At 65.2% G+C, this 54427-nt stretch carries 58 protein-coding genes, 2 tRNA genes, 1 pseudogene and 1 riboswitch (2 of these 62 running past the window's edge); of the genes and pseudogenes, 26 read left to right on the top strand and 35 right to left on the bottom strand.

Translation table 11 applies throughout. The features are described 5' to 3' along the window. Both glnA and IEX32_RS06675 read left to right on the top strand, forming a co-directional pair. On the top strand, positions 1-425 hold the final stretch of the coding sequence (gene glnA, locus IEX32_RS06680; protein ID WP_188769737.1) for a type I glutamate--ammonia ligase. 985 nt of this gene lie to the left of the window's left edge; only the last 425 of its 1410 coding nucleotides appear in the window; its start codon lies off the left edge, out of view; its stop codon occupies positions 423-425. Positions 426-594: 169 nt separating this feature from the next. Next, complete coding sequence (locus IEX32_RS06675; RefSeq protein WP_188769735.1) at positions 595-1185, top strand: lysozyme; 591 nt, start codon at positions 595-597, stop codon at positions 1183-1185. Between the two features lie 49 nt (positions 1186-1234). On the opposite strand, the gene IEX32_RS06670 is transcribed toward IEX32_RS06675, so the two are convergent. Together IEX32_RS06670 and IEX32_RS06665 are read right to left on the bottom strand one after the other, a co-directional pair. Further along, positions 1235-2074, bottom strand: coding sequence for an arginyltransferase (locus tag IEX32_RS06670; RefSeq protein WP_188769733.1), 840 nt, complete (start codon positions 2072-2074; stop codon positions 1235-1237). A gap of 269 nt (positions 2075-2343) precedes the next feature. Then, positions 2344-3597 (bottom strand): threonine ammonia-lyase, encoded by a 1254-nt coding sequence (locus IEX32_RS06665; RefSeq protein ID WP_188769731.1) that lies wholly within the window; start codon positions 3595-3597, stop codon positions 2344-2346. Positions 3598-3685: 88 nt separating this feature from the next. Here IEX32_RS06665 and IEX32_RS06660 point away from each other — a divergent pair, with 88 nt between their 5' ends. Then, the gene (locus IEX32_RS06660) at positions 3686-4582 is read left to right on the top strand and encodes an NAD(P)-dependent oxidoreductase (protein WP_188769729.1); all 897 of its coding nucleotides are present in this window, start codon (positions 3686-3688) and stop codon (positions 4580-4582) included. Beyond that, a complete protein-coding gene (locus IEX32_RS06655) occupies positions 4579-6270 on the top strand; it encodes an amidohydrolase (protein WP_188769727.1) in 1692 nt (563 codons plus the stop codon). Before IEX32_RS06660 ends, IEX32_RS06655 begins: the two co-directional genes overlap by 4 nt. A gap of 239 nt (positions 6271-6509) precedes the next feature. Here the strand turns inward: IEX32_RS06655 and tatC are convergent, their stop codons facing one another. The 8 genes from tatC to argS all read right to left on the bottom strand — a co-directional run bounded on the left by tatC (position 6510) and on the right by argS (position 13151). Further along, positions 6510-7319 (bottom strand): twin-arginine translocase subunit TatC, encoded by an 810-nt coding sequence (tatC, locus tag IEX32_RS06650; RefSeq protein WP_188769725.1) that lies wholly within the window; start codon positions 7317-7319, stop codon positions 6510-6512. Positions 7320-7332: 13 nt separating this feature from the next. Further along, positions 7333-7731, bottom strand: coding sequence for a Sec-independent protein translocase protein TatB (tatB, locus tag IEX32_RS06645; RefSeq protein WP_188769723.1), 399 nt, complete (start codon positions 7729-7731; stop codon positions 7333-7335). Between the two features lie 24 nt (positions 7732-7755). Beyond that, complete coding sequence (locus IEX32_RS06640) at positions 7756-8004, bottom strand: twin-arginine translocase TatA/TatE family subunit (protein WP_188769722.1); 249 nt, start codon at positions 8002-8004, stop codon at positions 7756-7758. Positions 8005-8053: 49 nt separating this feature from the next. Beyond that, positions 8054-8719 (bottom strand): SMC-Scp complex subunit ScpB, encoded by a 666-nt coding sequence (gene scpB, locus IEX32_RS06635; RefSeq protein WP_188769720.1) that lies wholly within the window; start codon positions 8717-8719, stop codon positions 8054-8056. After that, positions 8716-9531, bottom strand: coding sequence for a segregation and condensation protein A (locus tag IEX32_RS06630; RefSeq protein WP_188769718.1), 816 nt, complete (start codon positions 9529-9531; stop codon positions 8716-8718). The genes scpB and IEX32_RS06630 overlap by 4 nt, the downstream gene beginning before the upstream one ends. A gap of 3 nt (positions 9532-9534) precedes the next feature. After that, positions 9535-10548 carry a beta-N-acetylhexosaminidase gene (gene nagZ / locus IEX32_RS06625; RefSeq protein ID WP_188769716.1) on the bottom strand — a complete coding sequence of 338 codons (1014 nt, stop codon included), beginning with the start codon at positions 10546-10548 and terminating at the stop codon, positions 9535-9537. A 69-nt stretch (positions 10549-10617) separates the two neighbouring features. Then, complete coding sequence (locus tag IEX32_RS06620; RefSeq protein ID WP_188769714.1) at positions 10618-11403, bottom strand: SPOR domain-containing protein; 786 nt, start codon at positions 11401-11403, stop codon at positions 10618-10620. Between the two features lie 2 nt (positions 11404-11405). Beyond that, positions 11406-13151 (bottom strand): arginine--tRNA ligase, encoded by a 1746-nt coding sequence (argS, locus tag IEX32_RS06615; RefSeq protein ID WP_188769712.1) that lies wholly within the window; start codon positions 13149-13151, stop codon positions 11406-11408. 118 nt (positions 13152-13269) lie between these two features. Between argS and IEX32_RS06610 the strand changes: the two genes are divergently transcribed. Both IEX32_RS06610 and miaB read left to right on the top strand, forming a co-directional pair. Beyond that, positions 13270-13824 carry a TPM domain-containing protein gene (locus IEX32_RS06610; RefSeq protein ID WP_229736196.1) on the top strand — a complete coding sequence of 185 codons (555 nt, stop codon included), beginning with the start codon at positions 13270-13272 and terminating at the stop codon, positions 13822-13824. A gap of 120 nt (positions 13825-13944) precedes the next feature. Continuing rightward, positions 13945-15279 (top strand): tRNA (N6-isopentenyl adenosine(37)-C2)-methylthiotransferase MiaB, encoded by a 1335-nt coding sequence (gene miaB, locus IEX32_RS06605; protein WP_188769710.1) that lies wholly within the window; start codon positions 13945-13947, stop codon positions 15277-15279. Positions 15280-15410: 131 nt separating this feature from the next. On the opposite strand, the gene IEX32_RS06600 is transcribed toward miaB, so the two are convergent. Further along, complete coding sequence (locus tag IEX32_RS06600) at positions 15411-15986, bottom strand: COG3650 family protein (RefSeq protein WP_188769708.1); 576 nt, start codon at positions 15984-15986, stop codon at positions 15411-15413. Between the two features lie 195 nt (positions 15987-16181). On the opposite strand from IEX32_RS06600, the gene IEX32_RS06595 reads away from it, so the two are divergent. From IEX32_RS06595 to IEX32_RS06570, 6 genes are all read left to right on the top strand, one after another. Beyond that, positions 16182-17201 (top strand): PhoH family protein, encoded by a 1020-nt coding sequence (locus IEX32_RS06595; protein ID WP_188769706.1) that lies wholly within the window; start codon positions 16182-16184, stop codon positions 17199-17201. Between the two features lie 187 nt (positions 17202-17388). Beyond that, positions 17389-17793 carry a hypothetical protein gene (locus IEX32_RS06590; protein WP_188769704.1) on the top strand — a complete coding sequence of 135 codons (405 nt, stop codon included), beginning with the start codon at positions 17389-17391 and terminating at the stop codon, positions 17791-17793. Positions 17794-18108: 315 nt separating this feature from the next. After that, positions 18109-18594: an rRNA maturation RNase YbeY gene (ybeY, locus tag IEX32_RS06585; RefSeq protein ID WP_188769702.1), complete on the top strand. Its 486-nt coding sequence runs from the start codon at positions 18109-18111 to the stop codon at positions 18592-18594. A 28-nt stretch (positions 18595-18622) separates the two neighbouring features. Continuing rightward, entirely contained in the window at positions 18623-19546 is a 924-nt protein-coding gene (locus IEX32_RS06580; protein ID WP_188769695.1) for a hemolysin family protein, read from the top strand. A 67-nt stretch (positions 19547-19613) separates the two neighbouring features. Then, the gene (locus IEX32_RS06575) at positions 19614-20498 is read left to right on the top strand and encodes a LysR substrate-binding domain-containing protein (protein WP_188769693.1); all 885 of its coding nucleotides are present in this window, start codon (positions 19614-19616) and stop codon (positions 20496-20498) included. 198 nt (positions 20499-20696) lie between these two features. Further along, positions 20697-21647 carry an endonuclease/exonuclease/phosphatase family protein gene (locus tag IEX32_RS06570; RefSeq protein ID WP_188769691.1) on the top strand — a complete coding sequence of 317 codons (951 nt, stop codon included), beginning with the start codon at positions 20697-20699 and terminating at the stop codon, positions 21645-21647. Between the two features lie 8 nt (positions 21648-21655). Here the strand turns inward: IEX32_RS06570 and IEX32_RS06565 are convergent, their stop codons facing one another. Beyond that, complete coding sequence (locus IEX32_RS06565; RefSeq protein ID WP_188769689.1) at positions 21656-23176, bottom strand: TolC family protein; 1521 nt, start codon at positions 23174-23176, stop codon at positions 21656-21658. Between the two features lie 126 nt (positions 23177-23302). Between IEX32_RS06565 and IEX32_RS20635 the strand changes: the two are divergent. After that, positions 23303-24139 (top strand): annotated as a pseudogene (locus tag IEX32_RS20635) (ABC transporter transmembrane domain-containing protein); the annotation flags it as partial. A 260-nt stretch (positions 24140-24399) separates the two neighbouring features. On the opposite strand, the gene arsB reads toward IEX32_RS20635, so the two are convergent. From arsB to IEX32_RS06540, 4 genes are read right to left on the bottom strand one after another with little or no spacing between them, the layout of a single operon-like run. Further along, positions 24400-25470, bottom strand: coding sequence for an ACR3 family arsenite efflux transporter (arsB, locus tag IEX32_RS06555; RefSeq protein WP_188769687.1), 1071 nt, complete (start codon positions 25468-25470; stop codon positions 24400-24402). Beyond that, positions 25467-25967, bottom strand: coding sequence for an arsenate reductase ArsC (locus tag IEX32_RS06550; protein ID WP_188769685.1), 501 nt, complete (start codon positions 25965-25967; stop codon positions 25467-25469). Before IEX32_RS06550 ends, arsB begins: the two co-directional genes overlap by 4 nt. A 7-nt stretch (positions 25968-25974) precedes the next feature. Next, complete coding sequence (locus IEX32_RS06545) at positions 25975-26445, bottom strand: ArsI/CadI family heavy metal resistance metalloenzyme (protein ID WP_188769684.1); 471 nt, start codon at positions 26443-26445, stop codon at positions 25975-25977. Next, positions 26445-26795, bottom strand: coding sequence for an ArsR/SmtB family transcription factor (locus IEX32_RS06540; protein WP_188769682.1), 351 nt, complete (start codon positions 26793-26795; stop codon positions 26445-26447). Before IEX32_RS06540 ends, IEX32_RS06545 begins: the two co-directional genes overlap by 1 nt. A gap of 25 nt (positions 26796-26820) precedes the next feature. On the opposite strand from IEX32_RS06540, the gene IEX32_RS06535 reads away from it, so the two are divergent. Next, the gene (locus tag IEX32_RS06535) at positions 26821-27033 is read left to right on the top strand and encodes a hypothetical protein (protein WP_188769680.1); all 213 of its coding nucleotides are present in this window, start codon (positions 26821-26823) and stop codon (positions 27031-27033) included. A gap of 26 nt (positions 27034-27059) precedes the next feature. Here the strand turns inward: IEX32_RS06535 and IEX32_RS06530 are convergent, their stop codons facing one another. The 3 genes from IEX32_RS06530 to IEX32_RS06520 all read right to left on the bottom strand — a co-directional run bounded on the left by IEX32_RS06530 (position 27060) and on the right by IEX32_RS06520 (position 28568). Next, complete coding sequence (locus tag IEX32_RS06530) at positions 27060-27443, bottom strand: hypothetical protein (protein WP_188769678.1); 384 nt, start codon at positions 27441-27443, stop codon at positions 27060-27062. Beyond that, complete coding sequence (locus IEX32_RS06525; RefSeq protein WP_188769676.1) at positions 27440-27943, bottom strand: hypothetical protein; 504 nt, start codon at positions 27941-27943, stop codon at positions 27440-27442. The genes IEX32_RS06530 and IEX32_RS06525 overlap by 4 nt, the downstream gene beginning before the upstream one ends. Before the next feature lie 550 nt (positions 27944-28493). Further along, positions 28494-28568: transfer RNA gene (locus IEX32_RS06520), tRNA-Val, on the bottom strand. Positions 28569-28661: 93 nt separating this feature from the next. Between IEX32_RS06520 and IEX32_RS06515 the strand changes: the two genes are divergently transcribed. Then, entirely contained in the window at positions 28662-28952 is a 291-nt protein-coding gene (locus tag IEX32_RS06515) for a DUF3297 family protein (RefSeq protein ID WP_188769669.1), read from the top strand. Between the two features lie 168 nt (positions 28953-29120). Continuing rightward, positions 29121-29321: a hypothetical protein gene (locus tag IEX32_RS06510; protein WP_188769667.1), complete on the top strand. Its 201-nt coding sequence runs from the start codon at positions 29121-29123 to the stop codon at positions 29319-29321. Positions 29322-29326: 5 nt separating this feature from the next. On the opposite strand, the gene IEX32_RS06505 is transcribed toward IEX32_RS06510, so the two are convergent. The 9 genes from IEX32_RS06505 to IEX32_RS06465 all read right to left on the bottom strand — a co-directional run bounded on the left by IEX32_RS06505 (position 29327) and on the right by IEX32_RS06465 (position 40209). Next, positions 29327-29962 carry a trimeric intracellular cation channel family protein gene (locus tag IEX32_RS06505; RefSeq protein WP_229736194.1) on the bottom strand — a complete coding sequence of 212 codons (636 nt, stop codon included), beginning with the start codon at positions 29960-29962 and terminating at the stop codon, positions 29327-29329. Between the two features lie 122 nt (positions 29963-30084). Next, complete coding sequence (gene lpdA / locus IEX32_RS06500) at positions 30085-31482, bottom strand: dihydrolipoyl dehydrogenase (RefSeq protein WP_188769665.1); 1398 nt, start codon at positions 31480-31482, stop codon at positions 30085-30087. 100 nt (positions 31483-31582) lie between these two features. Next, positions 31583-32815: a 2-oxoglutarate dehydrogenase complex dihydrolipoyllysine-residue succinyltransferase gene (gene odhB, locus IEX32_RS06495; protein ID WP_188769663.1), complete on the bottom strand. Its 1233-nt coding sequence runs from the start codon at positions 32813-32815 to the stop codon at positions 31583-31585. An 8-nt stretch (positions 32816-32823) separates the two neighbouring features. Continuing rightward, complete coding sequence (locus IEX32_RS06490; RefSeq protein WP_188769662.1) at positions 32824-35676, bottom strand: 2-oxoglutarate dehydrogenase E1 component; 2853 nt, start codon at positions 35674-35676, stop codon at positions 32824-32826. Between the two features lie 186 nt (positions 35677-35862). After that, on the bottom strand, positions 35863-36753 hold the full coding sequence (gene sucD, locus IEX32_RS06485; protein WP_188769660.1) for a succinate--CoA ligase subunit alpha: 891 nt from the start codon (positions 36751-36753) through the stop codon (positions 35863-35865). 52 nt (positions 36754-36805) lie between these two features. Beyond that, on the bottom strand, positions 36806-37096 hold the full coding sequence (locus IEX32_RS06480) for a GIY-YIG nuclease family protein (RefSeq protein ID WP_188769658.1): 291 nt from the start codon (positions 37094-37096) through the stop codon (positions 36806-36808). Positions 37097-37222: 126 nt separating this feature from the next. Beyond that, a complete protein-coding gene (mdh, locus tag IEX32_RS06475) occupies positions 37223-38185 on the bottom strand; it encodes a malate dehydrogenase (protein WP_188769656.1) in 963 nt (320 codons plus the stop codon). A gap of 383 nt (positions 38186-38568) precedes the next feature. Beyond that, on the bottom strand, positions 38569-38910 hold the full coding sequence (locus tag IEX32_RS06470; protein ID WP_229736186.1) for a hypothetical protein: 342 nt from the start codon (positions 38908-38910) through the stop codon (positions 38569-38571). A gap of 171 nt (positions 38911-39081) precedes the next feature. Beyond that, the gene (locus IEX32_RS06465; RefSeq protein WP_229736183.1) at positions 39082-40209 is read right to left on the bottom strand and encodes a cell wall hydrolase; all 1128 of its coding nucleotides are present in this window, start codon (positions 40207-40209) and stop codon (positions 39082-39084) included. A 205-nt stretch (positions 40210-40414) separates the two neighbouring features. Then, positions 40415-40602, top strand: a riboswitch (cobalamin riboswitch). A 101-nt stretch (positions 40603-40703) separates the two neighbouring features. Here IEX32_RS06465 and IEX32_RS06460 point away from each other — a divergent pair. From IEX32_RS06460 to IEX32_RS06445, 4 genes are all read left to right on the top strand, one after another. Next, positions 40704-42518: a TonB-dependent receptor domain-containing protein gene (locus tag IEX32_RS06460; RefSeq protein WP_188769652.1), complete on the top strand. Its 1815-nt coding sequence runs from the start codon at positions 40704-40706 to the stop codon at positions 42516-42518. A gap of 95 nt (positions 42519-42613) precedes the next feature. Beyond that, positions 42614-43453, top strand: coding sequence for an ABC transporter substrate-binding protein (locus IEX32_RS06455; RefSeq protein WP_229736174.1), 840 nt, complete (start codon positions 42614-42616; stop codon positions 43451-43453). Then, on the top strand, positions 43450-44415 hold the full coding sequence (locus IEX32_RS06450; RefSeq protein WP_188769648.1) for a FecCD family ABC transporter permease: 966 nt from the start codon (positions 43450-43452) through the stop codon (positions 44413-44415). The genes IEX32_RS06455 and IEX32_RS06450 overlap by 4 nt, the downstream gene beginning before the upstream one ends. Continuing rightward, positions 44412-45194, top strand: a complete 783-nt coding sequence (locus tag IEX32_RS06445) for an ABC transporter ATP-binding protein (protein WP_188769646.1) — start codon at positions 44412-44414, stop codon at positions 45192-45194. Before IEX32_RS06450 ends, IEX32_RS06445 begins: the two co-directional genes overlap by 4 nt. Before the next feature lie 37 nt (positions 45195-45231). Here the strand turns inward: IEX32_RS06445 and msrA are convergent, their stop codons facing one another. After that, positions 45232-45759: a peptide-methionine (S)-S-oxide reductase MsrA gene (gene msrA / locus IEX32_RS06440; RefSeq protein WP_188769644.1), complete on the bottom strand. Its 528-nt coding sequence runs from the start codon at positions 45757-45759 to the stop codon at positions 45232-45234. Positions 45760-45877: 118 nt separating this feature from the next. Here msrA and IEX32_RS06435 point away from each other — a divergent pair, with 118 nt between their 5' ends. The 6 genes from IEX32_RS06435 (at position 45878) to IEX32_RS06410 (ending at position 50605) form a co-directional block, all read left to right on the top strand. Next, positions 45878-46738 carry a class I SAM-dependent methyltransferase gene (locus IEX32_RS06435; protein ID WP_188769642.1) on the top strand — a complete coding sequence of 287 codons (861 nt, stop codon included), beginning with the start codon at positions 45878-45880 and terminating at the stop codon, positions 46736-46738. A gap of 12 nt (positions 46739-46750) precedes the next feature. After that, positions 46751-47602 (top strand): N-carbamoylputrescine amidase, encoded by an 852-nt coding sequence (aguB, locus tag IEX32_RS06430; RefSeq protein WP_188769640.1) that lies wholly within the window; start codon positions 46751-46753, stop codon positions 47600-47602. Positions 47603-47607: 5 nt separating this feature from the next. Then, entirely contained in the window at positions 47608-48105 is a 498-nt protein-coding gene (gene folK / locus IEX32_RS06425; RefSeq protein WP_188769639.1) for a 2-amino-4-hydroxy-6-hydroxymethyldihydropteridine diphosphokinase, read from the top strand. Positions 48106-48134: 29 nt separating this feature from the next. Then, positions 48135-48210, top strand: a tRNA-Lys gene (locus tag IEX32_RS06420). An 11-nt stretch (positions 48211-48221) separates the two neighbouring features. Beyond that, on the top strand, positions 48222-48371 hold the full coding sequence (locus IEX32_RS06415) for a hypothetical protein (RefSeq protein ID WP_188769638.1): 150 nt from the start codon (positions 48222-48224) through the stop codon (positions 48369-48371). A 71-nt stretch (positions 48372-48442) separates the two neighbouring features. Then, positions 48443-50605 carry a glycoside hydrolase family 20 zincin-like fold domain-containing protein gene (locus tag IEX32_RS06410; protein WP_188769637.1) on the top strand — a complete coding sequence of 721 codons (2163 nt, stop codon included), beginning with the start codon at positions 48443-48445 and terminating at the stop codon, positions 50603-50605. Positions 50606-50777: 172 nt separating this feature from the next. On the opposite strand, the gene IEX32_RS06405 is transcribed toward IEX32_RS06410, so the two are convergent. The 6 genes from IEX32_RS06405 to IEX32_RS06380 form a co-directional block, all read right to left on the bottom strand. Then, positions 50778-52145 carry a class I adenylate-forming enzyme family protein gene (locus IEX32_RS06405; RefSeq protein WP_188769636.1) on the bottom strand — a complete coding sequence of 456 codons (1368 nt, stop codon included), beginning with the start codon at positions 52143-52145 and terminating at the stop codon, positions 50778-50780. Continuing rightward, a complete protein-coding gene (locus IEX32_RS06400) occupies positions 52145-52831 on the bottom strand; it encodes an SDR family NAD(P)-dependent oxidoreductase (protein ID WP_188769635.1) in 687 nt (228 codons plus the stop codon). The genes IEX32_RS06405 and IEX32_RS06400 overlap by 1 nt, the downstream gene beginning before the upstream one ends. Positions 52832-52866: 35 nt before the next feature. Continuing rightward, positions 52867-53157 (bottom strand): acyl carrier protein, encoded by a 291-nt coding sequence (locus IEX32_RS06395; RefSeq protein ID WP_188769634.1) that lies wholly within the window; start codon positions 53155-53157, stop codon positions 52867-52869. Between the two features lie 40 nt (positions 53158-53197). Beyond that, entirely contained in the window at positions 53198-53731 is a 534-nt protein-coding gene (locus tag IEX32_RS06390) for an acyltransferase (protein WP_188769633.1), read from the bottom strand. 230 nt (positions 53732-53961) lie between these two features. Further along, complete coding sequence (locus IEX32_RS06385) at positions 53962-54342, bottom strand: winged helix-turn-helix domain-containing protein (protein ID WP_188769632.1); 381 nt, start codon at positions 54340-54342, stop codon at positions 53962-53964. A 41-nt stretch (positions 54343-54383) separates the two neighbouring features. Beyond that, positions 54384-54427, bottom strand: partial view of a class I SAM-dependent methyltransferase gene (locus IEX32_RS06380; protein WP_229736172.1) — the final stretch only. 1051 nt of this gene lie beyond the right edge of the window; the window shows 44 of its 1095 coding nt (coding positions 1052-1095); the start codon falls outside the window, past its right edge — the gene reads right to left on this strand; the stop codon is at positions 54384-54386.

The raw sequence follows: 54427 nt of genomic DNA, 5'->3' as shown, positions 1-54427 counted from the left end.
CCCCGGTCCTGCTCGCCTACTCGGCGCGCAACCGTTCGGCTTCGTGCCGTATTCCGTACGGTGCGGGCGACAAGGCGAAGCGCGTCGAGTTCCGTTTCCCCGACGCGATGGCCAACCCCTACCTGTGCTACGCCGCGCTGCTCATGGCCGGCCTCGACGGGATCAAGAACAAGATCCATCCGGGCGATGCCATGGACAAGAACCTCTACGATCTGCCCCCGGCCGAGCTCGCCGAAGTGCCGACCGTTTGCGGTTCGCTGCGTGAGGCGCTGGAATCGCTGGCCGCCGACCATGCTTTCCTCGTTGAGGGCGGCGTGTTCACCGAGGACCAGATCGAGGCCTATCTCGAACTGAAGTGGCCGGAAGTGATGCGCTGGGAAACCACGCCGTCGGCCGTCGAGTTCGACATGTACTACAGCGCCTGATCCACGCTGGATCGGTTCGCCGAGTGGGGCGCCCGGAGCGATCCGGGCGCCCTTTTCGTTTGCCTCGCCGCCGCCGCCTCGCCGGCCCCGAAACAGAAAACATTTTCCTACAGCCCGACTTGCGGTTTAATTGGTTCGCCTTTCCGCACCGAACCGGGGAGGTCATCCCATGAATCGCAAACCGATCTTCGATGCCGTGCGCGGCCTGCTGGGCCGCGCCTTCACCCGCGATGAAGTCGCGCGTCTCGATGCCGCCATCGATCTGGCGCTGGACCAGAATGTCCGCGCCGCGACGAGACACTCATTGGGAGAGCGGGGGCGGGCGCTCATCAGGAAATGGGAGGGCTGCGCCCGGAAGCGGAGCGACGGCCTGCTCGAAGCCTACCCCGATCCGGGCAGCAAGGACGGCAGGCCCTGGACCATCGGCTGGGGATCCACCGGTCCCGACATCGGCCCCGGCACGATATGGACCCAGGCGCAGTGCGATGCCGATTTCGACGAAACGGTTGCCCGCTACGCCGCCGAAGTCGCCGACGCGCTCGGCCCCGCGCCGACGACGCAAGGCCAGTTCGATGCGCTGGTTTCCTTCCACTACAACACCGGCGCGATCCGCAGCGCGACGCTGACGCGGCTCCACCGGCAGGGCCAGTTCGCAATGGCGGCCAAGGAGTTCGCGAAGTGGATCCATAACGACGGCAGGGCGATGGGCGGCCTCAGGAAGCGGCGGGACGAAGAGGCGGCGCTTTACCTATCCGGGTGAAAAACAGCTGGTAGCCGTTCAGCGTGAGCGTGCCCGCTCCAACGCAGGATCAGTTCGCGATCGAGGGAACGCCGTCCTTGCGCCCGCCCTTGTCGGCGGCACCCCGCCCCGCGGGGTTCTTCACGACGGCGGCAATCAGCCGGTCCTGCTCCTCCGCCGTGAAACGCTCCCAGCCTGAGCGCACCAGTCGTTCCATCGGCCGGAAGCGAACCTTGTATTGCATGCGGGGTGATCCCTCGACCCAGTAACCGAGGTAAATATAGGGCAAGCCCATTTCCTGCGCACGATCGATGTGGTCGAGAATGATGTAGGTACCCAGCCCCGCGCGCGCCTCGTGGTACGGGTCGTAGAAGCTGTAGATCATCGACAGCCCGTCGCAATGGCGGTCGGTCAGGCAGGCCCCGACGAGCCGGCCCGGCGTGACGCCGTCACGCGAAGGCTCGCGATATTCGATGACATAGCTGGTGACGGGGGTGTGCTCGACCATGTCGGCAAAGTCCACTTCGTCCATCGCGGTCATCCCGCCTTCGGGATGGCGCACGGCGAGATACTTCTGCAGCAGTTCGAACTGCTCGCTGGTGGACCAGGGGCGGCAGACGGTGGCGACGAGGTCGGCGTTGCGTTTGAGGATGCGCTTCTGCGTGCCGGAGGGCGCGAACTCGCTTGCCACCACGCGCACCGAGACGCAGGCGTTGCAGTCAAGGCAGGAAGGGCGGTAGGCGACGGTCTGGCTGCGGCGGAAGCCGATGCGGCCCAGCGCATCGTTGAGCGAATCCGCGTGCGGTCCTTTGAGTTCCGTGAACACCTTGCGCTCGCTGCGGCCCGGAAGATACGGGCACGGCGCAGGGCTCGTCACGAAAAACCTTGGAAATCGAACCGGTGCCGTCACGGGCGCGTATCTTCCTCTTCTCTTGCGGCAGTGGGTCTGTCGTTGTCGCCTTTCGAATATGCATGCCCGGAGCGGACGTTGAAAGCGTTTTAACAACAAATTTACGCTTTCTCCCGTTCCGACCGTAACAAAATGCTCCTGTGGGGCCATTCTGTCCCGGAACGGGCCGCAGGCGGATCAAGGCGTTAGCAAGGCAACGGGACAGCGCGCCGCCGAACGGGGAAGGCCGTTCACGGAGGCACCCGCAAGTCGCCGCGCGGCGAGGGCCTTCAGTCGGTCTCGACCTGCTTGACCTCGTACCCCTCGCGGCGCAGCGCGGCGACGAGCGAGGCGAGTTGCTCCTTGTCGCGCGCCTCGCATTCGATCTCGGTGACGAGGCCCTTGGCGGGCAGGTGGGTGAAGATGCGCTGGTGCCAGACCTCGATGATGTTCACGTTGTGCTCGTGGAACACCTTGGACACCTTGAAGAGAGCGCCGGCGCGGTCCTGCAGCCCGATCTTGAGACGCGCGAGGCGGCCCGAACGGGCGAGGTCGCGCAGCAGCACGTTGGCCAGCAGGCGCGTGTCGATATTGCCGCCCGAGAGCACGATGCCGACGTTCCTGCCGGCGAACAGCTCGCGGTTGTCCATGACGGCGGCAAGGCCGGTCGCCCCGGCACCTTCGACCAGCGTTTTCTCGATCTGCAGCAGCAGTGCAAGCGCGCCTTCGATGCGCGCCTCGCTGACCAGCAGGAAATCGTCGAGCAGGCCGCGCAGCACTTTCGAGGTGAAAGTACCCGGTGAGAAAACCGCGATGCCCTCGGCCAGCGTATCGCCGCCGATGGGAAGGCTGGTGCCCTTGAGCAGGTTGTACATCGAGGGATAGAGCTGCGCCTCCACGCCGACCAGGCCGATGTCCGGGTTGATGTCGCGGGCGACGGTGCCCATGCCCGACGCAAGACCGCCTCCGCCGATCGGCAATACCAGGCAATCGAGCTGCGGCACGTCCTCCAGCATTTCGAGCGCGACGGTGCCCTGGCCCGCCGCGACATGCGGATCGTCGAAGGGGTGGATGAAAGTCAGGCCTAGGTCGGCCTCGAGCCTGCGCGCATGGGTATAGGCCTCGTCGAAGCTCTCTCCCTCGAGCACGACCTTGCCGCCGACGCTCTCGGTCTGCATGACTTTCACCATCGGCGTCGTCCGGGGCATCACGATCGTCACCGGCACGCCGAGCCGGGTGCCGTGGTAGGAAAGGCCCTGCGCGTGGTTGCCTGCCGAGGCCGCGATCACGCCGCGCTCCCTCTGTTCGTCGGACAGCAGCAGCAGCGCGTTGAGCGCGCCGCGCTCCTTGTAGGCGGCCGTGAACTGAAGATTTTCGAACTTGAGCCAGATTTGCGCACCGGTGATGGCGCTCAGGGTCGTCGAGTGCATCGTCGGTGTGCGCACGACCTTGCCCGAAATGCGCTGCGCCGCCGCACGAACGTCATCGGCAGTAAGTAGGGCTTCTTCGGCCCCGGCGGCGGTCTTTTGCGCTGGCTTGTCCATAGGCAGGCGCGGGTAAAGGAAACCGCGCCAAAATGAAAGCGCGGGGTTTGATTGCTAGCGCCACGGTGGCTCGCTAAAAGCTTGCGCCATGACCGAACGACGCAAGGTTTCCTTTATCGGGCTGGGCGTGATGGGCGGCGCGATCGCGCGGCACATCGCCAAGGCCGGCCACATACTCACCATCTACAACCGTTCTCCCGAACGCACGCGGAGATGGGAAGAGGACAATCCCGGACTCGCGCACCGCATAGCCGCCAATCCGGCGCATGCGGCACAGGACGCCGATGTGGTGATCACCTGCGTCGGCAATGACGATGACCTTGCCGACGTCGTTCTGGGCCCCAACGGCGTCTTCCGCATGCTCAAGAAGGGCGGGGTCTTCATCGACCACACCACTGTTTCGGCGCGCATTGCCCGGCAGATCTCCGTCGAAGCGCGGGATCTGCAGGTTCATTGCATCGACGCGCCGATGACGGGTTCGCAGATCGGCGCCGAAAAAGGCACGCTCACGCTGATGTGTGGCGGGCGAAAGGACGCGGTCGAGGCGGCGCGCCCGGTGATGGAAGCCTACTCAAGCCGTATCGTCCATGTCGGTAAATCGGGTTCGGGCCAAATCGCCAAGATGGCCAACCAGATCTGCATCGCCGGCAATGTCGCGGCGCTGGCCGAGGCGGTACGCTTCGCCCAGGCATCGCACCTCGACATGGACAAGGTCTACGAGGCGATATCGGGCGGGGCGGCGCAGTCCTGGCAGATGGACAACCGCTGGAAGTCGATGAACGAGGACCGCTTCGATTTCGGTTTCGCGATCGACTGGATGCGCAAAGACCTTGGCCTCAGTCTCGAGGAGGGGCGCGGGCTCGGCGTATCGCTGCCCGTCGCCGCGCTGATCGACCAGTTCTTTGCCGAAGTGCAGGCCATGGGCGGCGGCCGGCTCGATACCAGCGCCATCCTCAAGCGGCTGCCGAGGAAGGGCGGCAAGTGAAGCATCTCGTCGCGGCAGCGCTCGCGCTGCTGGTCGCCGCTCCTGCCCATGCGGACGTGCTCGTCGACAATGTCGAAGGCATCACGCCCGACGGCAAGGGCGGGATCGAGCGCTTCGAAGGGTTCCTGATCGGCGACGACGGCCGCATTGCCGAAGTCTATCGGCGCGGCGACAAGCGGCCGAAGAAGATCGATTACCAGGTCGACGGCAAGCACCGCGTGGTAGTGCCGGGCATGATCGACGCCCACGGTCATGTCATGGCCACCGGCTTCGCGAAGATGACGCTGGACCTTTCGGGCGCGAAATCTCTCGATGAAGCGCTTTCGCGCGTAGCCGCGTGGGCCGCGGCGCATCCCGAGGCGCCCTGGATTCTCGGCACCGGCTGGAATCAGGCCGCCTGGGGCCTCGATCGGATGCCGACTTCCGCCGAACTCGACCGCGTGACTGGCGGCAAGCCGGCATGGCTCACGCGGGTCGACGGCCACGCGGGCTGGGCCAACAGCGCGGCGCTGACGGCGGCGGGCATCTCCGCAAATACCCCGGACCCGCGCGGCGGCGCGATCCTGCGCGTTGGAAGCGGCAAGGCACCGGCGGGCGTGCTGGTCGATACGGCCACTGCGCTGGTCGAGGCGAGAGTGCCGAAACCGCGCCCCGAGGACCGCGATACCGCGCTGGCCGAAGCACAGCTCGCGCTGCTGGCACAGGGCGTCACGGCCGTCGCCGACATGGGCACGACGATCGAGGACTGGCAGGCCTTCCGTCGCGCCGCCGACCTTGGGCGCCTGCGCATCCGCATCGTCGCCTATGCCGACGGCATCGAAAACATGGCGCTGATCGGCGGCCCCCGTCCGACTCCGTGGCTATACGAAGACCGATTGAGGATGAACGGGGTCAAGCTCGTCGTCGATGGCGCGCTGGGCTCGCGCGGGGCCTGGCTCAAGGCGCCTTACGCCGACGCGCCGGGCAAGAAGGGCCTGCCGCGCATGAGCGAAACCCAGCTCGGTAACCTGATGAGCCGCGCGGCGATCGATAATTTCCAGGTCGCGGTTCATGCCATCGGCGATGCGGCCGCCGCCGCCGCGCTCGATTCCGTCGACGAGCTATCCGCCACTTACAAAGGCGACCGCCGCTGGCGTATCGAGCATGCACAGATCGTCGATCCCACGGACCTCTCCCGCTTTGGCGAGCACGGGATCATCGCCTCGATGCAGCCGCAGCATCAGGCCTCGGGCCGGACCATGGCCGAAGCGCGGCTTGGGTCGGACCGGTTGACGGGCGCTTATGCCTGGAAGTCCATCGCCGCGACCGGCGCGCCCCTGGCTTTCGGGTCGGACACCCCCGTGGAGCCGCCCCGTCCCTTCGAGGGCATCGCCGTCGCCATCAGCCGGCAGGGCGCGGACAACCAGCCCCCCATGGGCTGGCAACCGCAGGAAGTGCTCACCCGAGAGGCGGCGCTAGGCGCCTATACCACCGGGGCCGCCTACGCCATGTTCGCCGAGGACCGGCTGGGGCGCATCGCCAAGGGCTACGATGCCGATTTCCTGTTCGTCGACACCGATCCGATGCTGGCTGGCCGTGATCAGCTTCGCGCGCTGAAAGTGCTGGAAACCTGGATCGGCGGCAAGCTCGCGTGGTCTGCGGCCAAGGACCGGCTCGTTCCGGAGAAAAAGGCGGGCGAAGGGCGGTAAGCGAGGTTCGTGCGAGGGGCGGGGAGACAGAGGCAGAAAACCCGCGTCATCCCGGACTTGATCCGGGACCGGTGGCTGTCGTTCGGCACGACCTCTCGTTCGTGAGGCCGTGTGCGCTGGCACGGCAAGGTCGCAGGTAAACACTGCCACCGGTACCGGAGCAAGTCCGGGATGACGGGGGATGGATGACGGAAGTCCCCCTGCGCCTTCGCGGCCCCACGCGAATCACAAACAGCGTCTCAAAGGCCCTGCTCGGCGGGGGATTCCGCCTCCTCCGCTTCCGCCTTTTCCCGCGCGTCGCGCTTTTCGGCCAGCCACATCAGGACCAGCGTTCCTTCGAACAGCAGCATGAGCGGGATCGCCAGCAGAAGCTGCGAGATGACATCCGGCGGCGTCGCGATGGCGGCAACCACGAAGATGCCAACAATGGCATAGCGCCGCGCCGATACGGTTTGCGCGCGGGTGATGATCCCGGCGCGGTTGAGCAGCATCAGCAGCACCGGCAGCAGGAAACTGATCCCGAAGGCGAGGATAAACTGCATGACGAGCGAAAGGTAGTCGCCGGTCCCCGGCAGCGCCTCCAGCTTGAGGCCGCCGGTGCTCCCCTGGAACCCCAGGAAGAAATGGAATGCGGTAGGCATGACGACGTAATAGGCCATGGCCGCGCCCAGCGTGAACAGCACCGGGGTCGCGATCAGGAAGGGCAGAAACGCCTTCTTCTCCTTCACGTAGAGTCCGGGGGCCACGAAAGCCCAGAGCTGGTTGGCGATCACCGGGAAGCTCACGAAGAAGGCCGCGAAAAGTGCAACCTTCACTTCGACGAAGAAGGCTTCGTAGAGCTTGGTATAGATCAGCCTGCCTTCACCTTCAGGGAAGGCCTGGGTCAGCGGACGCACCAGAAAGCTGAAGACATCGCCGGCGAAATAGAAGCATACGCCGAAGGCCACCGCGAAAGCCAGGAAGGCGCGCAGCAACCGGGTGCGCAGTTCGATCAGGTGATCGAGCAGTGGGGCCTGGGTCTCGTCGATGTCGGAAACGCGAAATGCCATCGTTCAGGGCCGATCAGGGCGGCGGAGGAGGAAGGTTGAGTTCGGCCTGCCGGCTGTCGTCCTTCGTCTCGTGCTGGGCTTCGCCTTCCTGCGCGTCCGGTGACGCCGGCGCGGCGGAAGGCGTGTCCGTGGAGCGCGATGCTATGGGCGCCTGCATCTCCTCGGCACTTGGCAGCTGCGGCGCCGCGTTCATGATTGCCTCGTTCTGTTCACGCCACTTCTTTTCCATCTCCTCCAGTTCGGCCTCACGCACCATGGCGTCGAGGCCAGCCCGGAAGTGACCGGAAACCTTGCGCATTTTGCCGATCCAGCGCCCAGCCGTCCGCATCGCCATCGGCATGTCCTTGGGGCCGATGACGACGACTGCCACAATGATGACCATCAGCAGTTCGGATGCGCCGATGTCGAACATCGCTCTGCGGCTTCCTTTGCCGGTTTACGGCTGTTCGGTCTTGTTCTCGCTCGCTTTCTGCGAGACGGGGGCATCAGCGGGCTTCGAGGCAATCTGCGCCGGCGGGTTCGACGACTTCTCCGAATCTTCCGCCTTCTCGTCGTTCATGCCTTGCTTGAAGCTCTTGATGCCCTTGCCGAAGTCTCCCATGATTTCGGAAACGCGACCTCGGCCGAACAGCACCAGTACGATCACGAGCACGATAAGCCAGTGCCAGATCGAAAAGCTACCCATAAACTTCAACTCCAATCGTGCGGTCGATTCCAACCGCCACGAGGCTCATCTAGGCACTTTCCCCCGAACTTGCCACCCCGTCATTGTTCTGACCCGGTTCAGTCAAGGTCTCGTCATCTTCGCCTTCGTCCGCACTTTCCCCGCCGCCGAGCGCCGCCTCGATCATGTCGTCATCCACAGGATCGAGCAGCCCGGCCGCGCGCAATTCATCTATGCCGGGCAGTTCCTTCAGCGATTTCAGGCCGAAGTGCGCGAGGAAGTCGGGCGTTGTGGCATAGATGACCGGGCGTCCCGGCACCTCGCGCCGGCCGGCCACGCGCACCCAGCCGGCCTCCATCAGCACGTCGAGCGTACCCTTGGCCGTCTGCACACCGCGGATCGATTCTATTTCGGCGCGGCTCACCGGCTCATGATAGGCGACGATCGCCAGCACTTCCGTCGCGGCGCGAGAGAGCCGCCGCAGTTCCTCCTTCTCGCGGCGCAGCAGGTGGGCAAGATCGGGCGCGGTCTCGAAGTGCCAGTGCCTGCCGCGCTCGACCAGGCGGATGCCGCGCCCTTCGTAGTGGCGCTGCAATTCGGCCAGCGCGCCGCGCACTTCGGCCTGACCCAGGTGCGTGGAGATTGCTTCGGCCGTCATCGGCTCTTCGGCCGCGAACAGCGTCGCCTCGACCGCGCGGACGAGAGCGTCGGGGGTCGCCGGTTCATCAGGCGTCACGCGCGCACCGCCTTGAGCCGCAGGGGTCCGAAGGTTTCCTCCTGCGCGATTTCCGCCTTGCCGGTGCGCGCCAGTTCCAGCGCGGCAACGAAGCTCGATGCCAGCGCCGAGCGCCGCAACTGCGGATTGGCCCAGGAATCGCGCGCCGGCGGCAGAAAATCGCGCAGATCCATCCAGTCGAGCGAAATGCCGAGCATCGAGGAAACCCGCGCAATGGCGCTGTCGAGCGTCATCACCATGCGTTCGCGCACCATGTGCACGACCGGCTCGCTGCGCACCTTGACGTCGCCATAGGCACGGATGAGGTCAAACCATGAGCATTGCCACATGTTCCTGCGCTCGACCCGAAGGCCTTCGGGCGCGCCTCGCGGAAACACGTCGCGGCCCAGCCGGTCGCGCCCCATCAGTCGCGCCGCCGCCTCGCGCATGGCGCCGAGGCGTTGCAGGCGCAATTGCAGGCGCAGCGCCAGTTCCTCGGGGCTCGGGTCTTCCTGCTCGTCCTTGGGAAGCAGCAGCGCGGACTTGAGGTAGGCGAGCCAGGCTGCCATCACGAGGTAGTCCGCCGCCAGTTCCAGCCGCAGCGCGCCGGCCTGTTCGATATAGGTCAGGTACTGGTCGACCAGTTCGAGGATCGAGATCTTGCGCAAGTCCACTTTCTGCCGCCTCGCAAGGTCCAGCAGCAGGTCGAGCGGGCCTTCCCAGCCCTCGATTTCCAGATAGAGCGCTTCCTGGCGCGTCTCGGCCGCCGCGACGCCGTCCCACTCAGGATCGGCCGCGTCCGAAGTGAAGCCGGTGTCCGCGAGCAGGTCCATGCCTCAGGCCGCCCGCTGCGCCAGAAGCGCATCGCGCAAGGCGATCAGTTCCGCATGATCGCCTGCCGTCCCGCTGTCGCCGACGGCGGTGAGCGCGCGCTGCAGGCGCAAGCCGGTCTCATCGCTCATCGTCGGCAGGCGCGAGGCGATGCCCACCATGTCGTCCATCTTCGCCCAGCAGTTGAGGGCGATGTCGCACCCTGCCGCGATGGCCCGCGCGGCGCGCTCGGGTACGGTGCCGGACAGCGCCTCCATATCGAGATCGTCGGTCAGCAGGAGGCCCGCGAAGCCCACGCGCTTGCGGATCACTTCGCCGACCACGAACGGTGAGAGCGTGCCCGGATTCTCCTTGTCCCATGCGGTGTAGCGCACATGCGCCGTCATGCCGACTGGCGAATCCGCGAGAGCCTGGAATGGCCGAAGATCGGACGCCAGTTCCTCTTCGCAGGCTTCGACCGTGGGCAGTTCCTTGTGACTGTCAGCGGCGGCCCGTCCATGTCCGGGAATATGCTTGATGCAGCCGACGATGCCGGCCCGCGCCAGCCCGCCGAGGATCGCCCGGCCGAGCGCGGCGACGCGCATCGGGTCCGAGCCGAGCGCGCGGTCGCCGATCACATCATGCGCGCCAGGCTGGCGGACGTCGAGCGAGGGGTGGCAGTTGACGGTGATCCCGGCTTCGACAAGGTCGAGCCCCAGCGCCTCGGCATTGGCGCGTGCCGCTTCGATCGCCGAGGCCGGGGCGATGTCGTAGAGCCGGTCGAAGGCCTCGCCGGGCGGATAGGCCGGCCAGACCGGCGGCTTCATCCGCGCGACACGGCCGCCTTCCTGGTCGATACAGATGAACAGCCGGTCGCGCCCGTGGATGGCGCGCAATTCGTCGGTCAGCGCGCGAAGCTGCTCGCGGTTTTCGATGTTGCGGCCGAAGAGGATATAGCCCGCCGGGTCCGCATCCTTGAAGAACGCGCGCTCATCCGGCCCGAGAGTGAGTCCGGAAAGGCCGAAAATAGCAGGTACCATCGCGATTTTGTCGCAGAAATCCGCGATCTTCGCAAGAAACGGGGGCTTCTGGGGTGTGGATAGACCACGTCAATTCTTTACCTGGCAGCTCAGCCCGGCGCCCTTCATCCCGCTGCACAGCGCCTTCGCCGCAGCGAGATCGCCGGGAACCGCCTGGAGGCGGTAGACCGTGCCAATGTCGGCCTTTCCTTCGACGATGCGGTGATCGATGCCCGCAAGGTCCGGATACTGGGTCTTGAGCGTGTTCCAGCCCGTTTCCGCCGACGCGCGCGACGTATAGGCGCCAACCTGCACGCCGACGCCGGAAACGGGCGTTTCGGTGTTCGCGGCAGGCGGCGGCGTCTTGGCCGGCTTGTCCATCGGCTCGAATCCCGGCTTGGGCGCGGTGTCCTTCTGGTCGATCTGCGGCAGGCGCGTCTGCCCTTCGGCCACCGCGAAGCTGGTATCGCCGGTACCCGCGACGACGTCGCCGCCGGGGTCGTCGGGCTTTGCCTTGTAGGGTTCCTCGGGCGCGGTGATCACGCCGCCGTCGGCGACGAGCTGCCGTTCCGGCGTGCCGCGCGTGGCCCAGTAGATGCCGCCGACGATAAGGCCGATGGCAACAAGGCCCAGCACGACGAGAATGAGGCCCTGCCCCATGCCGGAGCCGCCTCGATCCTCTAATTCCTCATCCTCGCCTTCCAGCCAGGGAAGGCGCACGTCCTCATCGCCAAGGTCAAGCTGCCCAGGCTGTTCGAACTCGCTCTCGGAACCGCCGGTTTCGAAGGCTTCGGGCTCCTCCTCGCGCGGCACGCCGCCGTCCGGGCCTTGCGTGTCCCCGTTTCGGTCTCCCTGACCCGTGTCCGAGAATGCCATCGCTACATTTCCTCTACAGCTTCCACGCCGAGCAGCGCCAGTCCGTTCCTGACAAGTTGCCCGATCTGGACGGCCAGGAAAAGCCTTGCACCCGTAAGAGTAGCGTCCTGATGGTTAATAAACCGCTTTTCCACGCGATCGTTGCCCAGATTCCAGTAACCGTGGAACGCGGCGGCAAGATCGCCCAGGAAAAAAGCGATGCGGTGCGCCTCGCGCGCGGCGGCGGCGGCCTCGACCACGCGGGGGAACTGCGCGGCGAGCTTGACCAGTTCCAGCTCCTCCTCGCCCAGCAGCTCGACGTGGTCGGGCGAGGGGCCGAACCCGTCGGCCGCCGCCTTGCGCAGGGTCGAGCAGACGCGGGCATGGGCATACTGGACGTAGAAGACCGGATTGTCCTTCGATGCCTCGACAACCTTGGCGAAGTCGAAGTCCATCTGAGCCTCGGGCTTGCGGGTGAGCATGGTGAAGCGCACCACGTCCTTGCCGACTTCCTTCACCACATCGGCGAGCGTGACGAACGTGCCCGCGCGCTTGGACATCTTCACCGGCTCACCATCGCGCAGGAGCTGGACCATCTGCACCAGCTTGACCTCGAAGGGCGTGGGTTCGCCATCGGCGCCGGTCATCGCGGCGACGGCGGCCTTGATCCGCTTGACCGTGCCGGCGTGATCGGCACCCCAGATGTCGACGAGCGCGTCGGCCTCCTGCGCCTTCTGGAAATGATAGGCGAGGTCGGCGCCGAAATAGGTCCAGGTGCCGTCGCTCTTCTTTATGGGTCGGTCCTGATCGTCGCCGAAGCGCGTCGACCTGAACAGCGGCAGTTCCACCGGCTCCCAGTCCTCGGGCGTCTTGCCCTTGGGGGCTTCGAGAATGCCGTCGTAGACGAGATCCTTCGAACGCAGCCAGGCCTCGGCCTCGTCGGGCTTGCCCGATGCCTGCAGCTCGGCCTCGGACGAGAACACCTCATGCGTGATGCCCAGAAGCGCGAGGTCATCGCGGATCATCACCAGCATGGCGGCGACGGCCCGTTCGCGGAAGCAGTCGAGCCATTCCGATTCGGGAGCGGCCACGTACCTGTCGCCAAACTCATCGGCGAGGGCCTTGCCCACCGGGATCAGGTAGTCGCCGGGATAGAGCCCCTCGGGAATCGCGCCCACGTTCTCGCCCAGCGCCTCGCGGTAGCGGATGTGCGCCGAACGGGCGAGCACCTGGACCTGCGCGCCGGCATCGTTGACGTAGTATTCGCGCGTGACCTTGTGCCCGGCGAACTCCAGCAGCGTTGCCAGCGCATCGCCGACGACCGCGCCCCGGCAATGGCCCATGTGCATCGGCCCGGTGGGGTTGGCGGAGACATATTCGACATTGACCGTGGAGCCGCCGCCCATGTTGGAGCGGCCGTAATCCGCGCCCATCGCCGCGATCGCGCGCAGTTCAGCGAGCCACGTGGCGGGGGCGAGGCGCAGGTTGATGAAGCCCGGCCCGGCGATCTCGGCCGATGTCACTTCGTCCAGCTTCGACAGTTCGGCGACCAGCGCCTCGGCCAGATCACGCGGCCTCATCCCGGCGGGCTTGGCCAGCACCATTGCCGCGTTGGTCGACAGATCGCCGTGCGAGGTATCGCGCGGCGGCTCGACCGTGATTGCGCCGCGCTTGAGCCCGGCCGGCAGCGTCCCGGCTGCTTCCAACGCATCGAGCGCGGCGGAAAGATGGCCCGCGAAGGCGGCGTAAAGGGTCTGGTTCTCATTCATGGGCGCGCGGATAGCCCAAGTGCGGGGAAAGGGGAACAGTCGCGGTGACGGACATGGCAAGGGTGAGATCAGAACCTGACTTTCCGGAACCGCCAACAAAACGGACATTGACGCTCCCATGACTGAACCTCACGATGCGCATATGAGACGACTGCATCGAGGAATTGCTTTCGTATCAGTGCTGTTCACGCTTGCGTGCTCGAACGGGCAGGCGACCAGTGCTCCAGCGACTGGAACTGCAAGCGAAAGTTCTGCGCCCTCTATGGCGGCCGTGCCCTTGGCGGGCCGCGTGACCGATGCGGCTCATATCCTATCGCCCCAAGAGCAGGCTACCCTGAGCGCCAGGCTAGAGAAGCTGGAGCAGAAAACGCAGCATCAACTGGTCGTCGTGACAGTGCCCTCGCTTGGTGGACGCGATGTTGCCGAGTACACGAGGGACTTGGCGAACAGCTGGGGAATTGGGCGCAAAGGCTACAATGACGGCGTGGTTCTTCTTATCGCGCCGAAAGAGCGCAAGGTCCGAATAGCTGTTGGCTATGGCTTGGAGAAGCGATTATCTGATGGAGCCTGCCAACAAATTATCAACCGGGAAATGCTTCCGAGCTTCCGAAAAGGAGACCTCCCCGGCGGCATTGCAGCGGGAACGGATGCGTTGATTGCCCGCTTAGAATAGTGTCTGCTCCCCCCAACTTTCCCGCCTTTCATCGACGAAAACCCGATCCCCGATAGCTGACATCGCGGACGGCCTCACGCACCCCTTCAAAACCGCGCCAAACGCGTGTATCGGCGCGCCATGCGTCCAACCCAGACTCCCAGGACCTACCGGGTCAAGAGCTTCGGCTGCCAGATGAACGTCTATGACGGCGACCGCATGGCCGAACTCCTCGCCGAACAGGGCATCGCCCCCGCCGCCGAGGGCGAGGATGCCGATCTTGTCGTGCTCAACACCTGCCACATTCGTGAAAAGGCCGCCGAGAAGGTCTATTCCGACATCGGACGCCTCAAGCGCGAGGACGGCACCTCGCCGCTGATCGCCGTCGCCGGCTGCGTCGCTCAGGCCGAGGGGGAGGAGATCATGGCGCGCGCGCCTTCGGTGAAGATGGTCGTCGGCCCGCAGGCCTACCACCGCCTGCCCGAAATGATCCGCGATGCCGCGGCCGGCAAGCGCGTCACCGATACCGACATGCCGGCCGAAACCAAGTTCGACGCGCTGCCGCGCCGTCGCCGTTCCGGGCCGACCGCCTTCCTCACCGTGCAGGAAGGCTGCGACAAGTTCTGCACCTACTGCGTGGTGCCCTACACGCGCGGCGCCGAAGTCTCGCGCCCGCACGGTGACCTGATCGACGAGGCAAAGCGTCTGGTCGATGCCGGCGCGCGGGAAATCACCCTGCTCGGCCAGAACGTCAATGCCTGGACCGGAGAGAATACGAAGGGGCAGGCGATCGGCCTCGACGGCCTGATCCGCGAACTGGCCGCGATCCCCGATCTGGCGCGCATCCGCTATACTACCAGCCACCCGAACGACATGACGCAGGGGCTGATCGCGGCCCACGGCGAAGTCGAAAAGCTGATGCCGTTCCTCCATCTGCCGGTGCAGGCGGGCAATGACCGCGTGCTCAAGGCCATGAACCGCAGCCATACGGTCGAGAGTTACCTGCGCATCCTTGAGCAGGTCCGCGCCGCCCGGCCCGACATCGCGCTTTCGGGCGATTTCATCGTCGGCTTCCCCGGAGAGACCGATGCCGAGTTCGAGGACACGCTGAAACTGGTCGACGCGGCGGGCTATGCCCAGTGCTTCAGCTTCAAGTATTCGCCGCGCCCCGGCACACCCGCCGCGACGATGGAGGACCAGATCCCGCTCGCGGTCATGGACGAACGCCTGCAGCGCCTTCAGGCCGCGCTCAATCGCCATCAGCTTGCGTTCAACGAGGCTTCCCTCGGCAAGACCTGCACGGTCCTCGTCGAGCGCAAGGGCAAGCATGCGGGGCAGTGGCTGGGCAAGTCGCCCTGGCTGCAGTCGGTCCATTTCGAGGCCGATGCGGCGGTGGGCGATCTGCTGGAAGTCGAGATCACCAGCGCCGGTCCCAACAGCCTTGGCGCGGTCGCGCGGATGGCGGCGGCGGCTTGAGCACAATCGTCATCCCGGGCTCGACCCGGGACCGCTGGCGATGTTTACGCGCAGCCTCACCGAGAGGTGTCTCCTAACGACGGCCAGCGGTCCCGGGGCGAGCCCGGGATGACGGGACTATTGCCGCCGCCTTATTCCGCCGGATCGAGCGGCTTCAGCGGTTCGTCCTTGACCAGCACTTTGCCGATCGTGTCGACCGGACCGGCCGGGCTCACCGTGGGATTGTCGGCATAGGCCTTGCCGTCGAATGGCACGCGCATGATCCCGCCGGGCCTGCCGCCGCCGGATACCGAGACGGCAAGATCCCGCCAGCCGTTGGTCTTCGTCGTCAGCACGCCGACCGGAAGCTGGACCACGGACAGGTCTCCCACCTGGCGAAAGCCTTCGCCGTCGCGCTTGAGCACGACGAGGTTGCAGCCGCCCGTGCCGCACATCAGCGGGCCGCCGACATAGGCCACGACTTCGTCGGTGCCGTCGCCGTCCAGATCGGTCTCGACGCTGGCGTAGAGCAGCTTGTCGGTCTCGCCCCGCACATCCGGCGCGAAATGAACGGCCAGCCAGCTTTCGGCGGTGACGGGCGTGACGACCGCGTCCGAAGTTTCGCCGGTCGCGGTGGGTTCGGGCTTCGGCTCCTCGCCCTTGCACGACGCGAGGGCGAGCGTCGCGGCAATGGCGAGGAGAAGCGGGCAATTGTAGCGGAGTGTCATGCTTTACCGGATACCCCCGCAGCCGCCGTGCCGCAATCGGCGACGCCACGGTTCGGCAGGCGGCTGGCGGCATTCGCGGCGGGCGGCCCGGTTATCCACCGCCAAGCGCTCCATTTACCCGTGCTCGGCGCTTGCATGGCGCGAAGTGCGAGGCCATCTTCGAGTCAGAACAAACGATTTGCCCGAAAGGAGCGCATGGCCCGCAAAGCAGCCCGTGCCGATGACCCGGCGCAGTTCCGGCCCGAAACGCATCGTCGGGCTCGTGTCGAAATACAGTTCGACGAACCCGCGCTGCTGGGGGCCCTGTTCGGACAGTTCGATGCCAATCTCGTGCAGGTGGAGAACCGGCTCGGCGTCTATATCGCCGCGCGCGGCAACCGCATCCAGATCGAAGGCCCGGAAGACGCGGTGGCCCGCGCCCGGGAAACGCTTACCGGCATGTATCATCGTCTGGAACAGGGGCAGGACCTCGATGCCGGCGCGGTCGAATCGCTGATCTCCATGTCCGCCGAACCGACGCTGGAAGGAATCATTGCCGGCGACGAAGGCGCGCCGCCGATCATGATCCGCACGCGCAAGAAGACGATCGTCCCGCGCTCGGCGACGCAGATCGAGTATATGCGCGCGCTGGCCCGCTCGGACATGATCTTCGCGCTCGGCCCGGCGGGTACCGGCAAGACCTACCTCGCCGTGGCGCAGGCGGTTTCGCAACTCATGACCGGCTCGGTCCAGCGCCTGATCCTCTCGCGCCCGGCGGTCGAGGCGGGTGAGAAGCTGGGCTTCCTTCCCGGCGACATGAAGGACAAGGTCGATCCCTACCTGCGCCCCTTGTACGACGCGCTCTATGACTGCATGCCGCCCGAGCAGGTCGAACGCCGCCTCGGCTCGGGCGAGATCGAGATCGCGCCGATCGCCTTCATGCGCGGGCGCACGCTGGCCGATGCCTTCGTCATCCTCGACGAGGCGCAAAACACCACGCGCGAACAGATGAAGATGTTCCTCACCCGCTTCGGCCAGAACAGCCGCATGGTGATCTGCGGCGATCCGAAGCAGGTCGACATCCCAGGCGGCGACAGGATGAGCGGCCTGGCCGATGCGGTGAGCAAGCTGGAAGAAGTGGAAGGCATCGAGATCACGCGGTTCACGGCGGCGGACGTGGTACGCCACCCGATCGTGGGGCGGATCGTCGAGGCCTATGAGGGGCCGGCGGAGTAGCGATCAACCTCCCGTTCGTGTCGAGCGAAGTCGGGGCACGGCGGGCGGACCGAACCGGTCTACCGCCAGATATGCCACGGCAGCTATTGCGATCTTGCGCCGCGAAGTTGCCGTTCCGGACACGCCGACGTTGCGGACGTTCAGAACAGGTGCCAACCTTAGGGCTATGAACATAGATTGGCTCCCAATGGTTGAGAAAGCGCTGTTCGGGCGGCAATGCGAAATTGCTCGGCGAGAGGCAGACTGGGCAATCAATATCGCGGGTGGTGGCAGCATTGCTCTTCCAGTCCCATGGCGTATCGTGACAGGTGGTCTGATCGCCTTTGCGGATGAGGATGATGGGCAGCAATTCGGCCTTCCAGCCCCTGTAGATGGGGCGGCGACTGCGAATGAACTTATAGGCTCGCGATCGATAATAGGCATATCCGTGGACAGCCAAACATCTGACCTCGCCCTCCATTTTGAAGATGGGATAAGGCTTGACGCGTTCAATAACTCTTCCGGTTACGAGGGATGGCAAATTTCGCTGCTTCCTGAGAATGGAGGAATGTCAGTCGTCGCGTTGGGAGGTGGCGGAGTCGCAATCTACTGACGTCCGCTTCCCCCAACATTCCGGCCGAAACTGGTCACTGGAACATGTCTCGTTAGCCGCCGTCCCCTCCTCTTCAGAGGAGGGGAGCGAGACTTGCGCCCGCGAGGCGGTGGTAGTCGCAGCGGGGTGGTGCCGGACCGCACGCGACGCTGACGCGTCGCCACCACCCCCAGCCCCCTCCTCTGAAGAGGAGGGGGGAGAATCCCCGATTTTCAGTCATTTGTGCCCCAATATCGCGTCCCCTCTGGCGGGCAGGGCCACATGTGCCGCATTGGGGACCTCGACTTCGCGCGACACGAACGGGTAGGGAGCGGCATGCATCTCGAAACCGACATCGAAGCCCCCTGGCCCGCCGGCACTGACTGGTCCGACGTGGCCGAGCGCGCGCTCGAAGCGTTGCGGCGGGTCGCGCCAGAACTGGCCAATCCGCGCCTCACCGCCAGCCTGCTCTTCACCTCGGACGAGGAAGTGCACGTCCTCAACCGCGAGTGGCGCGGCAAGGACAAGCCCACCAACGTGCTTTCCTTCCCCATGCTGGAACGCGCCGAACTGCTGGATCTGGCCTCCGAGGGGCCGCCCGAGATGCTGGGCGACATTGCTCTCGCCCATGAGACCTGCGCGCGCGAGGCGGCGGAAAAAGGCATTTCCGCGCAGGACCATGCCGCGCACCTGATCATCCACGGACTGCTCCACCTCGCGGGGCACGACCACGAGATTTCACCCGAGGACGCCGACGCGATGGAAGCCCTCGAAACGAAAGCTCTTGCCCTTCTGGGTATCGGCAACCCATATGACGGCTGATTCTGCATCAAAAGGGTAACCAGACACGATGGCCGACAATGGCCGCCACGCCGAGCCCGGCTCGGGAGAACCGGACAGTAGCGGCACGCTTTGGCGTGTCGTCAGGCGACTTTTCCAATCCGACGTCGATCAGTCGCTCCGCGCGCAGATCGAGGAAGTCATCAACGAACACGAGGGCGACACCGCGACGGACGGCCCGTCCAACGGTGACTTGTCGTTGCTCGAACGGCAGATGCTGCGCAACCTGCTCCATTTCAGCGAGCACGACGCCGACGACGTGGCCGTGCCGCGGGCGGATATCGTCGCGATTCCGGCGTCGGCGACATGGGACGAAGTGGTCGCGGCCTTCGCCGAGCATGGCCACAGCCGCATGCCCGTCTACGGCGAATCGCTCGACGAGATAAAGGGCATGATCCACATCAAGGACGTGTTCCCGATCCTCGCGCGCGGCGATCAGGCGCCGCTCGACTGGAGTGACCTCCTGCGCCAGCCGCTCTACGTGCCCCAGTCGCGCGGCGCGCTCGACGTGCTGGCCGACATGCGCGCGCGGCGCACGCACCTGGCCGTGGTGATCGATGAATATTCGGGCACCGACGGCATCATCACCATCGAGGACCTCGTCGAGGAGATCGTCGGCGATATCGAGGATGAACACGACGAGACGCCCGGCGAACTGCTGATCCCGCTCGAGGACGGCATGTGGGAGGCCGACGCGCGGGTCGAGCTGGAGGAAGTCGCCGAACGCATCGATTCGCGCCTGGCCGAAGTCGAGGAAGCTGTGGATACCCTGGGCGGCCTGGCTTTCGTCCTGGCCGAGCAGGTTCCGCAGGTGGGCACGATCCTGGAGCATGACAGCGGCTGGCGGATCGAGATTATCGAAGGCAATGAACGCCATGTGACCCGCCTTCGTCTTCATCCGCCACGGGAAGGCTTGGAAAACGAGCACGAATAGCTCACATAGGGCCGCGCGATCCGCAGTGCGGATCGCGTGACCAGCCACAGCGACGAAAAGAACTCCATTGCCGATCCGCCGACTGCCCCCCCTGCGCGCGCTTGAGGCCTTCGTACGCGTAGTACGCCTTGGTTCCGCCAAGGCGGCCGCGAACGAGCTGGCGCTTTCGCCTTCCGCCCTGTCCCGCCGCGTCGCCGCGCTGGAGGACTTCACGGGCAAGCGCCTGTTCACGCGGCAGCACCAGTCGATGAAGCTGACCGACGAGGGGCAGGCATTCTACAATGTCGTCGGCCCCAAGCTGGAGGAACTGGCTGAGGCGGTGGAATCCCAGATCGATCGCGGGCAGGTATGGCGACTGCACCTCGGCGTGCCCTCGCTGTTCGGCGGCCAGCGCCTGTTCCCGCGACTGCCCGAACTGCGCAAGCTGCACCCGCGCCTGCACATCGACATCGACACCGGCACGCACCTTGAGGATCGGGTGGGCGATACGCTCGATGCCGCGATCATCCTTTCGAAGGAACCGGATCCCGGTTTCTACCGGATCCAGCTCGACCAGAACAAGGTCTACGCCATCGTCTCGACGGAAGTCGCCAGGGAGATCGGTCCCGTCCCCGACGCGGAAAAGCTCTCCAAGCAGACCTTCCTGATCCACAACGACCTGCCCGAAAGCCTCGACGCGTGGAAAGCGGCGATCGGCATGTCCGATGTCGAGCCGGCCTCGGTCGACAAGTTCGATTCGGGGCAGCTTGTGCTGGAGGCCGCGGCGCAGGGCCTCGGCATCGCGATCATGCATGACGACCACTTCCGCCGCGCGCATGACAACCGGCTCGCGCTTCTCTTCGACACGAATGTCGACAGCCCTTATCGCTACTGGTTCATCTGCCGCCCCAAAGCGCTCGAAACGCGCCCTGTGCGCATCTTCCACGAGTGGTTGCTGCAGGCGGGCCTCTGATTCGACGTGGCGCGGCCGCGCCTCCCGCGCAGACAGGAGATCGTTTCATGCGCATCTGCTTCGCAGCGCTTGCCAGCCTGACGCTGTCGCTGACCTGCCACCCGCGCGCGGCTACGAGGATCTGAGCCGAGGGGACCCGACTTGCAGAATCGCTGGGCATCCGTTGCGAGGCGAGGCCACGGCCGCCGGCTCTCCCCGATGCACCGTGCCGCCCGGTTCGGGCTTGTCGTCTGCCTTCTGCTTCTAGCCGCCGCGCGGTTTGGCGGCAGCTACGCCGTACTCGATCTGATCAACCTGGCGGCGGCGCCACTGGCGGCAGGCAGCCTGTTGCTGGCTGTGTTCCTGGCGTTTCGCGCGCGGCGCTGGCCTGGGCGGGTGCTGCTTCTTCTGTGCTGCGTTCCGGGTCTCGCGGTGCTGTTCCCGGAGAGATCCGAGCCGGTAACGTGCGGCCCTTCGGCCCAGCGGTTGCGTGTCGCCTGGATCAACGCCCATCATCCCGAGCAGCCGGACCGGATCGCCGACTGGCTTGACGCGGAACAGCCGCAAGTCGTTGGCGTGGCCGAACTCAGGACGGGTCTGGCACTACGGAACGTGTTGCAGGAGCGCTATCCCTATTGGCGGTCCTGCCTTGGCGGCGGGCGTTGCTCGACGCTGCTGTATTCGCGCGCGGCGCCGTTGGGCGCGCAATCGCTGGCCCATGGCGATGCGGACAACCGCAAGGCGCTTTCGGCCGTGACGATGACGTTCGGGTCCGGTACGACAGGCGCCGACCGTCAGGCTCTGCCCGACACGCGCATATTTGCCGTCCACCTTTCACGTCCATTGCCGGTCGGCGCACAACGTTACGAGTTGCTGAAACTCGACGAATACTTGGGCCATTCCGCCAGCGCCCTGATCATGGGGGATTTCAACATGTCGCCAAGGATGCGGCTCTTGCGGGACTTCGCGGCGCGCAATGGCCTGCGGGTGACGCCAACCGGGCGGCCGACCTGGCCCAGCACGATTCGCGGCCGTTCCCTGCCCGGTCTGTGGCAGATCGATCACCTTATCGTGGGCCGGGACTGGCGGGTGACGGCGATCAGGATCGGGCCGGACGTCGGTTCGGACCACCGGGGCTTCGTCGCCGACTTGTGCCGGCCGGCGGGCTGAGGAGGGAACTATCGCGGCGGTTGCGGAGCGGCGTCGTGCGTGCCCTCCCATTCGAAAGCCGCGGAGTCTTCGATTTCGATCCGCGTCGGGCGGACATGGGAATCGCGCAGGAGGCGGTCGATCGGATCGAGCGCCGGGCGCAGCGGCAGACCGGCAAGAACGGAGGCCGTGGGCCTGTAGCTGTCCGGATCGTACGCCGCCTCGTCCGAGAACAGCCCGATCGTCAGCAGTCCGGTATCGCGCAGCACGGCGGCCTTGCGGATGTAGAGTTCTGCCTGCGTTTCGGCCGCGCTGGTGCGCGCGGTGAGCAGGTCGTTGGTGACATCGAGCACATCGCGCAGTGTTCGGATGCCCGAGGTCTCCTGCTGCTTCACGCCCGCGACCGCGCTTTCCGCCGCGCGCACGGCGGCCTGATAGCGCGGCAGGGCCTCGCTCGCGGCCCGGTACAGGTTCCAGTCGGTGGCGAGGGTTTCGCGCATGTCGCGCCGCGTCTGCTCGGTGAACTGCTGATCGGCCAGATTGCGCTGGGTGGCCTCGCGCACGGCGGCGGAGAGCTGGCCGCCCGAATTGAGAGGCATCGTCACGCCGACGCCGGCGACGATCGATTCGGTGTGGTTGGTGTTCTGATAGGGCGTCACAGGCGCGCGCTGTCCCGTGGCAAAGACGCTCACCTGCGGTCCCATTGCGGCGCGGGCGGCGGCGACGGCCGCGCGCGATCGCCGCTCGGTAAATCTGGCGGCCGGGAGCGCCGGGTTGTGTGCTTCGGCCTCCACGTAAAGCGTCTCGAGCGTCGGCGGGTCGGGCAGGGCCGGTAGCGGCTCGAGCCTTTCCGGATAGGTGCCCACCAGATTGCGGTATCGCGCCGCGCTGGCCTCCACCGCGGCGCGGGCGACGATGACGCGTCTGGCGGCGATCTGTAGCCGGTTGTCGGTCTGGTCGACATCGGGCTGCGTAGAATCGCGCAGCCGGAACCGCGCCAGCGTCACGTCGCGCTGCTGTCGCAGCAGCCCGTGGATTTCCTTCGCCACGCCGTAGAGCGCGATATCGCGCCGCAGCGAGGCATAGGCGCTGACGACGTCGAGAATCAGCTGCTGGGTGCCGGCGCGCAAGTTCTCCCGCGCGACCATCCGGCCCGCCCTTGCCGCATCGAGACCCGAGGCTAGCCGTCCCGATGTGAAGATCGGCTGGGACAGCGTGACCGAAGCCGTCGTGCCGAAGCCTTCTTCCTCGAAGATGCTGTCCTCGATCGCGGTCCGCCGCAGCGAATAGTCGTGGCTCGCGCTCAGGGTCAGGCTCGGACCGTATGCACCCTTGGCCTGGGTGACCAGTTCGTCCGCTGCCCGCGTGAGCGCACGGTTTCCGGCAAGGCCCGGATTGTTGTCATAGGCTTTGCGCACCGCCTCCTCGAGGGTGTCGGCGCGTGCCGCCGGGAGGGGGAGCACCGCGAAGAGCACAGGGACGAGCCGCAGCAATGCGATGAATTTCACCCGGAACCCCTTGGCAGTGCAGCGCTCGATATGCGGGGCCATTCTAGGCGCGGAGTTTCCCAAGAGAACCGCGACTGCATCCGGTTTGGCTCCAGATCGGATCAGCTAGTGATCGCCATTCCGGTGCGGGCCGATATTGAGTTACCGTGTTTTCGCGGATGACTTTGAATGATATTCGCCGTCAGGCTGTCCACCGAGCTCAAGAAGGCCATCGCGCCATTGCGGCGTGTCCTGCTGCCGGTGCTGGCGATCAGCAGCGTCTATAACGTGCTGCTCCTCTCCGGCTCGTTCTTCATGCTGCTCGTCTATGACGACGTGATCCCCAGTCGCAGCGTTCCGTCGCTCGTCAGCCTGCTGGTGCTGGTGACCCTGGCCTACGGCTTCCAGGCTGTGCTCGATGTCGTGCGCGGCCGGGTCATGGTTCAGGTCGGATCGCTGTTCATGCGCGGCATCAGCGACCGGGTGCTCGACGTCCTCTCGCGCCACGAACTGGCGCGCGGGCCGATTCCGAACGGCACGCAGGTGGTGCGCGATGCCGATACGGTGCGCGGCTATCTCTCGGGGGCGGGGCCGCTTGCCATAGCCGATCTGCCGTGGGTGCTCGTCTATCTGCTCATCCTCACGGTGTTCCACTGGAGCATCGGCCTGCTGGCTCTGGCGGGCGTTCTCGTGCTGGTCGCCCTAATGCTGGTCAACAACCGCATGACCGAGCTGCTCGCCCTGGAGACGATGCGTTCGGGCGCGAAACGGCTGACCCTGGCCGAGGCGACCTTGCGCGATGCCGAAACGCTGAAAGCCCTTGGCATGGCGACCGCCCGGCGGCGCGAATGGCATGCGATCGAGGCGGAATACCTGCGCGCCAACGACCGCTATTCCTACATATCTAGCACGCTGACCGGCTCGACCAAGGCGTTCCGGATGCTGCTGCAATCGGCCACGCTGGCGCTCGGTGCCTTCCTCGTGATCAACGGGAACGCCAGCGGGGGGATCATCATCGCGGCGTCCATTCTTTCGGCCCGTGCGCTGGCGCCGGTCGAACAGATGATCGGCAACTGGAAAGGCATGATCTCAAGCCGCCAGGCCCTCGGCCGTCTGCGCGATCTGTTCGGCGCCGTGCCTTTCCGGGTTCCGCCCATGGGGCTGAAACGGCCGAAGCGGGAACTGGCGGTGCAAGGGCTGGCCGCCGCGCCGCCCGGCATCCGCAAGGTGGCGGTCATGGACGTCAGCTTCAGGCTGAAGGCCGGCAATGCGCTGGCAGCCTGGTATCAGTCGCCGGTGAAGCGATTGCGCGTCCTGTTCGCGATCGCGACAAGCGAGAGCATGACCGGAACCTCGACGAGGACACCGACCACGGTAGCCAAGGCCGCTCCGCTTCCCAGCCCGAACAGACCGATGGCCACCGCCACGGCGAGTTCGAAGAAGTTGGACGTACCGATGAGCGCGCAAGGAGCGGCTACCGCATGCGGAACCTTCCACGCCTTGGCCGCGCCATAGGCGATGAAGAATATTCCGTAGCTCTGGATGATGATCGGCGCCGCGATCAGCGCGATCAGCAGCGGGCGGCCAACGATGGTCTCGGCCTGGAAGCCGAACAGCAGCAGCACGGTCAGCAGCAGGCCGACGATGGAGAGCGGCTTCATCCGGCCGGTAAAATCAGACACCGCGTGTTCGTCGCCGCCATGGCTTGTCAGCAGGCGGCGGCGAACGAAGGCCCCCGCCGCCAGCGGTATGACGACGTAAAGCGCGACCGAGAGCAGCAGCGTCTCCCACGGCACGGCGATGTCCGTCACGCCCAAAAGCAGCGCCACTATGGGGGCGAAGGCGACGATCATGATCAGGTCGTTCGCCGCCACCTGCACCAGTGTGTATGCGGGATCGCCCCGGGTCAGCTGCGACCAGACAAAGACCATCGCCGTGCAGGGCGCGGCGCCGAGCAGGATCAGTCCGGCGATGTACTGCTGCGCATCGGCGGGCGCGATGATGTCCGCGAAGACGATCTCGAAGAACAACACGCCCAGAGCTGTCATCGTAAAGGGCTTGATCAGCCAGTTGACCACCAGCGTGATGACGAGGCCCTTGGGTTTGTCGCCGACGCGGCGCACGGCGCCGAAATCGACCGCCACCATCATCGGGAAAATCATCGCCCAGATCAGCCCGGCGACGACGAGATTGACCGAGGCGTATTCGATCGAGGCGATCGAGGCGAATATCCCCGGCGCAAGATTGCCGAGCGCAATGCCGGCGAGGATAGCCGCGCCAACCCAGACCGACAGCCACTTCTCGAAAAGGCCAAGGCCCGCCGCGCGGGCTTCGAAATCAGCGGTTGTCGCGGTCATTGCTCGTCCGCCTCGCGGCCGATGGCCTGCAACTTCTCGCGCAGCGCCAGTGCCTCCAGGCTCGCGATCGGAAGCGTGAGCAGCAGGTCGATCCGCCGCTTGAGCATGCGGAACGCGTCGAGGAAGGCTGCGGCCTTCTCTGCATCGCTTCCCTCCACGGCCGCCGGATCGGGAATGCCCCAATGCGCGCTGGTGGGGCGGCCCGGCCAGACGGGGCAGCTCTCCGCCGCCGCATTGTCGCACACGGTGAAGATCAGGTCGAACTCCGGCCCGTTGGCGAACGCGTTCCAGCTTTTCGAACGATAGCCCTCCGCCGGATAGCCCAGCGTTTTCAGCGTATGGATCGCCCAGGGATTGACGGTGCCGGCGGGATTGCTCCCCGCGCTGTAGGAGCGAAAGCGACCTTCGCCGTCCTGAGCGAGGATGGCCTCGGCCAGGATCGAGCGCGCGGAGTTGCCCGTGCACAAAAACAGCACGTTCAGCGGTCTATCGGACATGAAAGCCTCAGCAGCAGGAGGATTTTGCCGGTGCCACCTGCGGCGAGCAGCAGGCGCCGGATGCGGCATTGGCCGAGACGAGCCGATCGAGATCGGGGCTGCCGCCATAGGTCGTGCTATCGCCTTCGGTCAGGAAGGCTTCCCACACCACGCCGTCGGGATCGGCGATCCAGCTTTTCTCCGACCGCGCATAGCAGCAGGTGGTCGCCCCTTCTTCCAGCACCGGGCGGTCGGCAGCCGTGAGCCGGTCGTAGACTTCGGCCAGCTCGGCCCTGTCCGCGACCTGCATGCCCAGATGCTCGATCCCCTTGGCGGCGTCCTCGCGCATGGAGATGGCGAAGTTGATACGCGGATCGTCGAGCAGCCACTTGGCATAATCGGGCTTCACCACGGCGGGTTCGGCGTCGAACAGGCTGGAATAGAAGGCGATCGACTTGTCGATGTCGGTAACGCCGACATGCACATGGAACCGTTTCATCAGGCGCTCTTTCTTTCGGGATCGGAAGGACAGGCGGCAGCCTCGGCACCCGTGTCGGTACAGGGAACGCCGCCGCAGCAGTTTTCGGTGAGGTAGCCCATCAGGCCGTTCATCGCGGCATAGTCGGCCGAATAGATGATCGAGCGGCTCTCCCGCCGCTGGGTAACGAGCCCGGCATTGGCCAGTTGGGCAAGGTGGAAGCTCATCGAGGAAGGAGGCACGTCGAGCAGGTCCGCCAGCGAACCGGCAGCGATGCCATCCTCGCCTGCCTGTACCAGCAGCCGGAATGCGGCAAGTCGATGCTCCTGCGCCAGAGCAGACAGGGCGCGGATGACGCGGTTGGCTTCCATCACATGTTCCAATGATTCGATAAATATGGAAATATCGAACACAGGGGCCGAAGTCAAGGTGTTTTTCGTGCTTGGTAATCCGAGTCCCGCGCGGTCCGACGCGGCGATGGCCGGCATGGAGCCGGGCGTCGTCTGCGGCTGTCTGCTCTCCCCGGCCGTTCCGGCGATCAGCGTTCACGGCTCGACCCAAGAAGTGTACCGCCCCGCCGCCCGTATGCAAACGCTGCAGGGGGCGTGACGTCAGTTCCTACGCAATCTAATCGCCTACTTGTCCTTGGGTGCCTCGATAGCGGGTGGCGGCGAAGGTATCTTGAGCGCCCCTTGGAGGTAGGCCGCTGCCAAGGTGCCGATCACAACCGCCACGATACCGATCCCCCATGAGGCGACCCTCGGCCAAGCCTTCCCGAACCAGCCCTTCTTCTTTTCGCGCAAGTAGATCGCCGCGTAGGGCACATACCGCGAGTGCAGCCAGTTGACCCCGAAGATCAGGGCCAGAACCACGCCCATCAGGATCGCGCGGTCCTTCAAGTTACCCAGGCTGGGGAGGAACACGATAGCTGCCAGCAGCATCACTTGATTGATGCCGATGCCCCATCGCTTGAAATTCGTGATGTAAGTGCGCTCGTACCGTTTCAGGTCGCGCTTCAACGTCTCAAGCTGGCCGAGTACCCACGCCTCGTTCGCCCTTGGGTCATGGCCGTATTCACCTGCGGGCCAAATTCGATTGAGATCACCTGATTCGCGCCGCTCCCATCGGGCTTTTGCGCGAATATCTTGATGATCTCGGCGCGGTCGACGGTGAATTGCAGCTGCTTGAAGTCCTCAAGGTAGCGAGCCTGCTCAGTGCCTGCGACCTCGGTAACAATGACGCTAGGAAACTCGCGCCTGATGTTCTCAGCGATTTCCGTGATCTGTTCCTTATCAATTTCAATAGCGCCGAAATTGAAGCGGGCCGTGTGGAATTGCTCGGCTCGTTGCACATCGTCGGTCTGCTCACCGGCTGCATGGGGAAAGAGCACGAAGGTCCCGGCCGAACCGATTGTGGTCTGCCAATCGCCGTTGATTTCGCCCTTGGCGTTCATGGTGCCGGTGACGGAGAGCTGTCCAAACTCGACGCCCTCGATTTGTGCCTGCGGTTGGCCGGTCAACGTCAGGGGGGGGCGTCGAACGTGCCTTGCACCGCGTACACGGCAATGCCAACGCTCGGCTCATTTATCCGAAGTGTGCCGGTCAGCGCAGCATCTTCACCTTCTAGGGTGACGAATACGTTGCCAACATTCGTGCCCCAAACGCGGCCAGCCCATCTCTTCGTAAGTGCCATAAAGCCCCCTTGCCATAGTCACTACGCGACTTGCGGAATGAAGAACAAGTGAGGAACGCTGAATATGCACCCAAGTTTGGAGTTTCTCCACATAGCAATTCCTCTGCGCCCGGCAAACGCGCCCGAATGGAGGGCCCAAATGTCACACGAGGAATTTCAACATCACTATGAACCCTAGCGCCTTCTACGCGCCCGAGGGGGCGAGCCGCCAGAGCCGGACTGGGACCAGTTCATCGCCATGCTGAGGGCCGTGACCGCCGCGTCGGAAAGGCCGCCTGGGCAAATAGGCGGTCCTATTGTGCAGATTTTTGGGGTTAAGAGCGATGAAATCAGCTCCCCCGAGCGGTGCCATCTCCCCAGCCAAGTGCCAGAAAAGATGGTGGGCGCGACAGGGATTGAACCTGTGACCCCACCCGTGTGAAGGGTGTGCTCTACCGCTGAGCTACGCGCCCGCTTCCAGTGCGGAAGCGCGCCCCTAAACAAATCGGATCGAATTGACAAGGTTCGAAATTGACAGGCGCCCATCGCGGACTAAAGCGCGGCTCATGACCGAAGAGATCTCGTCCGGCCCCGACGTCCCGCCCGATCGCATGGCGATCAACCCGAAGAGCCCGCACTTCGACGGCGAAAAGCTGCGCCGCGGCGTCGGCATCCGCTTCAAGGGCACGGTGCGCACCAATGTCGAGGAATACTGCATTTCCGAAGGCTGGGTGCGCGTGCAGGCGGGCAAGACCATGGACCGCCGCGGCAATCCGCTGACGATCAAGCTCTCCGGTCCGGTCGAGGCCTGGTACGAGGATCTTGGCGAGGACCCGCCGGTCGCCGGGCGCGACTGAGGCTTTTTTGCGCGTTGCCTGCCGCTTGCGGCGGATCGGGGATGGGTGACGCGGCGTTCCGGCGCTGTGCAGCCCCCGCTTGCCGCACGCAGCGGGAACCGGGCGGCGATTTTTGGCTAATGGTGCGGAAGGATATGAAGACCGCGAGCGGCACTCGCAGGAGGAGACATGCCTCTGTACACGTTGAAGTTTCTGGATGACGGCGTGGGGGTGGAAAAGAGGATCGAGTTCGACGCTGCGGATGCCGGCCACGCGCTCGACGTGGCGAGGTGCGAAGCGCCCAACCGCAATGCGGAACTATGGGAAGGCGCGAAGCGGCTTTGTACAATCCGCCGCGCGGAAGCCGCCTTCTGGCGGATCGGCCCCTGAAGTTCCTAGTCCCCGCGTGTGCCCGGATGGGTGGGCAGGCCGATCGACCAGCGGATCGCCGCGCCGCGCAGGGAAAATCCGGCGAAGACGGCAAGCGCCCACGTCAGTGCCGGTGCGAGGCCGAGCACCATCCCCAGCGCACCCAATGCCGCCGACAGCGCCGCCGCCGTGACGTAGAGTTCCGGACGCATCAGGATCGAGGGCTGCCCGGCCAGCACATCGCGAATGACGCCGCCGATACAGCCGGTCACCACACCCATCAGCACCGCGGGGACCACCGGCACGCCCCAGGCAAGCGCCTTCATCGTGCCAAGCACCGCAAACACCGCGAGTCCCAGCGCGTCGGCCCATTCCAGCAGTTGTCCCTCCCACCAGCGCACGGGCGTGAACCAGGCGAGAAGCGCCACCGCGAGGCATAGAGGCGCCACCAGCGGATCGTGAACCCAGAACACCGGCGCCCCGATCAGGAGATCGCGCAAGGTTCCGCCGCCGACACCGGTCACGAGCGCGAAAAAGGCAACCGTCACCACCGTCTGCCGCAAGCGCGCCGCCGCGAGCGCTCCGGAAAGCGCGAACACGGCGATGCCCAGCAAATCCAGCATCGGCGGCAGGATCGGGATGGCAGGGCCGGTCAGCGGCATGTCGATGCTGCGGGCCGGGATGGCACGCGGGAGCCGCGCGCAGGATCAACGGGCCTCGCATCGAGACGATACCGCTCGCCCTGGGCCGTTAGCAAGGCGTTGGGCGTCCCGGCCATCTCGCCTCAGATGTGGATCGGCTTGCCGGTCACCGCCATAGCTGCTTCCTTGATCGCCTCGGAGTGCGTCGGATGGGCGTGGCAGGTGTAGGCGATGTCCTCGCTGGTCGCGCCGAATTCCATGGCCTGCGCGGCCTGGGCGATCATCGTGCCGGCGACCGAGGCGATGCACCACACGCCGAGCACGCGATCGGTCTCGGCGTCGGCGATAACCTTCACGAAGCCGTCGGGCTCGTGGTTGGTCTTGGCGCGCGAGTTGGCGAGCATCGGGAACTTGCCGACCTTGACCGCGCCGCGTTCCTTGGCCGCTTCCTCGGTCAGGCCCACGCCGGCGATCTCGGGCTGGGTGTAGACGACGCCGGGAATCACGTCATGGTTCACGATGCCGGTGAGGCCGGCGATGTTCTCGGCCACGGCAATGCCTTCGTCCTCGGCCTTGTGCGCGAGCATCGGGCCGGGGATGACGTCGCCGATGGCCCAGACGCCATCGACCTTGGTGGCAAAGTCGTGGTCGGTTTCGATCTGGCTGCGCTGGTTCACTTCCAGCCCGATCTCGTCGAGGCCGAGGCCCTCGGTATTGGGCTTGCGGCCGATGGAAACCAGCACGACGTCGGCGTCCAGCTTCTCGGCATCGCCGCCGGCGGCGGGCTCGAGCGTGAGGGTGGCCTTCTTGCCCTTGACGGTCACGCCGGTGACCTTGGTCGAGAGCTTGAGCGTCATGCCCTGCTTCTTGAAGATCTTGGCCGCTTCCTTGCGCACGTCCATGTCCATGCCGGGCAGGAGCTGGTCGAGGAATTCGACGACGATGACTTCCGCGCCGAGTCGCCGCCAGACCGACCCGAGTTCCAGCCCGATCACGCCGCCGCCGATGACCACCATTTTCTTCGGCACCGAAGCCAGTTCCAGAGCGCCGGTCGAATCCACGACCACGCCCTTGGAGTTGTCGATCTCGACGCCGGGCAGGGGGGTGACGGAGGAGCCGGTGGCGATTACCACGTTCTTGGCAGTCACGGTCTTGCCCGCGACTTCAACGCTGTGCGCGTCCTTGAACTGGGCATAGCCCTTGAGCCAGTCGACCTTGTTCTTCTTGAACAGGAACTCGATGCCTCCGGTCAGGCCCTTGACCGAATCCTTGCGCTGGCCGTGCATGGCCTCCAGGTCGAGTTCGGGCTTAACCTTGATGCCCATCTTCGCCATAGTGCCACTCGCTGCCGCGTCGAAATATTCCGAGGCGTGGAGCATCGCTTTCGAAGGAATGCAGCCGACGTTGAGGCAAGTACCGCCCAGCGTCTCGCGCCCTTCCGCGCAGGCGGTCTTCAGCCCGAGCTGCGCCGCGCGGATTGCGGCGACATAGCCGCCGGGGCCGGCACCGATGACAAGGACGTCGTAGTCGTATTCAGCCATTCTTCTTCTCCGTCATCCCGGACCTGATCCGGGACCGCTGGCGCTCGTTCGGCGGGGGAAGCACTGCCACCGGTCCCGGGTCGAGCCCGGGACGACGTGCTTACAGCTCAATCAGCAATCGCGTCGGATCCTCGATCGCTTCCTTGATGATCTTGAGCGCGGTCACCGCCTCGCGGCCGTCGATCAGGCGGTGGTCGTAGGACAGGGCGATGTACATCATCGGGCGGATGACGATCTCGCCGTTCCGGACTACCGGGCGCTCGTCGATGCGGTGGAGACCCAGCACCGCCGACTGCGGCGGGTTGATGATCGGCGTCGACATCAGCGAGCCGAACACGCCGCCGTTGGAGATGGTGAAGGTGCCGCCCTTCATGTCCTCCATGGTGAGCGTGCCGTCCTTGGCCTTCTTGCCGTAGTCGGCGATGGACTGCTCGATCTGCGCGAAGGAGAGCTTGTCGCAGTCGCGAACGACGGGGACGACAAGGCCGTTGGGCGCCGAGACCGCGACCGAGATATCGACGTAGTCGTGATAGACGATCTCGTCGCCCTCGATATAGGCGTTGGCGGCCGGCACGTCTTTCAGCGCCAGGACCGAGGCCTTGGCGAAGAAGCTCATGAAGCCGAGGCGGATGCCGTGCTTCTTCTCGAACACGTCCTTGTACTTGTTGCGCGCCTCGATCACCGCCGTCATGTCGACGTCGTTGAACGTGGTGAGCAGCGCGGCATTGTCCTGCGCGCTCTTGAGGCGTTTGGCGATCGTCTGGCGCAGGCGCGTCATCTTGACGCGCTCTTCCCTGCGTGCCGGGCCTTCCGCACGCTCGGGACGGGCGGGAGTGGAAGCCGTCGGCGCCGGACTGGCGGACTTGGCCTTGGCGGCGGCGACGACGTCGTCCTTGGTGATGCGTCCGTCCTTGCCGGTGCCCTTGATGGTGGCAGGATCGATCCCGTATTCCAGAACCGCGCGCCGCACGGCGGGGGAGAGCACCGAGGCACCCGAAGGCGCTTCTTCGGCAGCGGCAGCGGGGGGCGGGGTCTCGGCCTTGGGTGCGGCTTCATTTTTTGGCGCCGGGGCGGCTCCCTTGCCTGACGAGCCGGTCCCTTCCTCGATAGTGGCGATCAGCGCGCCGACCGTGACGGTATCGCCCTCGGCTGCAAGCTGCTGGCCCATGACGCCGTCATGCGGAGCCATCACGTCGATGGCGACCTTGTCGGTTTCCAGGCTGGCGATCGGCTCGTCTGCGGAAACGGCTTCACCGGGCTGCTTGAGCCACTGGCCGATGGTGGCCTCGGCCACGGATTCGCCGAGCGTGGGGACCTTGACTTCGGTGGACATGGATTATCTCAAGCCTTCTGCTTGCGTCGGAGTTCGTCACGGACGGAAAGGTGGAGCGCGTCGGCAACCAGCGCGGCCTGCTCGGCGACGTGGCGCTTGGCGAGGCCAGTGGCGGGCGAGGCGGCGGAGTGGCGGCCGGCATAGCGCGGACGGCAGGCGGTCAGGCCTGCATCCCTGGCCGCTTCCTCGATCAGCGATTCGACGAAGAACCAGGCGCCGTTGTTCCGCGGCTCTTCCTGGCACCAGACGATCTCCTCCAGGTTCTTCATGCGCGAGAGGCGCAGGGCCAGCGGCTCGCCCGGGAAAGGGTAGAGCTGTTCGAGGCGGATGATCTGCGTATCGTCGATCTCGTTTTCGTCGCGCGCCTCGAACAGGTCGTAGGCGACCTTGCCCGAGCACAGGATGACCTTCTTCGTGTCCTCGTCGCTTGGCGTCTTGGGGTCCGAGAGAATGCGGAAGAAGTGCCCCTCGCCGATGAAGTCATCCGCCTGCGACTTCGCCATCGGGTGACGGAGCAGCGACTTGGGCGTCATGATGATCAGCGGCTTGCGGAACGGGCGGTGCATCTGCCGGCGCAGCACGTGGAAGTAGTTGGCCGGAGTGGTGATGTTGCAGACCTGCAGGTTGTCCTGCGCGCAGAGCTGCAGGAAGCGCTCCAGGCGCGCCGAGGAGTGCTCGGGGCCCTGGCCCTCATAACCGTGCGGCAGCAGCATGACGAGCCCGTTGGCGCGCAGCCACTTGGCTTCGGATGCGGCGATGTACTGGTCGATGATGATCTGGGCGCCATTGGCGAAGTCGCCGAACTGCGCTTCCCAGAGCACCAGCGTCTTCGGATCGGCGCTGGCGTAGCCGAACTCGAAGCCGAGCACGCCGTATTCCGACAGGGTCGAGTTCAGCACTTCGAAGTTGCCGTGCGGCAGCGTCGAAAGCGGCGTGTACTTGCGCTCGTCCTTCTGGTCGACCCAGACGGCGTGACGCTGGCTGAAGGTGCCGCGCTCGCAATCCTGGCCGGAGACGCGCACGCCGTATCCTTCCGAGACCAGGCTGCCGAAAGCGAGCGCTTCGGCCGTGGCCCAGTCGAAGCCTTCGCCGGCCTTGAACATCTCTTCCTTCGCCTGGATCACGCGGGCGAGGGTCTTGTGGATGTTCAGGTCTTCGGGAACGGTCGTCAGCGTGCGGCCGAGGCTGTCGAACAGCTTGGCCTCGATTCCCGTGTGGACGTTGCGGCGCGCGGTTTCGGGGTCCACCGGCTTGTTGAACCCGCTCCAGCGCCCGCCGAACCAGTCCGCGTGGTTGGACTTGTAGGTCCTGGCAGCCTCGAACTGCTCCTCGAGATGCGCGTTGAAGGATTTCTCTGTCTCGGACAGGAACGCGTCGTCAATCACACCTTCCGACTTGAGGCGCTCGGCGTAGATCTCGCTGACCGGCGGATGCTTGCGGATCTGCGCATACATCAGCGGCTGGGTGAAGCTCGGCTCGTCGCCCTCGTTGTGGCCGAAGCGGCGATAGCACCACATGTCGATCACGATGTCGCGGCCGAAGGTCTGGCGATAGTCGATCGCCAGCTTGCAGGCGAACGTCACGGCCGCCGGATCGTCGCCGTTGACGTGCAGGATCGGCGCCTGGACGCCCTTGGCGACGTCCGTGGGGTAGGGCGAGTTGCGCGCGAAGTTCGGCGAGGTGGTGAAGCCGATCTGGTTGTTGATGACGAAGTGGACGCAGCCGCCCGTGTCGTAGCCGGCAACGCCCGAAAGGCCGAAGCATTCCCAGACCACGCCCTGGCCGGCGAAAGCGGCGTCGCCGTGGATCAGCACCGGCAGGACCTGCTTGTGCTTCGCGCCGGGGCCGATATCGTCACCGATGTCGTCGTGGAACACCTGGTAGGCGCGCACCTTGCCGAGCACCACGGGGTCCACCGTCTCTAGGTGCGAAGGGTTGGGCATCAGGCTCATGTGGACCTTGACGCCGTCGAATTCGCGGTCGGTGGACGTGCCGAGGTGGTACTTCACGTCGCCCGATCCGCCAACGTCCTCGGGATTGGCGGTGCCTCCCGAGAATTCGTGGAAGATAACCTTGTAGGGCTTGGCCATGACGTTGGCGAGGACGTTGAGGCGGCCGCGATGGGCCATGCCGAAGACGATCTCCTTCACGCCGAGCTGGCCGCCATACTTGATGACGCTCTCGAGCGCGGGGATCATCGATTCCCCGCCGTCGAGGCCGAAGCGCTTGGTGCCGACGTACTTCTTGCCGAGGAATTTCTCGTACTGCTCGCCGCGCACGACGGCCTGGAGGATCGCTTTCTTGCCCTCGGGCGTGAACTCGATTTCCTTGTCGGCGCCTTCCATGCGTTCCTGCAGGAAGCGGCGTTCCTCGACATCGGAGATGTGCATGTACTCGAGGCCGACCTTGCCGCAGTAGTTGGCGCGCAGGATCTGAACCAGCTCGCGCACGGTCGTCCATTCGAGGCCGAGGTTGCCGCCGACAAAGACCGGACGGTCCAGCGCGTCGCCGGTGAAACCGTGGTATTCGGGCGTGAGGTCCTGCGGCAGCTTGCGCTGCGAAAGACCGAGCGGGTCGAGGTCCGCCGCAAGGTGCCCGCGCACGCGATAGGTGCGGATCAGCATCATGGCGCGGATGGCATCGGCGGCGGCCTGGTCGATGCTCGACTGGTCGACTTTCGCGGCGCCCCGGGCGGCGGCCTTTTCGATCTTCGCGCGAAGCGTGGTGGGATCGAGGCCCTGGGTCAGGTCGTCTTCGAACTCGGCGCCGACACGCGGCCAGTTGCTGCGCTGCCAGCTCGGCCCCGGCTGGGGCCCGTCCATGCCAAGGTCAGACGTGAAATCGAAACTCTCGTCGCCCATGGGAATCACCTTTCCTCGCCGGATGCACATTGCCCGGCGCTACCGGGTATTCAGATGCGGCCTTGAAGGTTTCCCGGGGAGGGCGCCTTGCCGGCCAGAGTACGCAGCGTGTCCGCTTTATGGTTTATATTCCGCGGCCTGCATTCTCCGGGTTTTACCGGATGGTGCAGGCCGGGAAAGAGTAAGTCAGGCGTATTCCTTGAGAACGTCGACAAGGGTCTCGCCCAGCAGCGAGGGCGAGGGGCTGACGCGGATGCCGGCCTCTTCCATCGCCGCGATCTTGTCTTCCGCGCCGCCCTGGCCGCCCGAGACGATCGCGCCGGCGTGGCCCATGCGGCGGCCCGGAGGAGCGGTGAGACCGGCGATGAAGCCGACCATCGGCTTCTTGCGGCCGCGCTTGGCCTCGTCCTTGAGGAACTGCGCCGCTTCTTCCTCGGCGCTGCCGCCGATTTCGCCGATCATGATGATCGACCTGGTCTCGTCATCGGCCAGGAACAGTTCGAGCATGTCGATGAAGTTCGTGCCGTTGACCGGGTCGCCGCCGATGCCGACCGCGGTGGTCTGTCCGAGGCCCGCATTGGTGGTCTGGAACACGGCTTCATACGTAAGCGTACCAGAGCGCGACACAACACCCACAGAACCCTTCGAGAAGATGTTGCCGGGCATGATGCCGATCTTGCACTCGTTCGGCGTCAGCACGCCCGGGCAGTTCGGGCCGATCAGGCGCGACTTCGAGCCGGTCAGCGCGCGCTTCACCGGAACCATGTCGAGTACCGGGATACCCTCGGTGATGCAGATGATGAGTTCGATCTCGGCGTCGATCGCCTCGAGGATCGCATCGGCCGCACCCGCAGGCGGCACATAGACGCACGAGGCAGTCGCGCCGGTCGCGGCCTTGGCTTCGGCGACGGTGTTGAACTGCGGCAGGCCGAGGTGCTCGGTGCCGCCCTTGCCCGGGGTCACGCCCGCGACCATCTGCGTGCCGTAGTCAAGCGCGGCCTGCGTGTGGAAGCTGCCGGTCGAGCCGGTCATGCCCTGGGTGATGACCTTGGTGTTCTTGTTTACGAGGATGCTCATACTTCCATCCGTTCCCTTAATCGTCACCCCGGCGAAGGCCATGGGGGGCAGCTCAACATATCGACTCGAACAAGTCGTCCCAGTCGGGGTTCATTTCCTCGATGACGCGCAGTTTCCATGCGCGCCGCCATTCTTTCATTTGCTTCTCACGGCGGATGGCATCTTCAACGCGATCAAATACGGCAAACCAGACGAGCGCCTTGCATCCATATTTCTTCGTGAAACCGTCGAAAGTGCCTTCCTTGTGCTGCCACACCCGGCTGCGCAGGTCACTGGTGACGCCGATATAGAGCGTTCCGTTGCGACGGCTGGCCATGATGTAAACGTAGCCGTGCTTCTCCATTACCTTCCCTGATCGTCACCCCGGCGAAGGCCGGGGCCCAGTCCAACAAATAAAGTCGCTTCGCGGCATTATTTTTCCAGCTGGGTCCCGGCCTGCGCCGGGATGACGGTGATTTGTATGCCGGTGTCAGGCCAGCGATTCGTCGATGCCCTTGCAGGCCACCAGCAGTTCGCCAACCGCGTCGATCGACACCTGAAGCCCCGCCTTGGCCTTCTCGTCGAGTTCGATCTCGATCACTTCCTCGACGCCGTCCTTGCCGATCTTTACCGGCACGCCGACGTAGAGGCCGTCAACGCCGTACTGGCCGGTGATGTGCGCGGCGCAGGGCAGGATGCGCTTCTGGTCGCCGAGGTAGCTTTCGGCCATGGCGATGGCGCTGGCGGCCGGGGCGTAGAAGGCGGAGCCGGTCTTGAGCAGGCCGACGATCTCGCCGCCGCCGTTGGCGGTGCGCTTGACGATTTCGTCGATGCGCTCCTGCGTGGACTTGCCCATCTTGATGAGGTCGGGAACGGGGATGCCCTTGACGGTCGAGTATTCGACCACCGGCACCATGGTGTCGCCGTGGCCGCCCAGCACGAAGCTGGTCACGTCGCGCACCGACACGCCGAATTCCCAGGCGAGGAAAGTCGAGAAGCGGGCCGAATCGAGCACCCCGGCCATGCCGACGACCTTGTTGTGCGGCAGGCCGGAGAATTCGCGCAGCGCCCAGACCATCGCGTCGAGCGGGTTGGTGATGCAGATGACAAAAGCGTTCGGGGCATGCTGCTTGATGCCTTCGCCGACCGACTTCATGACCTTGAGGTTGATGCCCAGCAGGTCGTCGCGGCTCATGCCCGGCTTGCGGGGCACACCGGCGGTGACGATCACGACGTCCGCGCCCGCGATGTCCTTGTAGTCATTGGTGCCGGTGATCTGGGCGTCGAAGCCTTCGACGGGGCCGCACTGCGAGAGGTCGAGAGCCTTGCCCTGGGGGATGCCTTCGGCAATGTCGAACAGGACGATGTCGCCCAGTTCCTTCTGCGCGGCGAGGTGCGCGAGCGTGCCGCCGATGTTGCCGGCGCCGATAAGGGCAATTTTCTTACGAGCCATGATGCGTGCGTGTCCTTCCCAGTGGCGGGACCTCGGACGTCAAAGGCGGCCTGCTTTGTCCCGCAGAAGGCAGGTGCCGTCGGTTTCGACGCGCGCCCTACGCCCGTCGGCGCGACATTGCAACCGCGAAAAGGCGTGGGAAGGGCATATTGCACTACTTTTTAGTGATAATAGTTCGCAATTGCAATAGAGAAATCCCTGAAACGGCGGATGCCGGAATGCCGCTAGGGGATCGGGCCGCGCCAGCCGGCTCGGCCAGGTGAAGCTCCGCCACTCATCTCACTGATAAGCTGCTGGTACAAGGCCTGTGGAGGCGAAGCGTGACGGCCTCGGGACGCGGCGCCGCGTCCCGTGAGGAGGAGGAACGAAATCGAAGAGTTCGGTCAGCCGCGGCTGGCGATCTTGCGGGCAAAGGCGTCGGCCATCCGCCGGTCGAGCTGGCGGCAGATCGACAGCCACCAGGTGCAGCCTTCATCGTCGTCGGCGGCGCGCGCCGCTTCCGCCTTGGCGCGGGCGTGGGCAGCGGCGGAGAGGCCATGTCGCGCGAAATGGCGCAAGGCTTCCGCCAGCAGCAGCTGGTCGTTCGCCGCCTGCATCGGCAATGGCAACGGCGCCTGCGGATTGGCGTAGGCGGCCATCGCCCGTTTTGCCGCGTCCGAACTCTGGCCTTCCCGTCTGTTGTCATTGACCGCGCCCAGCGGAGCGGACCGGCAGAGCGCACGCATGATAACGGGACTTCTCCCACCCCAAGCGGCGGCAAAGCGGATTGTCATGATCGGCGGCCCTTCGTGTCGTATCGTGCTTGGGCCGGTTATGCCACGCAGGCTCTAAACCTTCGTGATGGCCTATGGTTGCTGAAGTCTTGCGGCGCGGCCGGTCTTTCGACGGAGCCGCGGTCAGTCGGTCGGCTGGGCGATCCAGCGGCCGCTGTTGGCGTACTGCGCCTTGATTCCCTGCGTTTCGGGCAGGCTGTGCGCGCGGTAGATGGCATCGCCGCCGCGCTCGCGAACCTCGCTGGTATAGAGCGGGGTCGAGGCCGGTCGCGAGGCAGCGGGCTCGCTTGCCCGGGCCGGTTCGAGCGCGCCGAAACTGCGCTGCACATTTACCGGGTCAAGCGCGGCAGCGGCCGCGGCGGCAAGCGAGGAATCGTCGCGGCGATGCGGCGCGGCCAGCGGCTCGCCGCCGGCGTAGGCGAAGCGGAAAGTGCCGGGTCGTCCGGCCGTCCCTCGAAAGCCATAGAAGCGGTGCGCCCCGATCGTGCCTGTATAGTCGAGGCTGGCAGCCCAGTAGGGATGGACCTGGACGGTGTGATAATGCGTGGAGAGCCCGACCGGCGCATAGACATAGCCGGACAGTGCTGCGCGGGCGACGTCCATCGCCCGGTCCCAAAACAGGCGCACGGGCTTTCGTGCCAGCGAACCGTCGCAGGTGAAGGAGAACTGGCAGCCGGTCGTGCGCTCCGATCCCTGGTAGACGACACCGCACACCGTGCCGGGATAGGCAGGATGGGCCACGCGGTTGAGCACGACCTGCGCGACCGCGCGCTGGCCGGGGTCGGGTTCGCTGGCGGCTTCATAGTAGATCGCGGCGGCCAGGCACTGCAGCGCGCGGGTGCGATCGACACCGCTGTTGTCGATGCGCAGCGCGCGCGCGGCCGGGCTTTGGACAGTTTCGTCCGCGTCCGAGCGGATTCCTTCGCCGACCTTGAGCGGGGCCGCTTCGAAGTCGAGGTAGTAGAAGGCCGAGCCGGGAAAGCTGGCGCCTGCCCGTTCGAAAGGCATCGGCTCGACCCGAGTTTCCTCTGCGACCGCATCGGCGATGGCGAAACGTTCCCACCCGCCCGGCGCGGCGAACGCGGGCAGGGTGACGGCGGCAAGCCCGGCAAAGCCGATTGTCCAGTGGCGCCGCTTGTGCATATGGCGCCTGCCCCGGCCGGCCCTTCGCCGATCGAAACGCGCGGCGAAGTCGCGCGGGCGCGTCTCGCAGTCTCCGATCACGGCAAGGAAGGCGGGGGCTGGGTTCACTCTTGTCCTTTCGGCCGCAGCGCTTTGCGCAGCGCGGCACGCCTGCGCCTATCCCGCATCGCTAAGGGCCGCACCTGCGGCGTTCCAGCCGTCCCGAAGCGGAACATCCCGCCTTCCTACGCTTAACCGGTTAATGAACCGCCCTTCTGCCCTTCTCTTCAGTCAGCCGCTGCGCGCTCTTGCCATTCCTGACCCGGGACAGTATCGGCGCCGCCACGTCACGGGTTGTCCAGTTAGCCGGACCTAAGAGGGAATTTCGGTTCAACGCCGAAGCTGCCCCCGCAACTGTGACCGGGGAGTCCGCCTCCGACATGCCACTGGTTCGCGAACTGGGAAGGCGAGGGCGGGTATCGATCCGGGAGCCAGGAGACCTGCCCGAGATGGTCGTTCCGCGCCGGGCGGGGTGTCCGGTTGCAGCGAGCGTGCGCGCATGAGGAAAGGCGCGCTCCCTCCGCCATGAACGGCATTTCGTTCAAGGTTCGGAAGGAATGTACATGAAATATCTGCTTCTGCTCGGTTCGGCGCTCGCCGTCAGTACGCCTGCTCTCGCCGAGGAGGTGGGCGACCCGATCGTCGTCACGGCTACCCGCACCGAGATGCGGCTCAGCCAGATCGGTCAGCCGGTCAGCGTCGTCACCCGGGCTGACATCGAGCGTACCCAGGCGGTGCAGGCGGTCGATGTGCTGGCGCGCCTGCCGGGCGTGTCGATTTCTTCGGCGGGCGGTTTCGGCCATCCCACCAGCGTCTTCATCCGCGGGGCAGAGAACGCGCAGAGCCTTGTGCTGATTGACGGCGTGCGCATCAACGATCCGGGCGATGTCGGCGGCGGCTTTGACTTCGGCGGCCTCACCATCGGCCAGTTCGACCGGGTCGAGGTGGTGCATGGCTCGTCCGGCGTGCTGTGGGGCAGCCGCGCCATCGGCGGCGTCATCAACTTCATCACCGCGCGTCCCACCGAGCAGTGGACCGCGCGCGCGCAGGCCGAATACGGCTGGCGTGACCGCAGGCACGCCGGCGCCTCGGCATCGGGCATGCTCGGCCCGGTCGGCCTGACGCTGGGCGGCAACTGGCTGAAGGGTGACGGCCTTTCCGCTTTCAGCGAACGCCGGGGCGCCGCCGAGAAGGACGGTTTCGAGAGCCGCAGCGCCAATGCCCGCGCCGAGATCGAACTGGCTCCCGGTTTCTCCGCCGATGCCGGCGGATACTACACCAAGGCGGACTACGAATATGACGACACCGGCGCCGACGCGCTCCATGTGGGGGAAAAGCGCGATACGCTGGGCTATGCCAACCTGCGCTACTCCGGCTTCGATGACGAGCTCTCGGCGCGGATCGGCTATGGCATCACGGACACTCGGCGTGTATCCGATCATGCGATTTTCGGGCCTTATATCACCAATGGCCGCAACGAGCGTTTCGAAGGGCAGGTTTCCTTCGCGCCAGTCGAGATGGTGAGCGTGCTGCTGGGCGCCGAGACCGAAAAGTCGACGTTCTCGGACAACTTCGGTTCGCGGGATTCTACCTCGATCGACAGCTACTTCGGCAACCTCACTTTCAGCCCTTTCGCCGGCCTGACGCTGGGCGGCGGCCTGCGCTACGACGACCATGCCGACTTCGGCGATCGCACGACATTCGCGGCGAATGGCGCCTGGGCGTTCGGCGGCGAGGGTGCACCCGTGCTGCGCGCCAGCTATGGCGAGGGTTTCAAGGCGCCTTCTCTTTACCAACTGTATACGAATGGTGTCCTAAGCCCCCTCGATCCCGAAACTTCAAAGGCTTGGGATGTCGGCGTCGAACAGCCGTTTGCCGAAGGCAAGGGCCGCTTCACGTTGACCTGGTTCGACCGTAAGACCCGTAATCTCATCGATTACGACTTCGCGAACTGGAACTATTATAACGTCGGTCGCACGCGGGCTAAGGGTATTGAAGTGGCAATGGTGGTGAATGACTGGGAAGGCTTCGACCTCAGCCTGTCCTACACCTATCTTGACGCGAAGAACGTGTTGACGGGTACCCGACTGGCGCGCCGTCCCGAAAACAACCTTTTTGTCGGCCTCGACAAGACCTGGGACATGGGCCTCCATGTCGGCGCCGATTTGCGCGTGGGCGGGGGCCGCTACGACGACCATGCCAATACCCAGTTCGTCGAGGGGCATGTGGTCGTGGGTCTGCGCGCTTCCTATCCGGTCACCGACAATGTCGAGGTCTACGGCCGGGTCGAGAACGCGTTCGACGAGCACTACGAAGTGGTGCGCACATACGGCACGCCGGGGCGCTCGGCCTATGCCGGGCTGCGCGTGAAGATTTGAGCTTGCGGCTTCCCTCGTCGCCCCGGTGGAGGTGGGGGAAGCGGCCGGCGCGCGCGTTGCTGCGCGCCGGTGTCCTCGCAGCGGCGTGGACGAGCGTGACCGGATGCGGGGGCGGTTACACCGAGGCCGCTGCCGCATTCGCACGTCGCGACGCCGCGCATCCGACGATCGTCTCGCTCAATCCCTGTACCGACGCGATCCTCGCCGAAGTGACCGGGCCGGGGCAGCTCCTGGCGATTTCCGACTATAGCCACGACCCTTCCTCCACGTCGATGGATCTCGATCAGGCCCGCCGCTACCGCCCGGTTTCCGGGACGGTGGAGGAGGTTTCCGCACTTGCCCCGCGGGTTGTCGTCGCCAGCAATTTCCTTGCCCCGGCGACGCGCAATGCCCTGCATGATCTGGGTTTCGAAGTGGTGCTCGTCCCGATCGCGCAGGATCTCGCGGCGGCGCGCGAACAGGTGCGGCAACTCGCGGCCGTTGCCGGCCATCCCGAACTGGGGCAGCACCTGCTCCAGCGGATCGACAGGGCCGTCGCGGATGCGGCTCCGCCATCCGGTGCGCAGCCCCTGCCGGCCCTGGTATGGGAATCCGGCGGGCTCGTCGCGGGGAACGAGACGCTGATCGTCGATATGATGGAACATGCGGGTTTTACGAACGTTGCCGCTGCGAAGGGGCTATCGCAGGCCGATTATATTCCCCTCGAACAAGTGCTCGCCGATCCGCCCCGAGTGATCTTCGCAGTGGGCAACCCCCTGGCCCAGGAGGACCGCATGCTGCACCATCCCGCGCTGGCAGACCTGCGACGCACGACGCGTATTCCGCTCGACAGCTCGATGCTCTGGTGCGGAGGTCCGACGATTCCGCGTGCCATGGCGGGGCTGGCCGCATCGCGCGGCGCGGTGGCGCGCCAGATAGCCGCCGGCAAGCGATGAATCCGCGTCTTCTGCTTCTGCTGTTCCTTGGCCTTGCGGTCGCACTGCCGCTGTCGCTGCTTGCGGGGCGCGTCTGGATCGATCCGCTTTCGCCCGCGACCCAGAACGCAGCGACCATCCTCTTCCACTTGCGCCTCCCGCGCGCCGTGCTGGCACTGGGAATCGGCGCGGGGCTGGGAGCGGCCGGTGCGGCGATGCAGGGGTTCCTGCGCAATCCGCTGGCCGATCCGGGCCTGTTCGGCATCGCGCCCGGCGCGGCGCTGGGGGCAGTGCTCAGCTTCTGGACCGGCTATGCCGCCGCGCCCTGGCTGTTGCCGCTCTTCGCGCTCGCGGGGGCCTGCGGGGCCATGACGCTGCTGGGGCTGATCGCCGGACGCAGCGGCGGCATCGCGCTGTTCACGCTCGCCGGCCTGATGGTGTCCAGCCTCGCCGGCGCGCTGGTGAGCCTTGCCATCAGCCTGTCGCCCACGCCTTTCGCAATGAGCGAGATCGTCACCTGGTTGATGGGCTCTCTGGCCGATCGGTCGTGGCGCGATGTAGGGATCTCGATACCTTTCATCATGCTCGGCATCGGCGTGCTGGCTTTCGCGGGGCGCAGCCTCGATGCCCTGACGCTGGGCGAGACGGCGGCGCGTTCGCTGGGCGTGGAGCCGCTCAAGCTGCAGGTGCTGATGGTCGCCGGCATCGGCCTCACCGTGGGCGCGGGCGTCGCCGTGGCCGGGATCATCGGTTTCGTCGGGCTGATGGTGCCGCACCTCGTGCGCCCGTTCACCGATCATCGTCCGTCCTCGCTCATCGTGCCCAGCGCGCTTGCCGGGGCTTTGCTGCTGATCATTTCGGATTCGCTGTGCCGTATCCTGCCGCTCACCGGCGGGGAACTGCGCCTCGGGATCGGGCTCAGCCTGCTGGGCGCGCCGTTTTTCCTGCATCTGCTCCTGAAAATGCGGCGGGAGCTGGTATGAGCCTGGGCGTCAGCAACATCACCCTGGCGGGCCGGCTGCAGGAAGTGTCACTGCAATGCCGGCGCGGCATGGTCACGGCGATCTGCGGGCCGAACGGGGCGGGCAAGTCCTCGCTCCTGTCCTGCATGGCGGGTCTGCTGCGTCCGGACACGGGCGACGTTCTGCTCGGCGGAAGGCCGCTTTCCAATGTTTCGGTCGCCCAGAAAGCGCAGTGGATCGGCTATCTGCCTCAGGCGCCCGAAGTGGCCTGGGACGTCTCGGTCGAGGTGCTTGTCTCGCTCGGGCGGCTGCCCTGGCGCAACGCCCCCGCCAAGGAGGCGCGCAAGGCGATCGACGATGCAATCGCCGCCATGGACCTCGAGGACCTGCGGCATCGCCCGGTATCGCGCCTTTCGGGCGGAGAGCGGGCGCGGGTACTGATGGCGCGCTTGCTGGCGACGCAGCCGGGCTGGCTGCTCGCGGACGAGCCTTTCGCCAGCCTCGACCTCGCCCATGCCGCCGCGTTGATGCGCCGCTTCCGCCAGCAGGCGAAGGCAGGGCGCGGCGTGGTTCTGGTGCTGCACGATCTTGCCACGGCAATGAACCATGCCGATCAGGTGCTGGTCCTCAGGAAAGGGCGCGTCGAGGCGGAGGGCCCGCCCGAAATCGCCCTGGCCGGCAAGGTGATCCACCGCGTCTGGAACTGCCCCGCACGCTGGCTGGGCGAACCGGGCGAGCGGGCGCTGTCGCTGGGGCTGGCCACGCCCTTCCTGGTCGACGTCAGCAGAGGGTCTGTCTGACAGCGCTTCGGGGAGAGGGCTGTGCCGACAGGAATTGTCAGCCCTTCACCTTGCTCTGGAAGCTCTTGCGCAGTTTCATCAGCTTGGGCGGGATCACGGCGAGGCAGTAGGGATTCCGCTGGCCTTCGCCTTCCCAGTATTCCTGGTGATAGTCCTCGGCCGGATACCATGTCGCCGGCCCTTCGATGGTGGTGACGATCTTGCCGCCGTGCTCCTCGTGCGCGCGGGCGATCGCGGCCTCGGCTTCGGCCCGCTGCGCCTCGTCCTGCGGGAAGATCGCCGAGCGGTACTGCGTGCCCACGTCATTGCCCTGGCGGTTGAGCTGGGTCGGATCGTGCGTGCCCATGAACACGTCGAGGATTTCAGCGTAGGAAATGACCTGCGGTTCGTAAGTCACCCGGATCGCCTCGGCATGCCCGGTCTCGCCCGAGCAGACCTGCTTGTAAGTCGGGTTCTCGACCGCGCCGCCGATATAGCCGCTCTCGACCTCGCTTACGCCGATCACGTCGCGGAACACCGCTTCGGTACACCAGAAGCATCCGCCTGCCACGATTGCCGTTTCCATGATGATACAGATCCTCGGTTTCGGGGAATTCGTCACAAGATAGTTACACTTGAGCGGCTTGTCATTGGCTGCGCGCCGACTAGGTTCGCGGCAGATATTTGCATTCGGGAGACTCGTCATGCGCCGCGCCGTTATCGCCCTGTCCTCGCTGATTGGCCTGCTGGCCGTGCCGATGGCCGCTTCGGCGGCCGGCACGGCGTCCGAGGCAGAAGTCTGCGAAGGCTGTGAAGCGCTGCTCGAACTCGCCGCCGCGCACCCCTCGCGCAAGGACGACCGCGCGCGCGATGTCCATCGCCATCCGGTGGAGACGCTCTCCTTCATGCGCGTCGGGCCGCAGATGAAGGTTGGCGAATATGCGCCGGGCGGCGAGTGGTACTCGCGCCTGCTGGGCCTCTATCTGGGAGAGCAGGGGCATCTCGTGGGGCTCTATTTCGATCCCACCAGCGGCGCGTTCAAGCCCGAGACCCAGGAAGGCATCCGCAAGGGCGCGGCGGCATTCCCGGCGGACGTCGCGAAGTTCACCGGAATGCCTGCCGAAAGGTTCGCCGCCTACACGCTCGATGCCGTTCCGGAGGGAGAGAAGGGCACTTTCGACCGCATCCTCATCATGCGCATGATGCACAACATGATGCACTGGAACATCGCCGACAGCGAGATCAAGGCGATGCGCGCGCTGCTCAAGCCCGATGGCCTGGTCGGCATCGTCCAGCACCGGGCAAAGGCCGATGCGCCTTTCAGCTATGCCGACGGGTCCAAGGGCTATCTGCGCGAGGCCGACCTCATCAAGTTCATGGAAGTGAACGGCTTCGAACTCGTCGCGAAGTCGGACATCAACGCCAATCCGAAGGACAGCGCCGACTGGGAAAGGGGCGTCTGGACGCTGCCGCCCAGCCTCGCGCTCAAGGAGCAGGACAAGGCGAAATACCAGGCGATCGGCGAGAGCGATCGCATGACGCTTCTGTTTCGCAAACGCGACTGATAAAGGGCCGCAATGGCCGAAGTCACCATCGCAGCACTGCAACTCGCCCTCAACTCCGCCGACGAGGCGGAGAACATCGCCGCCGTTTCCGCGCTGGTCGAGGAAGCGGCGGGCAGGGGCGCGCAGATCGTGCTGCCGCCCGAGCTGTTCTCCGGCCCCTATTTCTGCAAGGTCGAGGATGAGGCACTGTTCGCGCTCGCCCGCCCGACGGCGCGGCATCCTTCGGTCATCGCCATGCAGGCGCTCGCGAAGAAGCTGAAGATCGCGATCCCCACCAGCTTCTTCGAGCGTGACGGGCACCATTACTACAACACGCTCGCCATGATCGGCCCGGACGGCGAGATCATCGGCACCTATCGCAAGAGCCACATCCCCGACGGGCCGGGCTACGAGGAAAAGTACTATTTTCGTCCCGGTAACGACGGGTTCAAGGTCTGGGATCTGTTCGGCGCGCGCGTCGGTGTCGGCATCTGCTGGGACCAGTGGTACCCCGAATGCGCGCGGGTGATGGCGCTGCTGGGCGCGGAACTGCTGTTCTATCCGACCGCGATCGGCTCGGAGCCCTACGACACCGATCTCGACACCAGCCGCATGTGGCGCCGCGCCATGCTCGGCCATGCCGTGTCCAACTGCATGCCGGTGATCGCCGCCAACCGCATCGGGGTGGAAGACGGCCAGGCGTTCTACGGCCATTCCTTCATTACCGATGAATGGGGAGACTATCTCGCCGAATTCGGCAAGGAAGAGACCGGCGCGCTTGTGGCGACGATCGACCTCGCCCGCGCCGCGAAGCACCGCGCCGGCATGGGCTTCTTCCGCGACCGCCGCCCGCAGCTCTACACGCGTATCGCGCAGGACGTCTGACGAGCTTGGACGGGCACCTCTACCTGATCGCGCTGGGCTCCAACGTCCGGCACCACCGCCACGGCCGACCGCGCCAGGTTCTCCGCGCCGCGATCACGGCGCTCGGGCGCAAGGGCTTCGAAGTCGAGGCCATCTCTCGCGTGATCGAAACCCCGCCCCTCGGCCACTCGCGCCGCCGCTACGCCAACGCCGCGGCGCTGGTGCGTACCGGGCGCGAACCGGACGAGGTGCTTTGCGAGCTAGCCCGGATCGAGCATGGGTTCGGCCGCAGGGCCGGTGGCCAACCCTGGGGCGCTCGGGTGCTCGATCTCGACATCGTGCTGTGGAGCGACGGCCCCTGGACCAGCGAAAGTCTCGTCGTGCCCCACCCGGCCTTTCGGAGCAGAACCTTCGTCCTCGGTCCGGCCTCGCGCATAGCGGGATCCTGGCGCGACCCGCTCACCGGTCTGACGCTGAATCAGCTCCACACACGCTTGACCAAGCCGCGCCCTGCCCCTAGGTGACGCCTTCCCCAGCCGCCAAGCGCGCTCGTGGGCCCGTAGCTCAGTAGGTAGAGCAGCTGACTTTTAATCAGCGGGTCACAGGTTCGAATCCTGTCGGGCTCACCATAATTTCATTTATGACCAATGTGCACCTTGCGCCGCTGACGGGGCGACCGCAGGGCATGCTGGGCGGCTCCCGGCTCGGATATTCAGGCGAACAGAAACCGGCTACGCTCACCGAAGCGGAACCGTTGGACGAACTCATGCCATGGATCACCGCGGGCTGAACACATCGCCTACACTTGCGATCCTCCGCCAGCGCAAGTAGCGCTCTCCGCAAGGCAGCTTAGGAGGGGCTATGGCAAACGCAGCGAAGCTTGTGATGACGTTGCTGGCGATCATCATGATGACCGGCACGGCCTATGCCAAGAGCGTCTATATCGTGCACGACGCCCTGCTTCCCCAGTCGGACTATGCTTCCCGCAGACTGGCCACGGCTCTGGAATCGCAAGGCTACTCGGTGGTGAACTCGCCGCGCGGGTACGACTACCTCATTAGCATCGCCGTAAACGACCACAAGCTGCGTCCGGAAGCCTACACGATCAAGCCAGAGGGACGCCACGTTACCGTTTATGGCGGCGACGCGCGCGGCATGGTCTATGGCGTGTTGGCCTTGGCTGACGATCTGCGCAGGGGTGTCGCTCTCGACGAGGTTCAGGCTCGCACCGAGGCGCCTCGCCTCCCGTTCCGGGCAATCAAGCACAACTTTCCCTGGGACAGCTATCGACAAAGCAAGGCGCTGGACCAGCATCTCGCGACCACGCGCGACCCGGCCTACTGGGAAGCGTTCCTCGACATGATGGCCGAGAACCGCTTCAATTCCCTGACTTTGTGGAACCTGCATCCCTGGACGTACATGATCAGGCCCCGCAACTTCCCGGAAGCCAGCCCCTTCAACAACAAGGAGATGGAGGAATGGCGCCACCTCCATCACGAAATTTTCCGCATGGCCAGGGAGCGGGGGATCGATACCTATCTGGTCCCGTGGAACATCTATGTCAGCAAGGAATTCGCTCAGGCCCACGATGTCGGGCATGAGAACTTCTACCCCTATTACAATTCGAAAGGGGATACGTCCGAGCTGATCAAGCGCTATGTCCGCGAAAGCGTTGCGCAGGTTCTGGAGGAGTATCCAGACCTGACGGGCATCGGGCTGGCCCGTTCGGAAGCAATGGGCGGGATGACCGCTCAGCAGCGCGACGACTGGCTCGCCGAGACCTATCATCAGGCGATCCGCGGCGCCCAACGCCCCGTCAAGATTATCGAACTCGTGCCGCCATCGTCCGGTCTGACCATGGACGGATCGACCAGCGTGGAGACCGAGCAGCTCACGCGAAAGGGAGTCGAGGCGATCGACTTCGCGGATGGACCGATATGGCTGGCCCCGAAGTTCAACTGGTCGCACGGTCACTCGACGCCAACTCTGGTCCGCGTGCATGGCGGCGAATTCGGCGACACGTACTACGATCCCGCCCCTGAGAACTACAAGATCACCTGGATCATGCGGAACGAAGATTTCTTCGCGCTCCGCTGGGGCGAGCCCTCCTTCGTGCGCGAGCACATCAAGCAGAACGCCACCGCCAGCTATGTGGGCGGCTACATCATCGGCAGCGACACCTATATCCCTGCGCTCGACTATTTCACGGCAATCGAGAAGGGCGTCGACTGGCGCTTCGCATTCGAACGGCAATGGCTGTTCTACAAGCTGTGGGGGCGCCTGATGTACAACCCGACGACGCCCGACGCGGTCTTTACGCAGGAATTCGAGCGCCGCTATGGCGCGAGGGGAAGCAACCTGCTGCGCGCATACGAACTCGCATCAAAGACGCCGCTGCGGCTCGCTTCGCTGTTCAATGCGACCTGGGACCATACGCTGTACAGCGAGGGTATGATGTCGCTGGCCGACACCTCGATGGCCTACATCAGTATCGACCGCCTGATCGAGCAGCCGGTGCTTGACCCCGCTTACGTTTCGATCGCGGACTATGTCGACGCGACCATGAAGCGGCAGAGCTTCGCCGCCGGACGGATCACGCCGCCAATCCTGGCTGACCAGCTCGAAGCGGATTGCCGCGAAGCACTGCGTCTGGTCGAAGGCATCGACACGAGCGGCAGCACCGCGTTGATGTATGAAGTGGCGGACGTGAAGGCCTGGGCGCATCTCGGCCTGCACCTGGCGGAGAAAATCCGTGGTGCAATCGCGTTGCAGACCTATCGTAAGGCTGGCGGCGCAGACAACAAAACGCGGGCAATTGCGCATCTGGAGCGCGCGCTGAGCCAGTGGGACGAGGTTGTTGCCATTACCCGGCCGATCTACCGCGACATGCTGCTGACCCACATGGTCGGGTCGAGCAAAGCGCTGCAGCCCGACGCCGTGTTTCACTGGGCTTTGATACGCCCGCAAGTGGCGGCGGATCTGGAACTGGCCCGAAAGACCGCCCGCGAACACGTGCAGGAGTAGAACGCAGTCGACGCGGGGCGCTCCGGTACCCTGATTGCGCCGGAGCAGATCGCCGAGGCTTCGCCCAAGGCAGGTGCGCGCGGCCAACCGTCGGTCGCCCACCACACTGTAAACTGATGGCACGACCGCGGCAGCGGTCTGTGTGATGCGGGCCGCGTTCGGAGCGTGCTCGTCAGGCTTCGGGAGGAGGCGGAGGCGTCCGCAACAGCTTCTGCCGTTCATTGAACAGCGCCGCTTGGGTAAAACTGATCTTCACGGGCACCTTGTGCCTAGCCAGCCGGCTCATGCAGTGCCTGCGGACGAGGGAGCGCAGCGCGGCGCAATCGGCTGCGGTTTCGCGCGGGCGGATCGTGGCGGACACGATCTGGCCGATCAGGGGATGGCTGGCGCCGCTCACCACCACTTCGGCAACGGCATCGAGCTCGCTGATCACGGCCTCGACCTCGCTGGGAAAGACCTTCTCGCCGCCGACGTTGATGAGGTCGCTTTCGCGGCCGAGGATGCGCAGCCACTCGCCGTCGACCTCGACCCGGTCTCCGGTGCAGAGCCAGCCGTCGGCGGTTCGCGGCTGATCGGCGTTGAGGTAGCCTAGCATTGTCGTGGGCAGGCGCATCCAGAGTACGCCGTCCTTCACCCGGACGGTGTCATCGCCGTTGAAACGTATCCACAGCCCGTCCTCCTCGCGCGTCCTCGCGCTGGGAGCGCCGAATTCAGACGCGCCGTATTTCTGGCGAAGCCGCGCGTGGGGGATCCGCTCGGCCACGCGATCCAGCGTCGCGCGGTCCATCGGTTCGGAGCCGAAAGTCACGATCCGCAGCGAACCGAGGTTGGCGGTCGCCGCGGCCTCACCGAGGCAAAGCAGCTTGAGGAAAGAGGGCGATACCGGCAGCACCTCCACTGACCAGCGCGCGACCGCATCGCAGACCGATCGTGGGCTGCGATCGGCCACGAGCACCAGTGATCCGCCAGCGTGCAGCGTGTAGAACAGCGTGTCCAGCCCGGCGATGTGGTCGAAGAGCAGGAACGCCAGTGTCGTCATCGGCTTGGTCGGGCGGTCATAGGCGGCGAAAAAGCCGTCGAGATCGTGCAGGATGGCCTTGGGCCTGCCGCTCGATCCGGAGGAGAAGATCACGAAACCCGGCTTCCGCTCATCCCGCAGCCCGTCGAGCAGGGGATGGCTTCCCTCGCAAGACCGGCGCTGAAAGGCCTCCTCTCCGGTTCTGCCGAACGTGAAGAGGCCCGCGGCACAGCACCCGGCCAGCGCGTCTTCGCTCGCGGCGCTTGGTGACAGGAAAGCGACGATGCACCCCCTGCGGAACAGCGCGAGCGCGAGAGTGATCGAGGTGAAGGCAAAGTCGGATTGCAGGCCGATCACTTCGCCGCCCGCGATCCCGTGGTGGTCGAGCCGGGCGCTCCAGGCATCTATCTGGTGGAGGAGGTCGTGGTAACTGTGAGAGATGTCCCCTTCGGCGATCGCCGGCTGGCCGCCATTTGCCGCCATGGCGCGGAAAAGGCGGTCCACCCTCGGGGCGGAGGGCATCAGCCAACTCCGCCGAGATAGAGAACCTGTCCGGTCACGAAGTCGCTTTCGTCGCGCAGGAAGAAGTCGATCGCATTGGTGACGTCGTCGAACGTCCCCATGCGCTTTACCGCCTGCCGGTCAATCAGGCTCGCCATCTTCTCGGCCGGGACACCCCGGATCAGGTCGGTGTCGATCGGTGTGGGGCCGAGCGCGTTGACGGTGATGCCATAGCTGGCGAGTTCCCGCGCCATCACCCGCGTCAGGCTTTCGACGGCCGCCTTGGAAGCGGCATAGGCGGCCTCGCCTTCGAGGCGCAGCGGCGTTGCGACGGTCGCGAAATTGACGATTCTGCCCGCCTTCGCCCGCAGCATGACCTTGGCCGCCTCGCGGCAGAGCACGAACGTACCGAAGACGTTGGTCGCGAAGACGCTCTCCATGGTGGACAGGGGCGTCAGCAGGACATGGTTCATCGACGCGATGCCGGCATTGTTGATGACGCCGTCGATGCGCCCGTATTCGCTGGCCACCTTGCGTACCATTTCCGTGACCGCGCGCTCGTCCGCCACGTCCAGGCAGAAGTGGCGATATCCGGGGGGAGGATCGTCCATCTCGCCCCTGCTGCATCCGGCCACCTGCCAGCCTCTTTCCATGTAGTGATCGACAAGATGGCGCCCGATGCCCTTGCGGGAACCGGTGATGACCATGACCCGATCCGTCCGTGGGCCCGTCCCTGGTCCCGTCACTGGGCCAACTCCGCCTCTATGAATTCGACGAAGCTGCCGACGCTCCTGTAGGGGCTGTGGCGCATGGACATGGCCTTTTCGCTGGCGAGCACCACTTCGCGCCCGAAGTTGTCCGCCACCGCCGCTTCCACGGCGCTGACGAGCATTACCAGCGACAGGGAATCGAGCCCGCTGTCGCCTCCGTACAGTTCCGTCTCCAGCGTGGGCGAATTCAGGTGATCATAGCCAAGGTCGCCGTTCAGTTCCCTGATGGCGCCGCACACGGTATCGATGATCCTGTCGCGCATGAAGTTCTCCTGTTGCGGCTGGCCGGACACGACGATTGATCTACCGCCTGAAAATGACCTTGGCGGGATTGCCCTGCAAAATGACGTCGTCCGGGTAGCGGCGGTTGACGAGGCTGTTGGCTACCACGATCGTGTTGTTTCCGATCACCGCGCCGTCCGTGATCGTGGACCCGGCGCCTATCCACACATTGTCGCCGATCCGTATTCCGCGAGATACTATGCCGACATCCTCAAGATGTATGTCCTTCTCGCCGTGAGCATAGTTCTGTCCTACAATATTGACGTTTGGCCCGCATATGAAATTCGCGCCTATGTGGATCCCCCCTGCTCCTGCGGAAACAAAGCACCCATTTGCTATTCCGCCGCGATGGCCAATCATTAACGGGCCTTCGCTGGCCTTTATCTTGGTAAAAGATCCAACAATACAATCTCTTCCGAGAGAAATATTTTTGGTGAGGTCGACTTCGGATCGAGGGCTTATCTTTCCACCGTACTTTAAATAGTAATATAGGGTTACCACCAAAGAGGGGGTGAAAATCCTCCTCGCCCCGCGGAGCAATTTTCTCTCTTTCATCGGATAACTTACTCATGGAAAATACGAATCAGGCGCAAGATCTGATGATGTACTGTTGTTCACAACTTTGATCTTTGCTGCAATGCAGCAGGCGTTGTTCTGCGGTGATCTGCCGCGTCCGGTCGACGGTCTGTTGCGGGAGCAAGCATCTCGGCGCGGCCCCGAACGGCTATCCCGTCGGGGGACAACGATAATCTTGCGCCCGAGGGGGCATTCACGGACCGGACCGGTCACTCGCCCTGGCTGGGCAGCGGCGCTGGTCGCAGGCCGGCCGCGAGGGAGGTGTACTCATCGGAATTTTCGGCCGCCGCCAGGACCGCCTGGAAGGCACGATAGCGCTCCAGCACCCGGCGTCCCGCGTCCGACAGCCGCGCGCCGCGTTCGTGGCCGCCGCCGGGCACGGTTTCGACCAGCGGTGGATCCCAGCAGCGGTTCATGGCATCGACCAGCAACCAGGCCCGGCGATAGCTCATGCCCATCGCGCGGCCCGCACCTGAAATCGAGCCTTCGCGCTCGATCGCCTCGAGCAGGTCGGCCTTCCCCGGCCCGATCGCGATCTCGTTTCCGCAATAGATACGCGCGTGCAGTTTCAGCTTCGGGGCGTCGGTCATTCCCTGACCCTAGCCAAGAGACCGGCACTAGGCGAGACGGTCTAACACCGCGCCTCGATGACCAGATTGAAGGGGGTTTCCGCCG

It is taken from the genome of Novosphingobium endophyticum (genome assembly GCF_014640675.1).
GTDB lineage: Bacteria > Pseudomonadota > Alphaproteobacteria > Sphingomonadales > Sphingomonadaceae > Novosphingobium > Novosphingobium endophyticum.
This window is presented reverse-complemented; position numbering and strand designations above follow the sequence as displayed.

What these genes read in the sequence shown, in the direction of transcription:
- tatC (WP_188769725.1), bottom strand. Translation starts at nt 7,319, where the DNA reads ATGGCATTTCGCGTTTCCGACATCGACGAGACCCAGGCCCCACTGCTC.
- IEX32_RS06620 (WP_188769714.1), bottom strand. Translation starts at nt 11,403, where the DNA reads ATGGCATTCTCGGACACGGGTCAGGGAGACCGAAACGGGGACACGCAA.
- IEX32_RS06580 (WP_188769695.1), top strand. Translation starts at nt 18,623, where the DNA reads ATGGCCGACAATGGCCGCCACGCCGAGCCCGGCTCGGGAGAACCGGAC.
- IEX32_RS06630 (WP_188769718.1), bottom strand. Translation starts at nt 9,531, where the DNA reads ATGGACCTGCTCGCGGACACCGGCTTCACTTCGGACGCGGCCGATCCT.
- IEX32_RS06460 (WP_188769652.1), top strand. Translation starts at nt 40,704, where the DNA reads ATGAAATATCTGCTTCTGCTCGGTTCGGCGCTCGCCGTCAGTACGCCT.
- IEX32_RS06600 (WP_188769708.1), bottom strand. Translation starts at nt 15,986, where the DNA reads ATGACACTCCGCTACAATTGCCCGCTTCTCCTCGCCATTGCCGCGACG.
- IEX32_RS06490 (WP_188769662.1), bottom strand. Translation starts at nt 35,676, where the DNA reads ATGGGCGACGAGAGTTTCGATTTCACGTCTGACCTTGGCATGGACGGG.
- msrA (WP_188769644.1), bottom strand. Translation starts at nt 45,759, where the DNA reads ATGGAAACGGCAATCGTGGCAGGCGGATGCTTCTGGTGTACCGAAGCG.
- lpdA (WP_188769665.1), bottom strand. Translation starts at nt 31,482, where the DNA reads ATGGCTGAATACGACTACGACGTCCTTGTCATCGGTGCCGGCCCCGGC.
- IEX32_RS06505 (WP_229736194.1), bottom strand. Translation starts at nt 29,962, where the DNA reads ATGCCGCTGACCGGCCCTGCCATCCCGATCCTGCCGCCGATGCTGGAT.
- IEX32_RS06640 (WP_188769722.1), bottom strand. Translation starts at nt 8,004, where the DNA reads ATGGGTAGCTTTTCGATCTGGCACTGGCTTATCGTGCTCGTGATCGTA.
- IEX32_RS06550 (WP_188769685.1), bottom strand. Translation starts at nt 25,967, where the DNA reads ATGTCCGATAGACCGCTGAACGTGCTGTTTTTGTGCACGGGCAACTCC.
- argS (WP_188769712.1), bottom strand. Translation starts at nt 13,151, where the DNA reads ATGAATGAGAACCAGACCCTTTACGCCGCCTTCGCGGGCCATCTTTCC.
- IEX32_RS06445 (WP_188769646.1), top strand. Translation starts at nt 44,412, where the DNA reads ATGAGCCTGGGCGTCAGCAACATCACCCTGGCGGGCCGGCTGCAGGAA.
- IEX32_RS06510 (WP_188769667.1), top strand. Translation starts at nt 29,121, where the DNA reads ATGCCTCTGTACACGTTGAAGTTTCTGGATGACGGCGTGGGGGTGGAA.
- IEX32_RS06610 (WP_229736196.1), top strand. Translation starts at nt 13,270, where the DNA reads ATGACTGAACCTCACGATGCGCATATGAGACGACTGCATCGAGGAATT.
- tatB (WP_188769723.1), bottom strand. Translation starts at nt 7,731, where the DNA reads ATGTTCGACATCGGCGCATCCGAACTGCTGATGGTCATCATTGTGGCA.
- miaB (WP_188769710.1), top strand. Translation starts at nt 13,945, where the DNA reads ATGCGTCCAACCCAGACTCCCAGGACCTACCGGGTCAAGAGCTTCGGC.
- IEX32_RS06660 (WP_188769729.1), top strand. Translation starts at nt 3,686, where the DNA reads ATGACCGAACGACGCAAGGTTTCCTTTATCGGGCTGGGCGTGATGGGC.
- IEX32_RS06665 (WP_188769731.1), bottom strand. Translation starts at nt 3,597, where the DNA reads ATGGACAAGCCAGCGCAAAAGACCGCCGCCGGGGCCGAAGAAGCCCTA.
- mdh (WP_188769656.1), bottom strand. Translation starts at nt 38,185, where the DNA reads ATGGCTCGTAAGAAAATTGCCCTTATCGGCGCCGGCAACATCGGCGGC.
- ybeY (WP_188769702.1), top strand. Translation starts at nt 18,109, where the DNA reads ATGCATCTCGAAACCGACATCGAAGCCCCCTGGCCCGCCGGCACTGAC.
- IEX32_RS06450 (WP_188769648.1), top strand. Translation starts at nt 43,450, where the DNA reads ATGAATCCGCGTCTTCTGCTTCTGCTGTTCCTTGGCCTTGCGGTCGCA.
- IEX32_RS06435 (WP_188769642.1), top strand. Translation starts at nt 45,878, where the DNA reads ATGCGCCGCGCCGTTATCGCCCTGTCCTCGCTGATTGGCCTGCTGGCC.
- IEX32_RS06410 (WP_188769637.1), top strand. Translation starts at nt 48,443, where the DNA reads ATGGCAAACGCAGCGAAGCTTGTGATGACGTTGCTGGCGATCATCATG.
- IEX32_RS06595 (WP_188769706.1), top strand. Translation starts at nt 16,182, where the DNA reads ATGGCCCGCAAAGCAGCCCGTGCCGATGACCCGGCGCAGTTCCGGCCC.
- sucD (WP_188769660.1), bottom strand. Translation starts at nt 36,753, where the DNA reads ATGAGCATCCTCGTAAACAAGAACACCAAGGTCATCACCCAGGGCATG.
- odhB (WP_188769663.1), bottom strand. Translation starts at nt 32,815, where the DNA reads ATGTCCACCGAAGTCAAGGTCCCCACGCTCGGCGAATCCGTGGCCGAG.
- IEX32_RS06535 (WP_188769680.1), top strand. Translation starts at nt 26,821, where the DNA reads ATGGAAATATCGAACACAGGGGCCGAAGTCAAGGTGTTTTTCGTGCTT.
- IEX32_RS06395 (WP_188769634.1), bottom strand. Translation starts at nt 53,157, where the DNA reads ATGCGCGACAGGATCATCGATACCGTGTGCGGCGCCATCAGGGAACTG.
- IEX32_RS06565 (WP_188769689.1), bottom strand. Translation starts at nt 23,176, where the DNA reads ATGGCCCCGCATATCGAGCGCTGCACTGCCAAGGGGTTCCGGGTGAAA.
- IEX32_RS06390 (WP_188769633.1), bottom strand. Translation starts at nt 53,731, where the DNA reads ATGAAAGAGAGAAAATTGCTCCGCGGGGCGAGGAGGATTTTCACCCCC.
- IEX32_RS06405 (WP_188769636.1), bottom strand. Translation starts at nt 52,145, where the DNA reads ATGCCCTCCGCCCCGAGGGTGGACCGCCTTTTCCGCGCCATGGCGGCA.
- IEX32_RS06515 (WP_188769669.1), top strand. Translation starts at nt 28,662, where the DNA reads ATGACCGAAGAGATCTCGTCCGGCCCCGACGTCCCGCCCGATCGCATG.
- arsB (WP_188769687.1), bottom strand. Translation starts at nt 25,470, where the DNA reads ATGACCGCGACAACCGCTGATTTCGAAGCCCGCGCGGCGGGCCTTGGC.
- IEX32_RS06470 (WP_229736186.1), bottom strand. Translation starts at nt 38,910, where the DNA reads ATGCGTGCGCTCTGCCGGTCCGCTCCGCTGGGCGCGGTCAATGACAAC.
- nagZ (WP_188769716.1), bottom strand. Translation starts at nt 10,548, where the DNA reads ATGGTACCTGCTATTTTCGGCCTTTCCGGACTCACTCTCGGGCCGGAT.
- IEX32_RS06570 (WP_188769691.1), top strand. Translation starts at nt 20,697, where the DNA reads ATGCACCGTGCCGCCCGGTTCGGGCTTGTCGTCTGCCTTCTGCTTCTA.
- IEX32_RS06480 (WP_188769658.1), bottom strand. Translation starts at nt 37,096, where the DNA reads ATGGAGAAGCACGGCTACGTTTACATCATGGCCAGCCGTCGCAACGGA.
- IEX32_RS06545 (WP_188769684.1), bottom strand. Translation starts at nt 26,445, where the DNA reads ATGAAACGGTTCCATGTGCATGTCGGCGTTACCGACATCGACAAGTCG.
- IEX32_RS06400 (WP_188769635.1), bottom strand. Translation starts at nt 52,831, where the DNA reads ATGGTCATCACCGGTTCCCGCAAGGGCATCGGGCGCCATCTTGTCGAT.
- aguB (WP_188769640.1), top strand. Translation starts at nt 46,751, where the DNA reads ATGGCCGAAGTCACCATCGCAGCACTGCAACTCGCCCTCAACTCCGCC.
- IEX32_RS06415 (WP_188769638.1), top strand. Translation starts at nt 48,222, where the DNA reads ATGACCAATGTGCACCTTGCGCCGCTGACGGGGCGACCGCAGGGCATG.
- IEX32_RS06590 (WP_188769704.1), top strand. Translation starts at nt 17,389, where the DNA reads ATGGTTGAGAAAGCGCTGTTCGGGCGGCAATGCGAAATTGCTCGGCGA.
- IEX32_RS06385 (WP_188769632.1), bottom strand. Translation starts at nt 54,342, where the DNA reads ATGACCGACGCCCCGAAGCTGAAACTGCACGCGCGTATCTATTGCGGA.
- IEX32_RS06540 (WP_188769682.1), bottom strand. Translation starts at nt 26,795, where the DNA reads ATGGAAGCCAACCGCGTCATCCGCGCCCTGTCTGCTCTGGCGCAGGAG.
- IEX32_RS06675 (WP_188769735.1), top strand. Translation starts at nt 595, where the DNA reads ATGAATCGCAAACCGATCTTCGATGCCGTGCGCGGCCTGCTGGGCCGC.